52 protein-coding genes and 1 pseudogene (1 of these 53 cut by a window edge) are annotated in these 51,015 nt (G+C 70.5%); 36 read left to right on the top strand and 17 right to left on the bottom strand.

What is annotated here, in order from left to right; all coding sequences use genetic code 11:
- Positions 1-499: the start of an MFS transporter gene (locus J2Y69_RS16180; RefSeq protein ID WP_310022658.1), read on the bottom strand. The gene continues 782 nt to the left of window position 1, outside the view; only the first 499 of its 1,281 coding nucleotides appear in the window; it begins with the start codon at positions 497-499; its stop codon lies off the left edge, out of view.
- A 77-nt stretch (positions 500-576) separates the two neighbouring features.
- Between J2Y69_RS16180 and J2Y69_RS16185 the strand changes: the two genes are divergently transcribed.
- Both J2Y69_RS16185 and rpsO read left to right on the top strand, forming a co-directional pair.
- On the top strand, positions 577-1,017 hold the full coding sequence (locus tag J2Y69_RS16185; RefSeq protein ID WP_310022661.1) for a hypothetical protein: 441 nt from the start codon (positions 577-579) through the stop codon (positions 1,015-1,017).
- Positions 1,018-1,139: 122 nt separating this feature from the next.
- Positions 1,140-1,409, top strand: a complete 270-nt coding sequence (rpsO, locus tag J2Y69_RS16190; RefSeq protein ID WP_116241715.1) for a 30S ribosomal protein S15 — start codon at positions 1,140-1,142, stop codon at positions 1,407-1,409.
- A gap of 129 nt (positions 1,410-1,538) precedes the next feature.
- On the opposite strand, the gene J2Y69_RS16195 is transcribed toward rpsO, so the two are convergent.
- Positions 1,539-2,543, bottom strand: coding sequence for an isopenicillin N synthase family dioxygenase (locus tag J2Y69_RS16195; RefSeq protein WP_310022664.1), 1,005 nt, complete (start codon positions 2,541-2,543; stop codon positions 1,539-1,541).
- A gap of 148 nt (positions 2,544-2,691) precedes the next feature.
- On the opposite strand from J2Y69_RS16195, the gene efeU reads away from it, so the two are divergent.
- From efeU to J2Y69_RS16220, 5 genes are all read left to right on the top strand, one after another.
- On the top strand, positions 2,692-3,627 hold the full coding sequence (efeU, locus tag J2Y69_RS16200; protein ID WP_310022666.1) for an iron uptake transporter permease EfeU: 936 nt from the start codon (positions 2,692-2,694) through the stop codon (positions 3,625-3,627).
- A complete protein-coding gene (gene efeO, locus J2Y69_RS16205; protein WP_310022668.1) occupies positions 3,624-4,856 on the top strand; it encodes an iron uptake system protein EfeO in 1,233 nt (410 codons plus the stop codon). Before efeU ends, efeO begins: the two co-directional genes overlap by 4 nt.
- 1 nt (position 4,857) lies before the next feature.
- Entirely contained in the window at positions 4,858-6,258 is a 1,401-nt protein-coding gene (gene efeB / locus J2Y69_RS16210; protein WP_310022670.1) for an iron uptake transporter deferrochelatase/peroxidase subunit, read from the top strand.
- A gap of 179 nt (positions 6,259-6,437) precedes the next feature.
- Positions 6,438-7,643, top strand: coding sequence for an LLM class flavin-dependent oxidoreductase (locus J2Y69_RS16215; RefSeq protein WP_310022769.1), 1,206 nt, complete (start codon positions 6,438-6,440; stop codon positions 7,641-7,643).
- Position 7,644: 1 nt separating this feature from the next.
- A complete protein-coding gene (locus J2Y69_RS16220) occupies positions 7,645-8,307 on the top strand; it encodes an FMN reductase (RefSeq protein WP_310022672.1) in 663 nt (220 codons plus the stop codon).
- 23 nt (positions 8,308-8,330) lie between these two features.
- Here the strand turns inward: J2Y69_RS16220 and J2Y69_RS16225 are convergent, their stop codons facing one another.
- On the bottom strand, positions 8,331-9,209 hold the full coding sequence (locus tag J2Y69_RS16225; protein ID WP_310022674.1) for a LysR family transcriptional regulator: 879 nt from the start codon (positions 9,207-9,209) through the stop codon (positions 8,331-8,333).
- Positions 9,210-9,282: 73 nt separating this feature from the next.
- Here J2Y69_RS16225 and J2Y69_RS16230 point away from each other — a divergent pair, with 73 nt between their 5' ends.
- Complete coding sequence (locus J2Y69_RS16230; RefSeq protein ID WP_310022676.1) at positions 9,283-10,473, top strand: MFS transporter; 1,191 nt, start codon at positions 9,283-9,285, stop codon at positions 10,471-10,473.
- A gap of 11 nt (positions 10,474-10,484) precedes the next feature.
- Here the strand turns inward: J2Y69_RS16230 and J2Y69_RS16235 are convergent, their stop codons facing one another.
- Positions 10,485-11,750 (bottom strand): aggregation-promoting factor C-terminal-like domain-containing protein, encoded by a 1,266-nt coding sequence (locus J2Y69_RS16235; RefSeq protein WP_310022678.1) that lies wholly within the window; start codon positions 11,748-11,750, stop codon positions 10,485-10,487.
- 97 nt (positions 11,751-11,847) lie between these two features.
- Between J2Y69_RS16235 and J2Y69_RS16240 the strand changes: the two genes are divergently transcribed.
- Positions 11,848-12,600, top strand: a complete 753-nt coding sequence (locus J2Y69_RS16240) for an SDR family oxidoreductase (RefSeq protein WP_310022680.1) — start codon at positions 11,848-11,850, stop codon at positions 12,598-12,600.
- A gap of 81 nt (positions 12,601-12,681) precedes the next feature.
- Here J2Y69_RS16240 and J2Y69_RS16245 read toward each other — a convergent pair whose 3' ends face one another.
- Together J2Y69_RS16245 and J2Y69_RS16250 are read right to left on the bottom strand one after the other, a co-directional pair.
- Positions 12,682-12,858, bottom strand: coding sequence for a DUF5302 domain-containing protein (locus tag J2Y69_RS16245; protein ID WP_310022682.1), 177 nt, complete (start codon positions 12,856-12,858; stop codon positions 12,682-12,684).
- A 32-nt stretch (positions 12,859-12,890) separates the two neighbouring features.
- Positions 12,891-13,523, bottom strand: coding sequence for a DedA family protein (locus tag J2Y69_RS16250; protein WP_310022684.1), 633 nt, complete (start codon positions 13,521-13,523; stop codon positions 12,891-12,893).
- Between the two features lie 139 nt (positions 13,524-13,662).
- Between J2Y69_RS16250 and J2Y69_RS16255 the strand changes: the two genes are divergently transcribed.
- The 4 genes from J2Y69_RS16255 to J2Y69_RS16270 all read left to right on the top strand — a co-directional run bounded on the left by J2Y69_RS16255 (position 13,663) and on the right by J2Y69_RS16270 (position 20,132).
- Positions 13,663-15,609: a GDSL-type esterase/lipase family protein gene (locus J2Y69_RS16255; RefSeq protein WP_310022686.1), complete on the top strand. Its 1,947-nt coding sequence runs from the start codon at positions 13,663-13,665 to the stop codon at positions 15,607-15,609.
- Between the two features lie 303 nt (positions 15,610-15,912).
- The gene (locus J2Y69_RS16260; protein ID WP_310022689.1) at positions 15,913-18,183 is read left to right on the top strand and encodes a polyribonucleotide nucleotidyltransferase; all 2,271 of its coding nucleotides are present in this window, start codon (positions 15,913-15,915) and stop codon (positions 18,181-18,183) included.
- Between the two features lie 205 nt (positions 18,184-18,388).
- Positions 18,389-19,408 carry an aldo/keto reductase gene (locus tag J2Y69_RS16265; protein WP_310022691.1) on the top strand — a complete coding sequence of 340 codons (1,020 nt, stop codon included), beginning with the start codon at positions 18,389-18,391 and terminating at the stop codon, positions 19,406-19,408.
- 121 nt (positions 19,409-19,529) lie between these two features.
- The gene (locus J2Y69_RS16270) at positions 19,530-20,132 is read left to right on the top strand and encodes a histidine phosphatase family protein (protein WP_310022692.1); all 603 of its coding nucleotides are present in this window, start codon (positions 19,530-19,532) and stop codon (positions 20,130-20,132) included.
- A gap of 43 nt (positions 20,133-20,175) precedes the next feature.
- Here the strand turns inward: J2Y69_RS16270 and J2Y69_RS16275 are convergent, their stop codons facing one another.
- The gene (locus J2Y69_RS16275) at positions 20,176-20,640 is read right to left on the bottom strand and encodes a GNAT family N-acetyltransferase (protein ID WP_310022694.1); all 465 of its coding nucleotides are present in this window, start codon (positions 20,638-20,640) and stop codon (positions 20,176-20,178) included.
- Between the two features lie 61 nt (positions 20,641-20,701).
- On the opposite strand from J2Y69_RS16275, the gene dapB reads away from it, so the two are divergent.
- Complete coding sequence (gene dapB / locus J2Y69_RS16280; RefSeq protein ID WP_310022696.1) at positions 20,702-21,448, top strand: 4-hydroxy-tetrahydrodipicolinate reductase; 747 nt, start codon at positions 20,702-20,704, stop codon at positions 21,446-21,448.
- A complete protein-coding gene (locus J2Y69_RS16285; RefSeq protein ID WP_310022698.1) occupies positions 21,445-24,606 on the top strand; it encodes an AfsR/SARP family transcriptional regulator in 3,162 nt (1,053 codons plus the stop codon). The genes dapB and J2Y69_RS16285 overlap by 4 nt, the downstream gene beginning before the upstream one ends.
- A 56-nt stretch (positions 24,607-24,662) precedes the next feature.
- Here the strand turns inward: J2Y69_RS16285 and J2Y69_RS16290 are convergent, their stop codons facing one another.
- Both J2Y69_RS16290 and J2Y69_RS16295 read right to left on the bottom strand, forming a co-directional pair.
- On the bottom strand, positions 24,663-25,499 hold the full coding sequence (locus tag J2Y69_RS16290) for an ABC transporter permease (protein WP_310022700.1): 837 nt from the start codon (positions 25,497-25,499) through the stop codon (positions 24,663-24,665).
- Positions 25,496-26,503: an ATP-binding cassette domain-containing protein gene (locus J2Y69_RS16295; RefSeq protein WP_310022703.1), complete on the bottom strand. Its 1,008-nt coding sequence runs from the start codon at positions 26,501-26,503 to the stop codon at positions 25,496-25,498. Before J2Y69_RS16295 ends, J2Y69_RS16290 begins: the two co-directional genes overlap by 4 nt.
- Positions 26,504-26,635: 132 nt before the next feature.
- On the opposite strand from J2Y69_RS16295, the gene J2Y69_RS16300 reads away from it, so the two are divergent.
- Positions 26,636-27,079, top strand: coding sequence for a hypothetical protein (locus J2Y69_RS16300; protein ID WP_310022706.1), 444 nt, complete (start codon positions 26,636-26,638; stop codon positions 27,077-27,079).
- Between the two features lie 21 nt (positions 27,080-27,100).
- Here the strand turns inward: J2Y69_RS16300 and J2Y69_RS16305 are convergent, their stop codons facing one another.
- From J2Y69_RS16305 to J2Y69_RS16315, 3 genes are read right to left on the bottom strand one after another with little or no spacing between them, the layout of a single operon-like run.
- Positions 27,101-27,526: an OsmC family peroxiredoxin gene (locus J2Y69_RS16305; protein ID WP_310022709.1), complete on the bottom strand. Its 426-nt coding sequence runs from the start codon at positions 27,524-27,526 to the stop codon at positions 27,101-27,103.
- Positions 27,527-27,575: 49 nt separating this feature from the next.
- Positions 27,576-28,148: a DUF4395 domain-containing protein gene (locus tag J2Y69_RS16310; protein WP_310022711.1), complete on the bottom strand. Its 573-nt coding sequence runs from the start codon at positions 28,146-28,148 to the stop codon at positions 27,576-27,578.
- A 19-nt stretch (positions 28,149-28,167) separates the two neighbouring features.
- Positions 28,168-28,614, bottom strand: coding sequence for a thioredoxin family protein (locus J2Y69_RS16315; RefSeq protein ID WP_310022714.1), 447 nt, complete (start codon positions 28,612-28,614; stop codon positions 28,168-28,170).
- A 101-nt stretch (positions 28,615-28,715) separates the two neighbouring features.
- Here J2Y69_RS16315 and J2Y69_RS16320 point away from each other — a divergent pair, with 101 nt between their 5' ends.
- The 3 genes from J2Y69_RS16320 to J2Y69_RS16330 are packed head-to-tail and all read left to right on the top strand — an operon-like array spanning position 28,716 to position 30,759.
- On the top strand, positions 28,716-29,525 hold the full coding sequence (locus J2Y69_RS16320) for a thymidylate synthase (protein WP_310022717.1): 810 nt from the start codon (positions 28,716-28,718) through the stop codon (positions 29,523-29,525).
- Positions 29,522-29,998 (top strand): dihydrofolate reductase, encoded by a 477-nt coding sequence (locus J2Y69_RS16325; protein WP_310022720.1) that lies wholly within the window; start codon positions 29,522-29,524, stop codon positions 29,996-29,998. Before J2Y69_RS16320 ends, J2Y69_RS16325 begins: the two co-directional genes overlap by 4 nt.
- Positions 29,998-30,759 (top strand): SDR family NAD(P)-dependent oxidoreductase, encoded by a 762-nt coding sequence (locus J2Y69_RS16330; RefSeq protein ID WP_310022722.1) that lies wholly within the window; start codon positions 29,998-30,000, stop codon positions 30,757-30,759. The genes J2Y69_RS16325 and J2Y69_RS16330 overlap by 1 nt, the downstream gene beginning before the upstream one ends.
- Before the next feature lie 9 nt (positions 30,760-30,768).
- Here the strand turns inward: J2Y69_RS16330 and J2Y69_RS16335 are convergent, their stop codons facing one another.
- Positions 30,769-31,308 (bottom strand): NUDIX hydrolase, encoded by a 540-nt coding sequence (locus J2Y69_RS16335; RefSeq protein WP_310022725.1) that lies wholly within the window; start codon positions 31,306-31,308, stop codon positions 30,769-30,771.
- Between the two features lie 57 nt (positions 31,309-31,365).
- Between J2Y69_RS16335 and J2Y69_RS16340 the strand changes: the two genes are divergently transcribed.
- The 13 genes from J2Y69_RS16340 to J2Y69_RS16400 all read left to right on the top strand — a co-directional run bounded on the left by J2Y69_RS16340 (position 31,366) and on the right by J2Y69_RS16400 (position 44,448).
- On the top strand, positions 31,366-31,812 hold the full coding sequence (locus J2Y69_RS16340) for an EF-Tu/IF-2/RF-3 family GTPase (RefSeq protein ID WP_310022728.1): 447 nt from the start codon (positions 31,366-31,368) through the stop codon (positions 31,810-31,812).
- A gap of 28 nt (positions 31,813-31,840) precedes the next feature.
- The gene (gene dapA / locus J2Y69_RS16345) at positions 31,841-32,818 is read left to right on the top strand and encodes a 4-hydroxy-tetrahydrodipicolinate synthase (protein ID WP_310022731.1); all 978 of its coding nucleotides are present in this window, start codon (positions 31,841-31,843) and stop codon (positions 32,816-32,818) included.
- 61 nt (positions 32,819-32,879) lie between these two features.
- Positions 32,880-34,556 (top strand): ribonuclease J, encoded by a 1,677-nt coding sequence (locus J2Y69_RS16350; RefSeq protein ID WP_310022733.1) that lies wholly within the window; start codon positions 32,880-32,882, stop codon positions 34,554-34,556.
- Between the two features lie 113 nt (positions 34,557-34,669).
- Positions 34,670-37,441 (top strand): DNA translocase FtsK, encoded by a 2,772-nt coding sequence (locus tag J2Y69_RS16355; protein ID WP_310022736.1) that lies wholly within the window; start codon positions 34,670-34,672, stop codon positions 37,439-37,441.
- On the top strand, positions 37,441-38,022 hold the full coding sequence (gene pgsA, locus J2Y69_RS16360) for a CDP-diacylglycerol--glycerol-3-phosphate 3-phosphatidyltransferase (RefSeq protein ID WP_310022740.1): 582 nt from the start codon (positions 37,441-37,443) through the stop codon (positions 38,020-38,022). The genes J2Y69_RS16355 and pgsA overlap by 1 nt, the downstream gene beginning before the upstream one ends.
- The gene (locus J2Y69_RS16365) at positions 38,019-38,516 is read left to right on the top strand and encodes a CinA family protein (protein ID WP_396653121.1); all 498 of its coding nucleotides are present in this window, start codon (positions 38,019-38,021) and stop codon (positions 38,514-38,516) included. The genes pgsA and J2Y69_RS16365 overlap by 4 nt, the downstream gene beginning before the upstream one ends.
- Positions 38,517-38,660: 144 nt before the next feature.
- Positions 38,661-38,969 (top strand): helix-turn-helix domain-containing protein, encoded by a 309-nt coding sequence (locus J2Y69_RS16370; protein WP_310022744.1) that lies wholly within the window; start codon positions 38,661-38,663, stop codon positions 38,967-38,969.
- Positions 38,969-39,193: a DUF3046 domain-containing protein gene (locus J2Y69_RS16375; protein WP_310022746.1), complete on the top strand. Its 225-nt coding sequence runs from the start codon at positions 38,969-38,971 to the stop codon at positions 39,191-39,193. The genes J2Y69_RS16370 and J2Y69_RS16375 overlap by 1 nt, the downstream gene beginning before the upstream one ends.
- Positions 39,194-39,477: 284 nt before the next feature.
- Positions 39,478-40,530, top strand: coding sequence for a recombinase RecA (gene recA, locus J2Y69_RS16380; RefSeq protein WP_310022748.1), 1,053 nt, complete (start codon positions 39,478-39,480; stop codon positions 40,528-40,530).
- A 434-nt stretch (positions 40,531-40,964) separates the two neighbouring features.
- Positions 40,965-41,429 carry a regulatory protein RecX gene (locus J2Y69_RS16385; RefSeq protein ID WP_310022749.1) on the top strand — a complete coding sequence of 155 codons (465 nt, stop codon included), beginning with the start codon at positions 40,965-40,967 and terminating at the stop codon, positions 41,427-41,429.
- A 49-nt stretch (positions 41,430-41,478) separates the two neighbouring features.
- Positions 41,479-43,026 (top strand): tRNA (N6-isopentenyl adenosine(37)-C2)-methylthiotransferase MiaB, encoded by a 1,548-nt coding sequence (gene miaB, locus J2Y69_RS16390; RefSeq protein ID WP_310022751.1) that lies wholly within the window; start codon positions 41,479-41,481, stop codon positions 43,024-43,026.
- 29 nt (positions 43,027-43,055) lie between these two features.
- Positions 43,056-43,991 (top strand): tRNA (adenosine(37)-N6)-dimethylallyltransferase MiaA, encoded by a 936-nt coding sequence (miaA, locus tag J2Y69_RS16395; RefSeq protein ID WP_310022771.1) that lies wholly within the window; start codon positions 43,056-43,058, stop codon positions 43,989-43,991.
- Between the two features lie 76 nt (positions 43,992-44,067).
- The gene (locus J2Y69_RS16400; protein WP_310022753.1) at positions 44,068-44,448 is read left to right on the top strand and encodes a helix-turn-helix domain-containing protein; all 381 of its coding nucleotides are present in this window, start codon (positions 44,068-44,070) and stop codon (positions 44,446-44,448) included.
- 62 nt (positions 44,449-44,510) lie between these two features.
- Here J2Y69_RS16400 and J2Y69_RS16405 read toward each other — a convergent pair whose 3' ends face one another.
- Both J2Y69_RS16405 and J2Y69_RS16410 read right to left on the bottom strand, forming a co-directional pair.
- Entirely contained in the window at positions 44,511-45,113 is a 603-nt protein-coding gene (locus J2Y69_RS16405; RefSeq protein WP_310022755.1) for a ClpP family protease, read from the bottom strand.
- A 1-nt stretch (position 45,114) separates the two neighbouring features.
- The gene (locus J2Y69_RS16410; RefSeq protein WP_310022757.1) at positions 45,115-45,756 is read right to left on the bottom strand and encodes a ClpP family protease; all 642 of its coding nucleotides are present in this window, start codon (positions 45,754-45,756) and stop codon (positions 45,115-45,117) included.
- A 91-nt stretch (positions 45,757-45,847) separates the two neighbouring features.
- Between J2Y69_RS16410 and dapF the strand changes: the two genes are divergently transcribed.
- On the top strand, positions 45,848-46,720 hold the full coding sequence (gene dapF, locus J2Y69_RS16415; protein WP_310022759.1) for a diaminopimelate epimerase: 873 nt from the start codon (positions 45,848-45,850) through the stop codon (positions 46,718-46,720).
- Positions 46,721-46,753: 33 nt separating this feature from the next.
- Here dapF and J2Y69_RS16420 read toward each other — a convergent pair whose 3' ends face one another.
- Positions 46,754-47,395, bottom strand: a complete 642-nt coding sequence (locus J2Y69_RS16420) for a class I SAM-dependent methyltransferase (protein WP_310022761.1) — start codon at positions 47,393-47,395, stop codon at positions 46,754-46,756.
- Positions 47,396-47,469: 74 nt separating this feature from the next.
- Between J2Y69_RS16420 and hflX the strand changes: the two genes are divergently transcribed.
- From hflX to J2Y69_RS16435, 3 genes are all read left to right on the top strand, one after another.
- Complete coding sequence (hflX, locus tag J2Y69_RS16425) at positions 47,470-48,975, top strand: GTPase HflX (RefSeq protein WP_310022763.1); 1,506 nt, start codon at positions 47,470-47,472, stop codon at positions 48,973-48,975.
- 389 nt (positions 48,976-49,364) lie between these two features.
- Positions 49,365-49,568, top strand: a complete 204-nt coding sequence (locus tag J2Y69_RS16430) for a cold-shock protein (protein WP_310022765.1) — start codon at positions 49,365-49,367, stop codon at positions 49,566-49,568.
- 161 nt (positions 49,569-49,729) lie between these two features.
- Positions 49,730-50,839 (top strand): fatty acid desaturase family protein, encoded by a 1,110-nt coding sequence (locus J2Y69_RS16435; protein WP_310022767.1) that lies wholly within the window; start codon positions 49,730-49,732, stop codon positions 50,837-50,839.
- A gap of 81 nt (positions 50,840-50,920) precedes the next feature.
- On the opposite strand, the pseudogene J2Y69_RS16440 reads toward J2Y69_RS16435, so the two are convergent.
- Positions 50,921-51,015 (bottom strand): annotated as a pseudogene (locus J2Y69_RS16440) (IS5/IS1182 family transposase); the annotation flags it as partial.

Consider the following 51,015-nt stretch of genomic DNA (forward strand, 5'->3'; position numbering starts at 1 on the left):
CCAGGACGCCGGCGAGGGCCGGGCCCACCATCACCGTCAGCCCGAAGGAGACCCCGTTGAGCGCGGAGGCCGCGGCGAGCAGGTCCCGGGGGATGAGGCGCGGGACGATCGCCGTCCGGGTGGCCATCCCGACGGAGCCCGCGGCGGAGTTGATCATGCTGAGGGCATAGAGCCACCAGATCGTCTCGCTGCCGGTCCAGGTGAGCACGGCGAGCAGCGCCGTGGAGGCGAAACCGAAGACGGCGGCGACGAGCGCGACGAGGCGACGGTCGAAGGCGTCGGCGAGCATCCCGCCGTAGAGGCCGGCCAGGATCATCGGGACGAGGCCGGCCACCGCGATCATCGACACGGCGAGGGTGCTCTGCGTGAGCGCGAACACGTGCAGCATCACCGTGACGAGCGTGAGCTGGCTCCCGATCCCGCTCAGCGCCGACCCGATCCACATTCGCGCGAACGCGGGACTCGCCCGCAGCGGGCGCAGGTCGATGAGATGGCCCATCCTTCGAGGCTATCGAGGGAGCGTGATCGATGCGTACACGGCCTGGGCGCGGCGGCGCCGGCATGGGACAATCGGGCATGACTGATGGAATCTCCCGGCGACGGGTGCTCGAGGCGACCGCGTGGAGTGTCCCCCTGGTGGTGACGGCGGTCGCTGTCCCTGCCGCTGCCGCATCGACCGGCCAGATTGCCGCCTCCTTCCTCGACCCCGTTCCCGGGAACGGGGTGCGCACGATCTCGATCGTCGTGGTCAACACCACCGAGAGCCCGAGCGAGGCTCCGGTCTCGGTCCTGGTGAACGCGCCAGGGGCCTCGCAGCTCATGGCGGCGAGGGAGGCGCCGGGATGGACGGTCGCGGCGAGCAGGAACACGTTCACCTTCACGTTCACCGGTTCGCTGCCGCCGAACTCCTCCACCACGATGGAGGTCGATCTCCTGGTGGACTCGGAGGATGACCTCCTCCTCATCGGCGAGCTGACAGCCGGAAGCCTGCGCTACCCGTTCCACCTCTCGCGCTGACGGCGCTCGGCGACCCTGATCGCTGATAGACTTGTCCGGTTGCCGTTTGATCGGCCGCGGATAAAGAGAGCCTGCGCATCCTGCGTCAGGCGCCGCGCAACGGGTAGAGAGGGGATCGGTCTATGGCACTGGAAGCAGACGTCAAGAAGGCGATCATCGAAGAGTACGCGACGCACCCCGGTGACACCGGTTCCCCCGAGGTGCAGGTTGCAATGCTGACGCAGCGCATCAAGGACCTCACCGAGCACCTGAAGGAGCACAAGCACGACCACCACTCGCGTCGTGGCCTGTTCCTGCTCGTCGGTCAGCGCCGCCGTCTGCTCGGCTACCTCCAGGACGTCGACATCGAGCGCTACCGCTCGCTGATCGAGCGCCTGGGCCTGCGCCGCTGAGGCGCAGCAGGGAGCCTTAGGGCGACCAGCGTACAATCGCGCAGAACATTCTTGAGAAGGCCGCCCCAGGTGTGGGGCGGCCTTCGTCGTTCCCGGACGCCGGTCGGGCGAGCGCTCAGGCCCGCATGATCAGGGTCGTGCGGCGAGGAGATCTGCGTGATGGATCGCCGCGACGTCCGGGTGGGCGCGCAGGCGGGACTTCAGCGCGTTCTCCCCGTACAGGCTGTGGATCGGGTTGCCGGGATCATCGGTGACGCCCCTGGCCTGCGCCGCGAGCTCGGCCGGGAGGTCGATGATCGGCAGCTGCTGGTCCAGGGCGGGGTTGAAGAAGAACGGGATCGAGATCCGCTCGTCCGGTGCCTGGGGGGAGACGACCCGGTGGTTCGTCGCCTTGAGGTAGCCGCCCGTCGCATACTCCAGCAGCTCGCCGATGTTCACCACGAATGCGCCGGGAACGGGCGGGGCGTCCACCCACTCGCCGTCCCGTTCGACCTGGAGCCCTCCCTTGCCCGGCTCGACCCAGAGCAGTGTGAGCACGCCCGAGTCCTTGTGCGCCCCCACGCCCTGCTGCGGCTCCGGCTCATGGGTTCCCGGGTAGCGGACGATCTTGATGAGGGTGGACGGCTCGCCGAAGTTCTCCTCGAAGTAGGACTCGTCGGCGCCGAGAGCAAGCGCCCAGGCGCGCAGGAGCTTGCGGGCGATGCCGCTCAGATGGTCGTGCCACTCGGCGACGACCTCGCGCAGCTCGGGCTGTGCGGCCGGCCACAGGTTCGGCCCGATCAGGCGGTTGAAGGCGGGCCCTCCTTCAACGGCATCGCGCTCGGGGCCGATGTCGATCTGCTCCCGCCAGTCGACCTCGCCCTGCGTGCGCTCGCCGCCGATGCGCGTGTAGCCGCGGAAGTGGGGGCTCCTCACGTTCTCGATCGCGAGCTTCTCCTCCTCGGGGAGCGCGAAGAAGTCCAGCGCGGCGCGATGCAGACGCCCTTCCAGCTCGGCGCTGATCCCGGTCCCGGTGAGGTAGAAGAACCCGACGTCGTGGGTCGCGGCGCGGAGGTCGTCGCGGAAGCGCGCGGCCGACTCGGGGCTCTCATCGAGCCGGGACAGGTCGAGGACGGGAAGGGTGAGCTCAGACATGGATCGAGGCTAGGACGGGGAACGGGGGAGTGGGGCGAATGTTGCCGCGCATTACCGCTCGTACGTCTCCGCCCCTGTTCCGGTCGTCGCCGAGGTGGGGTGTACACTTTCTGAGGTTTGCCTAACCTCAACCACAGAAAGTCCGCCGTTGCTCGCCACATTCCTCATCGGCCTTCGCGAAGGCCTCGAAGCCGCGCTGGTGGTCGGCATCCTCGTCGCCTACCTGAAGCGCCTCGGACGCGCTGACGTCCTTCCTCGGATGTGGGCGGGCGTCGGGATCGCGATCGCCCTCGCCCTCGGCATCGGCGCGGTCCTCACGTTCGGCGCGTACGCCCTGACGTTCCAGGCGCAGGAGATCATCGGCGGCACGCTGTCGCTCGTCGCCGTCGGCATGGTGACCTGGATGATCTTCTGGATGCAGAAGGCCGGCCGGACGATGAAGTCCAGCCTGCAGGGAGGCGTCGACCGGGCGCTGGAGTCCGGGACGATCTGGGCCCTCATCGTGGTCGGCTTCGTCTCGGTGGCGCGCGAGGGCATCGAGACGACGCTGCTGCTGTGGTCGATGATCCAGTCCTTCGGCGACGCGCCGTCGGCGTTCCTCGGCGCGCTCCTCGGCCTCCTCTGCGCCGTGGTCGCCGGCTGGCTCCTGGCCCGCGGCGTCGTCCGGCTGAACCTCTCCCGCTTCTTCGCGTGGAGCGGAGGCTTCCTGGTGATCGTCGCCGCGGGCGTCCTGGCCTACGCGATCATGGACCTCCAGGAGGCGGCTGTCCTCCCCGGCCCGTTCGGAGCCGGAGCCGCGGTCGATCCCGCGACCGGCCACGAGCTCGTCGGCTGGGCGGCGCTGCCGTTCGGCTGGGCCTTCGACGTGACGGCCGTGCTCGCCCCCGACAGCGCCCTCGCCGTGATCCTCCAGGCGACGGTCGGCTTCATGCCGCGGATGACCTGGCTTCAGGTGATCGCCTGGGCGGTCTACATCCTCGTCGTCGGCGCCCTGTTCCTGCGGGGGCTCCGCCGTTCCCGTGCACCCCGACCGCAGCCGGCCGCCCGGCCGCAGACCTCGCTCGACCCTCAAGGAGCAGCATGATCCCCGCCCGACGTTTCCTGGTCGCCGCCGGAGCGACCGCCGCGCTCGGACTCGCCCTCACCGGCTGCGTCGCCAAGGCGGATGCCGGCGCGAGCGCCAGCCTGAAAGTGACCTCCACCGACGACTCCTGCAGCGTGTCGGCGGCGAAGACCACGAGCGGGACGCTCGCGTTCGACGTCCGCAATGAGGGCGGCAAGGTCACCGAGTTCTACCTCCTCGCCGAGGACGGCCTGCGGATCGTCGGCGAGGTCGAGAACGTCGCCCCCGGTGCATCGAGGACGCTCACGGTCGTGGCGCAGCCCGGCGAGTACTTCACGGTCTGCAAGCCGGGGATGATCGGCGACGGCGTCGGCAAGACCGCCTTCAGCGTCACCGGTGAGACTGTCACGGTGCAGGGCGACGACGCCGAGCAGAAGCAGAAGGCCGTCGACCTGTACGCCGCCTTCGTGAAGGACCAGGTCGGCCAGCTGATGCCCGCCGCGCAGACGTTCGTCGCCGCCTACGAGGCCGGCGACGACGAGGCCGCCAAGACGCAGTTCCCGACCGTTCGCGCGTTCTACGAGCGGATCGAGCCGGTCGCGGAAGCGCTCGGAGACCTGGACCCCCGGCTGGACTACCGCGAGGTCGATGCCGTGGCCGAGGGGCTGGACTGGACCGGGTTCCACCGCATCGAGAAGGATCTCTGGGTCCCGGCGCAGGGCGCGCTGAACGCTGACCAGGTGACCCCGGCCTGGCAGAACTGGACGCCGTCCACCCCTGCCCAGCGCGCGGAGCTCGGCGACAAGCTGCTGGCCGACCTCCAGGAGCTCTACGACTACGTGCACTCCACGGAGTTCACCGACGCGCTGAACCCGCAGGGCATCGGCGGCATCTCGAACGGCGCGATCGCGCTGCTCGACGAGGTCGCCACCGGCAAGATCAGCGGCGAGGAGGACTGGTGGTCCGGCACCGACCTGTACGACTTCGTCGCGAACGTCGAGGGCTCGAAGATGGCGTTCTCGCTCGTCAAGGACTTCGCCGCGGCCAAGAGCGACGAGGGCAAGAAGCTCGCGGAGCGGATCGAGGCAGGCTATGCGGACCTCGAGGAGGCCCTTGCGGCCCACGCGACGCCGGGCGGCGGCTACGTCACCTACACCTCGCTGACGGAGGACGACAAGCGCGAGCTCACCGACCTGCTGAACGCCCTGGCCGAGCCGCTGTCCAAGCTCACCTCCACGGTGCTCGGCTGAGATGACCGCGAAGGACGCTCCCGCGGGGCCGTCGGCGGACGCCGGCGACCCGTCGGCCGTCGACACCGGGACGGGTGCCGACACCGGGACGGGTACTGACACCGGGGCGGGCGCCGGCCCCACGACGGGCGTCAACGCCGTGGCGGCCACTGAGGGGACCGCGGACGCGCGGGGCGGGGTGAGCAGGCGAGGTCTGTTCGGACTCGCGATCGGCTCCGGCGTCGCGGGGCTTGCCCTCGGCGCCGCGGGCGGTGCGGTGACGGCCTCGGCGCTGGGCGCGCAAGCGGCGCCCGCAGACGGGTTCGCCTTCGCCGGGCCGCATCAGGCCGGCATCACCACCCGCGTCCAGGACCACCTGCACTTCGCCTCCTTCGACATGATGCCCCGCGCGGACCAGGCCGACCTCGTCGCCCTGCTGCAGGACTGGAGCTATGCGGCCGCGCGCATGACGCGGGGTCTCGACGTGAGCGCGACCGGCGCGGTCGGCGGCTCTCCGGAGGCGCCGCCGGACGACACCGGGGAGGCGCAGGGCCTTGCCGCCAGCGGGCTCACGATCACCTTCGGGCTCGGCCCCTCCCTGTTCGCCGCCGAGGGCGACCGCTTCGGCATCGCCGATCGCCGACCCGCCGGCCTCGTGCGGCTTCCGAGCTTCCTGGGTGACACCCTGGACCCGGAGCACTCCGACGGCGACCTCTGCATCCAGGCCTGTGCGGATGACCCGCAGGTCGCGGTGCACGCGATCCGGAACCTCAGCAGGATCGCCTTCGGCCGGGCGCGGCTGCGCTGGTCCCAGCTCGGCTTCGGGCGCACATCCCGGACCGACGCCGACCAGGCGACGCCCCGCAACCTCTTCGGGTTCAAGGACGGCACCGCGAACATCCTCGCCGACGACGCATCGGCCCTCACCGACCACGTCTGGGTGGGCGGCTCCGACGAGCCGTCCTGGATGAGCGGCGGCTCGTACCTCGTGGCCCGGAAGATCGCGATGATCATCGAGACCTGGGACCGCGTCCGGCTCGCCGAGCAGGACCGGATCATCGGCCGGGAGAAGGGGAGCGGCGCGCCGCTGTCGGGCGGAGACGAGTTCACCGAGCCCGATCTCGGCGGAGAGGCCATCGACGCGGCGGCCCACGTGCGGCTCGCGCACCCGACGGTGAACGACGGGATCCGCATCCTCCGCCGCGGCTACAACTACGTCGACGGCAACAACGAGCTGGGCAGGCTCGACGCCGGGCTGTTCTTCCTCTCCTACCAGCGCTCGCCGGAGCAGTTCGTGACCCTTCAACGGCGGCTCTCGACGGATCTGATGAACGAGTACATCCGCCACGTCGGCTCCGGCCTCTGGGCGATCCCGCCCGGCGCCGAGGAGGGCTCCTACGTCGGCGCCCCGCTCTTCTCCTGACTCGCTCTTCTCCTGACTCGCTGACCCGCGCTTCTCGGCGACGTCGCCGACCCGGGAATATCCGCGCGTCGACGACGTTGTCCATGATGCATTCATTTGAATAGAATTGGATGCAGACATCGGAGTGGAGAAGAATCGTGGACCAGAACACCGGGCGAGGCGGAGCCAACCCCAGCGGCATGCAGTTCGGCATCATGTCCGTCAGCGACATCACGGCCGATCCGACGACGGGGGTCACCCCCAGCGAGAGCGAGCGGATCCGCGGGACGCTGACGATCGCGAAGCACGCCGAGGAGGTGGGCCTGGACGTCTTCGCCATCGGCGAGCACCACAACCCACCGTTCTGGTCCTCCAGCCCCACGACGACGCTCGCGGCCATCGCCGCCCAGACCGAGCGGCTGATCGTCTCCACATCCACGACGCTCATCACCACCAACGACCCGGTGAAGATCGCCGAGGACTACGCGATGCTCCAGCACGTCTCGGACGGCCGGATGGATCTCATGATGGGCCGAGGCAACACCGGGCCGGTCTACCCGTGGTTCGGGAAGGACATCCGTCAGGGGCTCCCGCTCGCGATCGAGAGCTACGCCCTGCTGCACAAGCTGTGGCGCGAGGACGTCGTGGACTGGGAGGGCACCTTCCGCACCGCGCTGCAGGGCTTCACCGCGACCCCGCGCCCGCTGGACGGGATCCCGCCGTTCGTCTGGCACGGGTCGATCCGCACGCCCGAGATCGCCGAGCAGGCGGCCTACTACGGGGACGGGTTCTTCGCGAACAACATCTTCTGGCCGAAGGAGCACTACCAGCGGCTCATCGAGCTCTACCGCCAGCGGTACGCGCACTACGGGCACGGAGCCCCCGAGCAGGCGATCGTGGGCCTGGGCGGCCAGGTGTTCATGCGTGCGAGCTCCCAGGACGCGGTGAACGAGTTCCGCCCCTACTTCGACAACGCGCCGGTCTACGGCCACGGGCCCTCGATGGAGGACTTCACCGAGATGACGCCGCTGACGGTCGGGTCTCCGCAGCAGGTGATCGACCGCTACGCCGCGATGCGCGACCACTTCGGCGACTACCAGCGTCAGCTCTTCCTCGTCGATCACGCGGGGCTCCCCCTGAAGACCGTGCTCGAGCAGCTGGACATCCTGGGCGGCGAGGTCGTGCCGGTGTTGCGCAAGGAGCTCGGGAAGAACCGCCCCGACTCGGTGCCCGACGCTCCCACCCACGCCGCGCGGGTCGCGGCGGTCTACGGCGACGGGCCGACGCGCGAGGCGCGACCCGGGGTGAACCGCGGCGACAACCTCACCGCCGGCTCGCCGTATCAGGACGCCCCGGCCCCGGCCGGATCCGCGTTCGGCGCCGCCGCGATCCGGACGGAGGCCTGAGATGGGTGCCCGGCGCATCGCGGTGATCTCCGCGGGACTGTCCAACCCCTCCTCGACGCGGATGCTCGCCGATCGCCTGCTCGCCGAGACCGTCAAGGCGCTGAACGGCCTCGCGGGGCCGGACGGCCAGCCGATCGAGGTCACGGCCGATGTGATCGAGCTGCGCGATCTCGCGCACGACATCACGAACAACCTCCTGACGGGCTTCGCGCCGGCGGCGCTCGAGTCGGCGATCAACGCCGTGGTGTCGGCGGACGCGTTGATCGCGGTGACGCCGATCTTCTCCACGAGCTACTCCGGGCTGTTCAAGTCGTTCATCGACGTGCTCGATCCGGATGCGCTCGCCGGCACGCCGGTGCTCATCGGCGCGAATGCGGGCACCGCTCGCCATTCGCTCGCGGTCGACTACGCCATCCGCCCCCTGTTCACCTACCTGCACGCGGATCCGGTGCCCACCGGCGTCTTCGCGGCGTCGAGCGACTGGGGGACGAACGCCGACGACGTCGCTCCGCTGAGCGCGCGCGTCGAGCGGGGCGCGAGGGAGCTCGCCGACGCGATCGCCCGCCGAGAGGCGGCGACCGACGCCGACCCGTTCGACCCGGACACGTACCTCGGCAAGGGGCGCTCGTTCGGCCACCTCCTCGGAGGCCTCGCGGGGGAGTGAGGGCCCGCTGGCCGGAGCGCCGGTCAGCGGCCTTCCGCGGGAGCGCGTAGGCCGAGCTTCTCGCCCAGGACCTCCGCGAGCCGCAGCACCTCGGCGGGGGCTTGGGGACGTGTGACCATCGTGAGATCGATGCTCCAGTTGAAGGGGAGTCGCACGATGCGCTCCCCGGGCAGCAGATCTGTCGCGGCGGAGCTCGCGGGGATCACCGCGAGGTCGCCGGAGAGCCGCGCCATGCGGATCGTCGCGGTGACGGTGGCACCGAGCCGTGGCCTGCCGCCGAGGGCGATGATGCGTGCGACGAGGTCGTGATCGCGAAGGTCGTAGGTGGCCGTCGCGAGAGCGCGGTCCTTGAGCGGCAGGCGCCCGCCGCGGGGCGGCTCGACGCCGACGGGAACGAGCACCACCATGTGGTCCCGGCCGATCGGATGCGACGTCACCCTCTTCACCTCGCCCAGCTGTCCCAGGATCGAGACGACGGCGGCATGGATGGTGCCCTCCGCCACCCATTCGACCAGGGTCACGCCGTGATCGACGGACTGCAGGATCTGCTGCGTTCCCCGGTGCGCGTCGAGGATCGGCAGCACGCTGTCGGCGAGACCGTGGAAGCAGCCGATGCGCAGCGGCGGCTCTTCGCTCGCCGTCGCCACATCGGTCGCCAGCGCATCGAGGTGGCCGAGGATGTGCGCCGCGCGCTGCGCGAACATGTGCCCGCTGGGGGTCGGTGTCGCCCCTCGTGCCCCTCGCGTGAACAGCTCGACGCCGAGGCGCTGCTCGAGCCGGGTGAGCCGTGCGGATGCGGACGGCTGGGCGATGTTCAGCCGACGGGCGGCCGCGCCGATCGATCCCATCTCAGCGACATGCCGGACGAGCGTCAGATCATCGAGGTCGAACGAGATACACATAGGCAAATACTATGCATGAGGGTGCGGCACCTGCTGTCTACTGCGTTCCTCGTCGAGCCGTGAGCATGGGGACATGCCATCCCGTCGAGGAGTCCTCACCCTGCTGATCGCGAGCTTCCTCGTCGACCTCAGCGCACGCGCGGCATTCGTCGCCCTGCCGCTCATCGTGCTGACCGTCACCGGCTCCGTCACGTTCACGGGCGTGGTCAGCGGGGCGATCGCGGTGCCGTTGCTCGTCTCGCCGCTGTGGGCGAGGCGTCTCCGGCAATGGGCGGCGCGGCCGCGCACGCTCGCTCTCTGCTCCGCCGTCGAGGCGGTCGGAGCCCTCCTCGTCCCGCTCGGCGCGATGGTCGGGCTCCTGCCGTTGTGGCTGCTGGTCGTTGCCGGCGTCGTCATCGGGAGCGGTCGCACCCTGACCCTGCCGGCCCGTCAGGCCCTCCTCGCCGACGTGCAGCAACAGCGCGTCGGCACACCGATCGGCGTCCTCGCATGGCAGGAGGCGGCGTCGAGGGCGACGAGCGTGCTGGGTCCGGCGCTCGGCGCTGTCGCGGTCGCCGCCGGTCAGGGCCTCGCGCTCATGTTCGCCGAAGTCGTCGCCATGCTCGTCGCCGCCGTGATGACGGCGGCCGTCGCGACGCCCCACCTCCCGCGTGACACCGCCGAGGGTGCGCCTGGCATCGTTCGCGCCCTCCGCGGCCAGCGCGATATCGCGCTCGGATGGGTGATCCGCGGCGCCGCGGGCGCCACGTGGTTCGCCTTCTCGCTCGGGCTGGCGCTGGACGGTGCCCGACGCGGAACCCCGGGGATCACCTACGCGATCGGCATCGGCGCCTACGGCCTCGGCGCCGTTCTCGCCACCTTGGCGGTCGGGCGTCGGCGGCGATTCGTGCCGTCGTTGGGCACGGCGGCGCTGGGCTGGAGCGTGAACGGGCTCGCCTGGGTGCTCATGGGCGTCTGGCCGGAGCCTCTGGGGTATGCCACGGGCGGTCTGCTCGGGGGCGTCGGCGCGGCGACCGGGTTCGCGACCATCACCCGCCTCATCGGCGAGCGCACCGCGGGCGGGCAGCGTCGGTCCCTGCTCGCCGGCCAGCTGCTCGTGGTGGAGAGCGCCACGGCGATGGGGATGTTCGTCGGCGGTGCGTTGCTGCAGTCGTGGGGGGTGTCGATGACGTTCGTCGTCACGGGCGCGCTGCTGCTGGCTGTCGCGGCACCGATCGGGATGCTGGCGCGCTCATGGTCGCCGGATCGGCGAGAGGCGGGATGAAGCGATGCCGGTCAGTACCAGCCGGTGTTCTCCGAGTGCTGCCAGGCGCCGCACGGCGATGCGTAGCGATCCGCGATGTAGCCGAGTCCCCAGTCGACCTGGGTGCGGCCGTTGGTGCGCCAGTCGGGACCGGCCGCGGCCATCTTCTCTGCGGGCAGCGCCTGGGGGATGCCGTAGGCGCCGCTGTCGGGGTTGAGGGCGTTCGCACGCCACCCCGACTCGCGGTTCCACAGCAGCCGCAGGCATTCGAACTGGTCCGAGGACCAGCCGTACGCGCCCAGCCTGTCCCTGGCGTAGGCCTGGGCGTCGCCCGGGTCGACGATCACTCCCCAGCCCGGGTCGGGGGTGGATCCGCCACCGTTCCCCCCTCCGGGGTTCCCGCCGCCCGAGTCGCCGCCACCGGAATCGCCGCCTCCGGAGTCGCCACCGCCCGAGTCCCCGGAACCACCGCCCGGCTGCGCCGGGGGAGGCGCCTGCTCCTGGCGCCGCCGCTCCTCTTCCTGGCGCTGCCGTTCCTGCTCCGCGATCTGCTGGCCGATCTGGAAGCGGCGCTCCACGTCGGCGGTGGTGTTCTTGAGGGCCGCGAGCTGCGCGTACAGGGTGTCGATGTGGCCCTGCAGGCCGGAGACCGCCTGTGCCTCCTTCGCTGCGGCGTCACGGGCGGCGGACGCCTTCTGCTCAGCCTCGGCCGCGAGCGCGGTGCGGGCGCGTTCCGCATCCTGCGCCTGGGTTCTGAGGGAGGAGGCGACGGCGGCGCTCGACTGCGCTGCCCGCGCGATCGTGGCCCAGGTCGTGTCGAGGCGATCGAGCGTGCCGAGTCGCGCGAGGAGCCCGTCCGGATCGGTCGTCGTGAGCAGGCGGATCGCGAGGGGCGATGCGGCCTCCAGGCGGAGGCGTCCTGAGACGATCTCCGCGGTGTTCTTCCGCGCGTCCTCGAAGGCGGTCTGCGCCTGATCGGCCTGCGCGGCCAGCGTCGATGCCCGTGCAGCGGCGGCGTCCGCCTGTGCCCGCACGGTGGTGGCCGCCCCCGCGGTGTCCAGCGCGAGGCGGGACGCTGCGGCCGACTGCGCCTGCGCGGTCGCGAGCGCGGTCTCGATGCGCGCGACCTGCGTCTGAGTTGCCTGCTCGTTCCCCTGCGCGGCGAGGACGTCGTCCCAGCTCGGGTAGTCGTCCGCGGATGCCGCGGCGGGGGAGAGGAGCGTCAGGACGGCTGCGACGGCGAGCGCCGCGGCGCCGCCGGCCATGCGCTTTCGTTCGATCCGTGCCCGAGTCCTCACCGCATGACGCTATCCCGCCCGAGCGCGAATCTCCAGCCCGGCAGGCGTCGGCGACCCCGGATAGGGTGATCCCACGCCTATCGGAGAGCGGAGCGGCATGAGGATCGCAGTGGCCGGAGGGACCGGGCTCATGGGCTCGGCGGTCGTGGATGAAGCGACGGCGCGCGGGCACGAGATCCGCGTCATCGCACGGAGCGCGGGGGTGGACGCGGTCAGCGGCACCGGGCTGGAGGGGGCGCTGGACGGGGTCGATGTCGTCGTCGACGTCCTCAACATCGCCACGGTGAACGAGGCGACCGCCCGGGAGCTCTTCCTGACGACCACGGCGAACCTGCTCGCCGCCGAGGCCGCCGCCGGGGTCGGGCACCATCTCGCGCTCTCGATCGTCGGGGTGGACCGTGCGCCGCACGGCTATTACGGCGCGAAGCTGGCGCAGGAGCGGGCCGTCGCCGCGGGCACCGTGCCGTGGACGATCCAGCGCGCGACGCAGTTCCACGACTTCGCCGCGCAGATGTACCGGAGCAATGCCTTCGGCCGCGTCCATCCGGTCATACGGATGCGCACGCAGCCGGTCGCGCTCACGGAGGTCGCCGCTCGCCTGGTCGATCTGGCCGAGCAGGGGCCGGCGGAGAGGGCGCCGGACCTCGCCGGTCCTCGGGAGGAGGAGCTCGGCGCGATGGTCCGTGCCTGGGCGGAGCACACCGGCCGGCGGGCGTGGACACCGCGGATCCCGCTTCCGGGCGGACTGGGCAGGGCGATGCGGGACGGCAGCCTCCTGCCGGGGCCTGACGCCGACCTCGGCCACGTCACCTTCCAGGACTGGCTCGCCCGGCAGCCCCGCGCGTCCTGACCGGGCCGTCGGGCCGTACACCGCACAGATCATGGTGTGAAAGACGAGAAGGGCCGCACCGGATGGTGCGGCCCTGGCCGTTCAGCCGCTCTTGCGGCGGAACTCGCGCTTCGTCGGCGGTGCCGGCGTCGCGTGGACGGCGGAGTCGCCGTCCAGATGCGCCTCGCCACCGCGGCTCTTCGCGTTCTTCTTCTCGAGCGCCTCCTTGAACTTGCGCTTCAACTCCTCGGACGGAGTGGGGCTGTCTTCGGTACTCATGCGCGCCAGCCTAATGCGCACGGGAACCGACGTCACGGTCCCCTTCCGTCCTGGGCCTCGGTGCCGGGGCGGACGGCGGTCGCTCGACGGCTCCTGCCGACGACCACGTCGATGAGCAGGCCGATGCCGACCGCGACGATGACCGACACGATGATCGCCACGATCGGGCCGCCGGGGATCACCGTCGCGACGACGGCGCCGATCGCCGCCTGATAGGCCGCCCATCCGGTGGCGGCCAGGGCGACGAGCCCCAGGTAGCGCGGCGGGTGGATCCGGGACGCGCCGGCGACGAGATTGATCGCGAGCCGGGCGAACGGGACGAAGCGGGCGGTGAAGAGCACGGTCGCCGTTCCGCTGTCCAGGCGTCCGCGAGCCCAGCCCAGCGCGGCGCTGACCCGCGGCGCGCGCATCCAGCGCCAGCGCTCGGTGCCGACGAACCGGCCGATCAGATAGCAGGCGACGTCGCCGGTGAACGCGGCGACCGCGGCTCCGAGGATCACCGCCCACAGTGCGGGGCTGCCGTGGGAGACCGCGAGGGCGCCGAGCGCGGTGACCGCGACCTCGCCGGGGATCACGACGAAGAACGCGTCCCCCACGACGAGGAGGCACATGAGCGCCAGGCCCCAGGGGCCGGTGAGGATCGCGTCGAGACCGTCCGGAAGCACCCGGCCACTCTCCCCTCCGCGGGTGAACGGAAACCAACGAGCGGATAGCGGGTGACCGGCGTGCATGCATCGGGTGAACTCTGCACGACGGGGCCCGTCCTGCGCCTTCCCGCGGCCGACGGCCCGTCATCCTGAAGGCGTGAGAGTCGCGATCGTGACCGAGTCCTTCCTCCCGCACATGAACGGCGTGACCGGATCCGTGCTGCAGATCCTCCGCCATCTCGAGCTCGCCGGGCACGATGCCAGGGTGATCGCCCCCGCGGCCCGCGACATGCCCGTGCGCATCCGCGGCGCCAGGGTGGAGGCGATCCCCAGTGTCGGGCTGCCCGGGTATCCCACGGTCCGCGTCGGGGCGCCGACGTCGCGGCGGATCGCGGAGTCGCTGCGGCGCTTCGAGCCCGACGTCGTCCATCTCGCCTCGCCGTTCGCCCTCGGCTGGCGGGGCGTCGTGACAGCGGAGCGGATGGGGATCCCCGCGGTGGCCGCCTACCAGACCGACGTCGCCGCCTACGCCTCGCGATACGGGGTCGCCCTCACGACCGCGTTCGCGGAGGGGCACATCTCCCGGCTGCATCGCCGTGCCACGCTGACCCTCGCGCCCTCCGGCGAGTCCGAGGCGCAGCTGGCCCGCCTTGGCGTCGACCGGGTGCGGCGCTGGGGGAGGGGCGTTGACGCGGAGCGGTTCCACCCCGGCCGCCGCGAGGACGGCTGGGAGCACCGGGGCGGCGCTCAGACCGTGATCGGATACGTGGGGCGGCTGGCGCCGGAGAAGCAGGTGGAGGACCTCAGGGCGCTCGCCGACCTGCCGGGCGTCCGTCTGGTGATCGTGGGGGACGGGCCGGCGCGGCCCCGCCTGGAGGCGCTGCTGCCGGGAGCGGTGTTCCTCGGGCATCTCGGCGGCGCGGAGCTCGCCACGGCGATGGCGTCCTTCGACCTGTTCGTGCACCCGGGGGAGAGCGAGACGTTCGGCCAGACGCTCCAGGAGGCGCACGCGAGCGGCGTCCCGATCGTCGCGACCGGGCGCGGCGGCCCCCTCGACCTGGTCCGGCAGGGGATCGACGGCTGGCTCTACCGCCCGGGGGACCTGGCGGACCTGCGGGCGCGGGTGGCCGATCTCTCCGGCGACGTGCGCAAGAGGCGGGCCTTCGGTGAGGCGGGGAGCGAGGCAGTGCAGGGACGTTCCTGGGCGGCCGTCTGCGCACAGCTCTTCGACCGGTACGCCGAGGCGCAGGACCTGCACGGCGTCGACGCCGTGCGGCGCGTCCATCGCGCGCGGCGACCGGAGACGGCGGTGCGGCGTGCTGCGCCCTCACCGGCCTGGCGGCGCTACGTCGCCCTGGGCGACTCGCTCACCGAGGGGCTGTGCGATCCGGCGCCGGACGGGACGCTGCGCGGCTGGGCGGATCGGCTCGCGCTCCTCCTCGCCGCGCGAGGCGGGCTCCGCTACGCCAATCTCGCCATCCGCTCCAAGCGGGTCGCCGACGTCTGCGGCCCTCAGCTGGAGCGGGCACGGGAGCTGCGACCGGATCTCGTCTCGATCCTCGTCGGCGCGAACGACCTGGTGAAGCGTCGCGTCGACGTCCGTGCGCTCGCCGCGCAGCTCGAGGGGGCCGTCGCGACCCTGCGAGGAGACGGCGCCGATGTGGTGCTGGTGACCCCGTTCCTGCCGCGGCGGCCGGAGTCGTCGATCTACTCGGGCCGGTTCGCCGCGTTCGCGAGCGCCCTCGTCGGCATCGCGGAGCGCACCGGGGCGATCCTCGTCGACGCCGACCTCTTCCCCGCCCTTGGCGAGCGGCCGAACTGGGGCGAGGACATGGTGCACCTCTCCAGCCGTGGCCATCGGTTCCTGGCATATCGCGTCGGCGACGTCCTGGGCGTCCCCCACGCGGACGCCCTCGGGGTCCTCGACGAGTCGCTGCACGAGCACGAGCGGCTGACCAGGCGGATGTGGTGGCGGCGGCACGCGCTTCCCTGGGTGTGGCGCCGTCTGCACGGGCGCGCGGCGGGCGACGGGCGCACGGCGAAGCACGACGACTACGTGCGGCTGGGCCGGACCTCGGGCGACCGCGAGGGCGTCTCGGCGTGACGACGGACGCGGTCGGCGATCCCGAGGGCTCCGTGGGATCCGCGGGTCCGCCTGCTAGGCTAATTGCGGATTCCTGTGCGGAATCCGCAATTCAACACATGCTTCACGGAGCGGGTCGGCAGGAAGCTGGTCCCCTGTGGTGGGTTCCCCGGCGGCGTCGACGCGTCGGGTGGCTTTCCACTGGTGGCCAGCGCAGGCGGAAACCACGGGTCTCCCGTGCGCCCATATCTGCCCGTCTCCGCTCCTTCACGATGCTCGCGCTCCACACGGGAACGCGAGTCTAAACAAAGAAGGAGAGACCTCTTGGAAGGTCCTGAAATCACCGCCGCGGAGGCCGTGCTCGACAACGGTCGATTCGGCACCCGTACGATCCGCTTCGAGACCGGTCGCCTCGCCCAGCAGGCGCAGGGCGCGGTCGCGGCATACCTCGACGAGGAGACGATGCTCCTCTCGGCCACGAGCGCGGGCAAGCACCCGCGCGAGGGCTTCGACTTCTTCCCGCTGACCGTCGACGTGGAGGAGCGCTCCTACGCCGCCGGCAAGATCCCCGGCTCGTTCTTCCGTCGTGAGGGCCGCCCCTCGACCGAGGCGATCCTGGTCTGCCGTCTGATCGACCGCCCGCTGCGCCCGTCGTTCGTCGACGGACTGCGCAACGAGGTGCAGATCGTCATCACCGTGATGTCGATCGCGCCGGGCGAGTTCTACGATGCCCTCGCCATCAACGCCGCATCGGCGTCGACCCAGATCTCCGGCCTGCCGTTCTCCGGTCCTATCGCCGGCGTCCGCCTGGCGTTCGTCCCCGGTCACGGTGACCACGCCGACCAGTGGGTCGCCTTCCCGACCGTCGCGCAGCTCGAGGATGCCGTGTTCGACCTCGTTGTCGCGGGTCGCGTGGTGACCAAGGCCGACGGCACCGAGGACGTCGCGATCATGATGGTCGAGGCCGAGGCCACGGAGGGCAGCTGGAACCTCATCAAGGCCGGCGCCACGAAGCCGAACGAGGCCGTTGTCGCCGAGGGCCTCGAGGCCGCGAAGCCCTTCCTCAAGCAGCTCGTCGAGGCGCAGGCGAAGATCGCCGCATCGGCCTCGCGCGAGCCCGGCGTCTACCCGGTGTTCCCGCCCTACAGCGACGAGGTCGCCTCGTTCGTGTCGGAGCGCGCGTTCGCCGAGCTCAGCGATGTCTACCAGATCGCCGACAAGCAGGAGCGCCAGAGCGCCGACGACGCGATCAAGGACCGCGTCAAGGCGGAGCTGACGGCCGCCGTCGAGGCGGGCACCCTGCCGCAGAGCGCGCTCGCCGAGTTCGGCAACGCCTACAAGTCGGTCACCAAGCGGATCGTCCGCGGCCGCATCCTCTCCGAGGGCGCGCGCATCGACGGCCGTGGTCTTGCGGACATCCGTCCGCTGGACGCCGAGGTGCAGGTCATCCCGCGCGTCCACGGCTCCGCGATCTTCCAGCGTGGCGAGACCCAGATCCTGGGCGTCACGACGCTGAACATGCTCAAGATGGAGCAGCAGATCGACTCGCTCTCGCCCACGACGAGCAAGCGCTACATGCACCACTACAACTTCCCGCCCTACTCGACCGGTGAGACCGGCCGTGTGGGCTCCCCGAAGCGTCGCGAGATCGGGCACGGCTTCCTCGCCGAGCGCGCGCTCGTGCCGGTGCTGCCCAGCCGCGAGGAGTTCCCCTACGCGATCCGTCAGGTGTCCGAGGCCCTCGGCTCCAACGGCTCGACGTCGATGGGCTCGGTGTGCGCCTCGACCCTGTCGCTCCTGAACGCCGGTGTGCCGCTGCGCGCCCCGGTCGCGGGCATCGCGATGGGCCTGGTCACGGACGAGGTCGACGGGCAGACGCGCTACGCGGCGCTGACCGACATCCTCGGCGCCGAGGACGCCCTCGGCGACATGGACTTCAAGGTCGCGGGCACGAGCGAGTTCGTCACGGCGATCCAGCTCGACACCAAGCTCGACGGCATCCCCTCGGAGGTGCTGGCCGGGGCCCTGACCCAGGCCAAGGACGCTCGCCTGACGATCCTCGGCGTCCTCAACGCCGCGATCGACTCGCCGGACGAGATGGCGCCGACGGCTCCGCGCGTGATCAGCGTGCAGATCCCGGTCGACAAGATCGGTGAGCTCATCGGCCCCAAGGGCAAGACGATCAACGCGATCCAGGACGAGACCGGCGCGCAGATCTCCATCGAGGACGACGGCACCGTCTACATCGGCGCAACCGACGGCCCCTCGGCGGAGGCTGCCCGCGCTCAGGTGAACGCGATCGCCAACCCGACCAACCCGGAGATCGGCGAGCAGTTCCTGGGCACCGTGGTGAAGATCGCCAGCTTCGGCGCCTTCGTCTCGCTGCTCCCCGGCAAGGACGGCCTGCTGCACGTCACCGAGGTGCGCAAGCTCGCCGGTGGCAAGCGCGTCGAGAACGTCGAGGACGTGCTCGGGGTCGGTCAGAAGATCCTCGTGCGCATCACGAAGATCGATGACCGCGGGAAGCTCTCGCTCGAGCCCGTGATCGACGAGGCTCCGGCCGAGGCGCCCGAGGCCGAGACGGTCGAGGCCTGATCCTCACCGCGCAACGCATCTGAAAAGGGCCGTGTTTGTCCTCCTTTTGGGGGACAAACACGGCCCTTTTCGGTCATCGTGACGGATTCGTTATCGGAAGTTCGCCTGCCGGTCGCCTCAATGAACGGAAGCGTCCGTGGCCTCGCTTACTCTCTAAGTACGCACCTGGGTGTGGACAAAACGCAAGCGTTTCGGGGGTGAGAGCATGCGTCTTTTCGGTGTCGGGACAGTGGGTCCTGCGGAGCGCGTCGAGCCCGCCGGTCATCCGTCCGCTCCGATCCCGGTGGTGGGACCGGGCATCGGCACGCAGATCCGCGTCCCGCTCGGCGAGACGGGCGTCTCGGCCTTCCCGCTGATGCTCGGCGGCGCCGAGTTCGGCTGGAACACCGATACGGCGACGAGCAACGCGATCCTCGACCGCTATGCGGAGTTCGGCGGCAACGCCGTGCACACCGCCGACAGCTTCGCCGCCGGGCGCAGCGAGTACATCATCGGCCAGTGGCTGCACAGCCGGGGCTGCCGCGACGACTTCGTGCTCGGCGTCCGGGTCGGCGCGCACCCGGACAACCCGGGCATCGGATCGGTCAACCTCGTCCGCGCCGTCGAGAGCTCGCTCACCCGGCTGGGTGTCGAGCGGATCGACGTGCTCTACCTCGACGGCAGCCTCGACGACGGCAGCGCTCTCGAAGACACGCTCGCCACGACGGAATGGCTGACCGAGACCGGCAAGGTCGGTGCGCTGGGCGCCTTCGGCTTCTCGCCGGAGCGCCTCGTCGAGGCGCGGATCCTCGCCTCGGCCGGCTACCCGCGGATCGAGGTGCTCGACGAGCCGTACAACCTGCTCCGCAGGGAGCCCTACGAGGGCGACCTTCGCCTCGTCGCGGGGGCCCAGGGGCTCGCCGTCACGCCGTCGCACGCGCTCGAGCACGGATTCCTCTCCGGTCGTCACCGCTCGAAGCAGGCGCTCAACGGAGTGCGGGGCATGCAGCTGCGCAGCAACATCAACCGGCGAGGCATCAAGGTGCTCCGTGCGCTGGACCTCGTCGCGAACGAGCTGCAGGTGCCGGTCGCCGCGGTCGCGGTCGCCTGGCTGCTCGCGCAGCGGACGATCACGGCGCCGATCGTGAACGCCTTCTCCACCGAGCACGTCGAAGAGCTCATCCAGGGCGCCGGCGTGTCCCTGAGCCGTGCGCAGCTCGCCGAGCTGGCGCGCGCGGCGGCCTGATCCGGAGACACGGGTCAAGGTCCGGAGGGTCTCGCCGTGTGACGGGGCCCCTGACGTCGCGGAGGCCGTGGCGTAGGCTGAAATGGCTCCGACACCAGCGTCGGCGACGAAGCGAGCGGTTGTGACGCACTACATCTATCTGGTCAGACACGGTGAACATCAGGACGCCGAGCACGGCGTCGACGACGGTCCTCTCTCTCCCCGCGGACGGCGTCAGGCCGAGCTGATCGCGGATCGGCTCTCCGGTCTCGCGCTCGACGCGATCTGGCACTCGCCGCTCCTTCGCGCCGCGGAGACCGCCCGTGCGATCGCGGAACGGCTGCCCGCGGTGCCCGCCCAGCCCTCGGCGCTCCTCTTTGACTGCGTCCCGACGGGGATGACGGAGGACACCCCGGCCGTCTTCGAGCCGTTCTTCGGCTCGGTCACGGAGGCCGAGATCGAGGCGGGACGCGCGCAGATGGGCGATGCCGTCAGTGAGTTCCTGGTGCGCAAGCCCGGGGACGCCCACGAGGTCCTCATCACGCACAACTTCGTGATCTCGTGGTTCGTCCGCGAGGTGATCGAGGCCCCCGACTGGCGCTGGATGACCCTTAACCAGGCCCATTGCGGGCTGACCGTGATCGCGCAGAAGCAGGGGCGTCCGTGGAGCCTCGTCGCGCACAACGACCTCGGCCACCTGCCCTTCGAGCTGCGCACCGGCATGCCCGACCTCCTCCCGGTCTGACCCCGCCCCTCCGCACAGCACCCGCCTGGTGAGGGGCGAGGGCTCAGGGGGAGAGCGCCTTGCGGTACCAGCGGGTCGCGTTCGGGTTGTCGTTGTAGGGCTCGATCTCGACGTAGCCGCTTCGACGATAGAGATGACCCGCCGCCTCCAGGGTGTGGTGGGTGTCGAGGACCAGATCCTGAGCGCCCCACTCCCGTGCCCGGCTCTCCAGCTCGTCCAGGAGCAGCCGTCCCCAGCCGCGTCCGCGGGTCTCGGCTCGCAGGAACACGTGCTTGACCTCGAAGCGGACGGCGTCGCCGGGGAGCCGCCGGATGCCGCCGCACCCCACGATCCGCTCGCCGTCGCGGACGAGCAGCAGAACGCCGTCGGGCGGGGCGAAGGCGTTCGCCCCGGGGAAGACCGGTGAGTAGGTGCCGCCGGGGAACTCGGCGGCACGGGCCGCGAAGTACTCGGTGAGGAGTTCCCGCGCCGACGGATCGATCGGCGACACCGGATGGAATGTGACCATTCTCCGACGCTACGCCGGGCGCGCCGCGGGTCGCCGCCGCCGCGCTGAATAGAATCAAGGCATGACGACGCGCGTTGCCCTCGTGGGCGGAACCGGCAAGCTCGGCGCGATCATCCGCACGGTGATCGACGGGCTCGACGGCTTCGCGCTGCACGCCGTGCTCAGCTCGCGCAGCGACATCGACGAGCTCGACGGCGCGGACCTCGTCGTCGACGCCTCCATCCCCTCCGTGAGCGTGGACGTCGTCCGCGGCGCGATCGAGCGGGGCGCGAACGTGCTGGTCGGCACCTCCGGATGGTCGGCGGAACGGATCGCGCTGGTACGCCCGCTCGTCGAGTCGGCGGGGACCGGCGCCGTGTTCATCCCGAACTTCTCTCTCGGGTCGGCCCTCGGCACGGCCCTGGCCGCCCTCGCCGCGCCGTTCTTCCCCTCCGCCGAGATCGTCGAGGCACATCGGCACACCAAGATCGACTCGCCCAGCGGCACAGCGGTCCGCACCGCGGAGCTCATCGCCGGCGCCAGGGCGGGCCAGGGTCCCGTGGACGCGCCGCATGTCGATCAGGGGGCCCGCGGACAGCAGGTCGCCGGCGTCCCGATCCACTCCCTGCGCCGGCCCGGCGTGGTCGCCGAGCAGGAGGTCATCCTCTCCGGTGCCGGCGAGTCGTTGCGGATCATCCACGACACGATCGACTCTGCCGAGGCCTACGCGCCGGGGATCCGGCTCGCGCTGCCCTTCGCCCGGGATGCGAAGGGCGTGATCGTCGGGCTCGAGAACGTCATCGACCTCGGCATCCGTCCGCCCGTATGACCGTTCGCATCGGCGTGCTCGGCCCGGTGCAGGTGGCGGGACACGACGCCGGAGGGGCAGCGACCCGCGCTCTCATCGCCGCGCTCGTCGTCGGGACGGACCGACCGGGGAGCGCGCGGTCGGTCGCGGCGCTCGCCGACGACATCTGGGGTGAGGATCAGCCGCAGAATCCACGCGGCGCCGTGCAGACGCTGATCTCACGGCTGCGGGCCGCGGGAGGCGGAGACCTCGTCGTGAGCGCTCCCGGCGGGTACGCGCTGTCGGCGGAGACGGACCTCGATCGCGCGCGTTCCCTGCTCCGGGACGCGGCGGAGGCGGGCCGTCCCCGACGACTCGATCTGCTCGATGAGGCACTCGGCCTCTGGCGGGGGGAGCCGGGGGCGGATCTGGGGGATGCCCCGATCGCCCAGGTCCTCGATGACGAGGCGGCGGGCCTGCGGGCGGAGATCCGCGCGGCCAGAGCGGGAGCGCTCGCCGACGCCGGTCGGCACACCGAGGCGGTCATGGCCTTCGAGGCGCTCGCCGATGCGCGTCCGCTCGACGAGGCGGTCCATCTCGGGCTGATGTCCGCACTCGTGGCCGCATCCCGCACCGCCGATGCGATCGCGGTGTACGGCACCTTCCGCGCCCGCCTCCGGGACGTGCTCGGCAGCTCGCCCGGCTCGACGCTGACGGAGCTGAACGCCCGCCTCCTCCGTGACCAGGAGGCGCCGCGTGTGCGCGTCGGGCTGCGCGCGGCCCCGAACGATCTCATCGGTCGCGACCGGGTCCTCGCCGAGGCGATCGCTCTGATCGGCCGCGTCCGTCTCGTCACCATCCTCGGGGTGGGCGGTCTCGGCAAAACCAGGATGGCGCAGGCGGTCGCCGCGGCCGTGGAGACGCCCGTCGTGGTCTTCGTCCCGCTGGCCGGCGTGCGCGCGGACGCCGACGTGCCGCTCGCGATCGGCGCCGCACTCGGGATCAGCGAGGCGACGCCGGGCGGGCGGTTCTCCGAGCCGCGGTCCTGGCCCGATCTGCGGGCCCGGATCACCGCGGCCCTCGCGGACCGTGCCACGCTCCTCGTGCTGGACAACTGCGAGCAGGTGATCGACGGGGTGGCCGACTGGGCGGCCGACCTGCTCGCCGCGGTCCCGACGCTGAGCATCCTCGCCACCAGCCGATCCCCGTTGGCGATCGCCGCGGAGCACGTCCTCCCGCTCCCGCCGCTCACGATCGCGGTCGATCCCGAGGCGCCAGCCGTGCGGCTGTTCCTGGAGCGGGCGCGGGCGGCGCGACCGGACGCGTCCCTGGATCCGATGGTCCTTGCCAGGCTCTGTGCGCATCTGGACGGTCTGCCGCTCGCGATCGAGCTCGCCGCGGCGCGCGTGCGCACCATGACGCCGGAGCAGATCGAGTCGCGTCTGCAGGACCGGTTCGCGCTCCTCACGAGCGGCGACAGGACCGCACCGGAGCGCCATCGCACGCTCGAGGCCGTGATCGCCTGGAGCTGGGACCTGGTCGATGAGGAGGCGCAGCACGCCCTCACGGTGCTGTCGCTGCTGCCGGGCGGCTTCTCGGCCGCGACGGCGGCGGCGGTGCTCGGCCGTTCCGTCGACGACCTGATGGACCGCCTCGCCGAGCAGTCGTTGCTCGTCGTCTCCGAGACCCGGGATGCACGGGTGCGCTTCCGGATGCTCGAGACCGTGCGGGAGTTCGGCCTCAACCGGCTGGCCGCCGCCGGCGCCGACGCGGAGTCGGCCGGGTGGGACGCGGTGCTCGGCTGGGCACGGGCGTTCGCCGAGGACCATGCGCGGCACGGGCTCTCGTTCCCGGGCGCGCTGAGCCCCGCGGCGCATCGCGAGGTCGGTGCGGAGCACGACAACCTCGTGATGGTGCTTCGGCGACTCCTCGAATCGGGGGATGCCGCCGACGTCGTGAAGCTGTTCGCCGTGCTCGGGCAGTCCTGGTTCATGCGCGGCGCCTACAGCGAGCTGATCGGCGTCAGCGGGGCCGTCCTCGCGGCCGCGCGCACGGTCCCGGTCGACGAGGTCCCGCTGGAGGCGATCGCGATGACCATGACGGTGGCCACCGTCGGCTGCCTGATCGTCGAGGATCCCCGGGGCCTGCGCGGACTGGCGGCGCTCCGGGCGCTGGAGCGGACGGCCGGGAGCCGGATGAGTCCTGCGTGGCGGGGACTGGTCACGGTCATGGCGGTCGCGTCCAGGGAGTCGGAGGTGGGCGCGGTCCTCGACGGGCTGAGGGCGTCTCAGGACACCCGTGCGCGTCTTGCCGGAGAGGTGCTGATCGCGCACTTCGCGGAGAACCTCGGCGAGCCGGAGCTCGCGATGACCGCGGCGGTGGAGGCCTGGGAGCACGCGCGGGAGCTCGGGGAGCCATGGACGGCCGCGATGGCCGCCGACGCCGCGGCGCAGCTCTCCAGCCAGTCGGCCAGGCCCGCCGAGGCGATGGTCTGGACCGCGCGCGCGGAGGAGGGGTTCCTGGCCTATGACGCGACGGACCAGCTGCGGCAGATGCAGTGGCTCCGTGGCGGCATCCTTCTGGGACTCGATCGATCCGCGGAGGCGAGGGCGCTGTTCACCGATCTGACACAGACCGGGGAGCTCGCCCAGGACGGCCTGGAGATGGGGGCGATCGGCTGGTACGGCCTCGCCGAGGCCCATCGACTCGCGGGCGAGCTCGAGGAGACCGCCGAGGCGTATCAGCGCGCGATGGCGATGTTCCGCACCAACGACCAGCGCCGTTCGCCGTGGTATCTCATGGCGGTCGCGGGCTACATCACGGCGGGGGCGCACGATCTGGACCTGGATCCGGTGATCCTCGACCGCTGGGTGCGCCGGCTCCGCGGGCGGGCCGTCGCGGGCTACCGGCTGCGTCCGGACGTCGTCGATCGTCCGGTGCTGGGCACCGTGCTCCTGGGCTGGTCCGCCTGGGCGCTCACGCGGCCGGGGCTGCAGGGGAGCGGACTGGAGGCGCTCGCGATCGCCGAGGCGCTGGGGGCGAGGCAGGACATGCCGAGCATGCGGCTCGCGGAGCACTTCGACAGGGCACGACGGCTCGTCGGCGATGATGCGGTGGAGAAGGCGCGCGCGGAGGTGGCGACGCTGTCACCGCCGGAGCGGATCGTCCGCGGCTACGCCCTCCTCGACCCGCGCGGCTAGAGGCGAGACGCGAGGAGGGGCGATCGCCGGTCGCGATCGCCCCTCTCGGTACCTGCTCAGGCCCGGCGCATGTAGGCGCGCACCGTCAGCGGCGCGAACACCGCGACGATCACTGCGGCTCCCAGCAGCGAGATCCACAGGTCGACGCCGATCGTGCCGGTGTTGACCAGATCGCGGACGGCCGTCACCAGATGGGAGACGGGGTTGATGTTCACGAACCACTGCAGCCAGACCGGCATCGTGTCGACGGGGACGAACGCGTTGGAGAGGAACGTCAGCGGGAACAGGATGATCATCGAGATGCCCTGAACGCTGGAGGCGGTCCGTGCGATGACGCCGAAGAAGGCGAAGATCCAGCTCACCGCCCAGGAGCACAGGATCACCAGGATCGCCGCGACGATCACGGAGCCGAGGCCGCCCGCCGGGCGGAACCCCATGATGTAGCCCATCACGAACGTGAGGACGGTCGCGATCCCGTAGCGGACGGTGTCGGCCAGCAGCGCACCGGACAGCGGGGCGATGCGCGCGATCGGCAGCGAGCGGAACCGGTCGAACACGCCCTTGTCCATGTCCTCGCGCAGCTGGGTGCCGGTGACGACGGAGGTGGTGATCACGGTCTGGACGAGGATCCCCGGGATGATCACCGGGAGATAGGACGCCACGTCGCCCGAGATCGCCCCGCCGAAGATGTAGGTGAACATCAGCGTGAACAGGATGGGCTGAAGCGTCACGTCGAACAGCTGCTCGGGCGTGCGGCGGATCTTCACGAGACCGCGACCAGCCATCGTCAGGGTGTTCCGCACGGTCTGGCCGATGCCCGCGTAGTTCTTGAGCCGTCGCTCGCTCGCGGGGATGATTCGGTCGCGCGTCGGCGCGGGTGCGAGAGCGCTCATGCGCGCACCTCCTCCTTGGTCTGGGCCGCAGCGGCCTCGTCGGCGGACCCGCCTGTGGCGGGGCTGCCCGTGATGGTGAGGAAGACCTCGTCGAGCGTCGGCTTCTGGACGCTCATCTCGGCCAGGTGGATGCCGGCCTCCCGCAGGGTGATCAGGAGATCGGCCAGGCGGTCCGCGTCCGCCATCGGCGCGGTGATGCGGGAGGCCTCGGGGGAGAGCGTGCCGGGAACGCCGAGCACCTGCTCGATCACACGGAGGGCGTCCTCGTTGTCGACGGCGTGCTCCAGCCGCAGATGCAGCGAGGAGGTGCCCACCGAGGCCTTCAGCTCGTCGGCGGTGCCCTCGGCGACGACCCGGCCGCGGTCGATCACCGCGATGCGATCGGCGAGCTGATCGGCTTCGTCCAGGTACTGAGTGGTCAGCAGCACGGTCGAGCCGGTCTTCACCAGCTCACGGATCGTGTCCCACATCTGCCCGCGGGTGCGGGGGTCCAGGCCCGTGGTCGGCTCGTCGAGGAAGATGAGCGGCGGCTGGGCGATGAGGGACGCGGCGAGGTCGAGTCGGCGGCGCATGCCTCCGGAGAAGTCCTTCAGCGGGCGCTTCGCCGCCTCGGAGAGTGCGAAACGGTCGAGGAGTTCGGCCGACTTTCGGCGGGCCTCCGCGCGTGAGAGGCCCAGCAGACGGGAGAAGATCATGAGGTTCTCGGAGGCGGACAGCGTCTCGTCCACCGAGGCGAACTGCCCGGTGACGCCGATGAGCTGTCGCACGATCTGCGCCTCGCGGACGACGTCGTGCCCGAAGATGCGGCCGGAGCCGCCGTCCGGACGCATCAGCGTCGCGAGCATGTTGATGGTGGTGGTCTTGCCGGCGCCGTTCGGGCCGAGGACGCCGTAGACGGTGCCGGTGCGGACCCGCAGATCGACGCCGTCGACTGCGCGGTTCTCGCCGAACACCTTCACGAGCCCGTCGGCCTCAACGGCCCAGTCGGTGGTGGAATTCGTCATGGCATGAGCCTCGCCCCGAGCGCTGTCACCGCGCTGTCGGTGCGCTGTCATGGCACTGTCACCGGCTGTCGCCGGCGCTTCGAGGCGCGCGGTCGCGCGGGCGCGCGCCGCTCGGACGCCTAGGATCGAGGGATGGGTTCCCGCATCGGCGTGATCGTGATGGCCGTCTGCCTCACGCTGTACATCCTCCTCGCGGGGCAGCGCGCGATCGCCCTGCTCGCGACCGGGACCCCGATCGCCATCACGATGGGGGTCGCCCTCATCGTGCTGCCGCTCATCGGCATCTGGGCGCTCGTGCGGGAGATCCAGTTCGGCCTGGCCGCCGATCGACTCACGCGCATCCTCCGCGTCGAGGGGCGGCTGCCGGACGACGAGGTGGGGCTGACGCCCAGCGGCCGGGTCGACAAGGAGGACGCGCCGGCGCTGCTGCATCGCTACACGTCCGACGCCGAGGCCGAGCCTGCGGACTGGCGTGCCCGGCTCAGGCTCGGGATCGTTCAGGACGCGACGGGGAACCGCCGCGCCGCCAGGGCGAGCGTCCGCGAGGCGATCCGTGTGGAGAAGGCCTCGCGCTGACGCCGCTCAGGCGAGGAGCGCTCAGGCGAGCGTGGCCTCGAGGGTGATCTCGATGCCGGCGAGGGCCTGGGAGACCGGGCAGCCCGCCTTCGCCTCCTCGGCGATGCGCTGGAACGTCTCCGCGTCGATGCCGGGAACGATCGCGTTGACGTTCAGGTGGCTGCCGGTGATCCCGGTGCCCGGCTTGAAGGTGACCGAGGCGGTCGTGTCCACGCGCTCCGGCGGGGTGCCGTTGCCGGCGAGGGCGTGCGAGAGCGCCATGCTGAAGCAGGAGGAGTGCGCGGCGGCGATGAGCTCCTCAGGCGTGGTGGTGGTCTCCGACCCCTCGGAACGGGCCTTCCAGTCGAGGGGGAACGTGCCCAGGTGCGACGAGGAGAACGAGACGTTCCCCGATCCCTCGGTGAGGCTTCCGGTCCAGGTGGCTGCTGCTTCACTCGTGACGGGCATGTCGGCTCCTCCGGGGAATGGGACGGGGTGTCAGCAGCCAGCCTAGCGATCAGGCCGCTGCGGAGGAACCGTTGCGCCCCAGGACTCCGGCCCGCTGCAGGACGAGGTAGAGCTGACAGCCGAGGCAGAGGCCGAACACGGCGTTGAGGAACGCGGCGACGAACGCCGCGGCCGTCGCGATCGGCAGCGCCCACGGGACGGCGAGCAGGTGCAGGACCAGGCCGACCGTGACCACGAACAGGCCGACTCCCTGGGCGAATCGCGGCGGACGCGGGTCCTCCAGCTCGGTCGGAGGGGCGAGACGGGGACGCACGGCGGAACGGTAGAGCACAGCCCAGGGATGCGTCCGCGCGGAGACGATGCCCCACAGGAACAGGAGTGCGATGACCAGCGTGAGGAGGAAGGCCGGCTGCAGAGCCCGGGAGAGGTACAGAGCCGTCCACGTCTCTCCGCCCGGAGCGAACACCTGACCCGCGAGCGGCTGGTAGGCGAACCAGCCGAAGGCGGGGGCCTGCGGTGGTCCTGCGATGAGCCCCAGCACGGTCGCGACGAGCAGCAGCGCCGAGGTGATCGCGGCGCCGAAGCGGGGCCCGCGGGGATCGATGCCTGCCGGTGCGCTCATGGGGGACCTTTCCTGACGCTCAGGCGTTGATCGAGGGGCCGGGGAGCTCGGCGAGCGCATCGGCGACGGCGTCGAGCCTCGGCACGCCGAGGAAACGGGCGCGGATGACGCCGTCGCCGTCGACGAGGAGGGTGGTGGGCGTGGACAGCACGCCGTAGCGTGCCGCGAGGTCGCGGCGATGCGTGAGGTCGATCTCGGCGTGCGCGACGCCGTCGCGGGCATCGGCCCAGGCGCCGAGCACCCTGCGCACCTGCGGGCAGCGCGCGCAGAACTCGGTGCTGAACTGCACGAGCGTCGCTCGTTCCGCGAGCGCGGCGGGGGCGAGGTCGGCCGGGGCGAGCCGGAGCTCCGCACCGCGCTTCGCACCCCGTCGGCGCCCGCCCTCCCGACTCTTCAGGAGGACGCCGAGGACGACGGTCGCGGCGAGCAGCGCGGCGACCGCGGCGAGGGCGACGGTCACGGACATGGTCCGAGGCTACGCCGCGTTCCGGGTGTCGGCGCGGATGTGACGCACGATGACCGCGCCCTCTCGGCCGGGTGTCGGCGATGGCCGGTATCCTGGCCGTCATGAGCGCAGCGATCCCGACGCCGTACGAAGACCTGCTCCGCGATGTGCTCGAGCACGGCACTCGGAAAGAGGATCGCACGGGCACGGGCACCTCCAGCGTCTTCGGCAGGCAGATCCGTTTCGACCTGGCGCAGGGCTTCCCGCTCATCACGACCAAGCGGGTCCACTTCAAGTCGATCGCCTATGAGCTGCTCTGGTTCCTCCGGGGCGAGTCCAATGTCGGCTGGCTGCAGGAGAACGGCGTCACGATCTGGGACGAATGGGCGGACGCGGATGGCGAGCTCGGACCGGTGTACGGCGTGCAGTGGCGGTCGTGGCCGACGCCGGACGGCGGGCACATCGATCAGATCCAGCAGGTGATCGAGCAGATCAGGGCGACGCCGGACTCGCGCCGCCTCATCGTCACGGCATGGAACCCGGCGGACATCCCGGAGATGGCCCTGGCGCCCTGCCATGCGCTGTTCCAGTTCTACGTCGCCGACGGGCGGCTCTCCTGCCAGCTCTACCAGCGCAGCGCCGACCTGTTCCTCGGCGTGCCCTTCAACATCGCCTCCTACGCCCTGCTCACCCTCATGGTCGCCCAGCAGACCGGTCTCGAGCCCGGTGAGTTCGTGTGGACCGGCGGGGACTGCCACATCTACGACAACCATGTCGATCAGGTGCGCGAGCAGCTCTCCCGAGATCCGTATCCGGCTCCGACGCTGCGCCTCGCGCGGCGTCCCGCCTCCATCCTCGACTACGCCTATGAGGACTTCGTGGTCGAGGACTATCGGCACCACCCCGCGATCAGGGCGGCGGTGGCGGTATGACCTGGGTCGGTCTCGTCTGGGCGGAGGCGCGTGACGGGGTCATCGGCGCCTCGGGAGGGATGCCGTGGCATGTCCCGGAGGACCTCGCGCACTTCAAGGAGGTGACCATGACCGCCCCCGTGGTCATGGGCCGGAAGACGTGGGACTCGCTGCCCGAGCGCTTCCGGCCGCTCCCGGAGCGGGAGAACGTCGTGGTCACGCGCCAGCAGGACTGGGCGGCCGACGGCGCTCGCCGGGCGTCGACCGTCGCCGACGCGGTGCGGGGCATGGAGCGGGTCTGGATCATCGGCGGCGCCGACATCTTCCGCCAGGTGATCGGCTCCGCGGACCGCCTGGAGGTGACCGAGCTCGACCTCGACGTCGAGGGAGACGCGTTCGCGCCGTCGCGCACGGGCTGGCACCTCGTCGACGAGGGGGAGTGGCAGACATCCCGCACCGGGATCCGTTTCCGCTTCCTGGGATACGAGCGCTGATGCCCACGGCACTGATCACCGGGGCGAGCGCGGGGCTCGGCGCCGAGTTCGCCCGGCAGCTCGCGGCGCAGGGCGCCGACCTCGTCCTGGTCGCTCGTTCCCGGGATGCCCTGGAGGCCCTCGCCGCGGAGCTTCGCACAGCGCATGGGGTCCAGGTCGAGGTGCTCGCCGTCGACCTCAGCCGCGAGCGCGGGCTCGCGAAGGTCGTCCGCCGGGTCTCCGACGCCGCCCGCCCGCTCGACCTCCTCGTCAACAACGCGGGATTCGGCCTGCCGCTGCACTTCGCCGACAACGACATCGACGACGAGGTGCGGCACCTGCGCCTGCACGTCGAGGCATCGATGCGTCTGATGCATGCCGCCCTCGGCGTCATGCGCGGTCGTGGTGGGCGGATCGTCAACGTCGCCTCGGTCGCGGGCTTCATCTCCCGCTCCACCTACTCGGCGTGCAAGGCATGGCTGATCGGGTTCAGCCGGTGGGCGAACGCCGAGTACGCGGTCGACAGGGTCTCCGTGACGGCCGTGTGCCCCGGCTTCACGCACACGACGTTCCACGAGCGGATGGGGCTCGCGCCGGGGAGCGAGGGTGTTCCCGCCGTGATGTGGCTGGATGCACGGGACGTGGTGCGTGAAGGCCTGCGCGACGCCGCGAGCGGCAAGGCCGTCTCGGTCCCGTCCCTGCGCTACAAGGCGATCGTCGCGCTGACCAAGGTCCTGCCCCCGTCCCTGACGGCCGGTGTGGCGCGCCGCGGACGCGTCTGAGGCGACCGGTCAGCGGAAGCGCCCGAGATGGATGCCCGCGTAGGCGAGCGCGGCGACGGTCTCCCCGTCGGTGATCGTCCCGTCGGCGACCATGCGCACCGCCTCGGTGAACGGCACCCATTCCAGCCCGTCGATGCCCTCGTCGGCCTGGCCGTGCGCACCCTCGTCGGCCAGGCTCGTCCCGCGCGCCAGGAAGACGTGCTCGGGGGCGACGGTCACGCCGTTCAGCGCGTTCATCGAGCCGATCCTGGTCCATTCCTCCGCTCGCAGACCGGTCTCTTCGAGGAGCTCCCGCCGGGCCGCGGTCAGAGGATCCTCCCCGTCGGTGCCACCGGCGGGGACCTCGACCGAGCGTCCGGTCGTGTATCGATCCACCGTCACGAGGCAGACCCGGTCCTGGTCGTCGAGGGCGACGACGAAGACGGCGGGGTTCCGCAGCGTCACGACGCCGTAGATGCCGTCACCGGCGGGGCCGGTGACCGCGTCCTCCCGGACGGAGATCCAGGGGTTCTCGTAGACGACGCGCGAGTCTCGGGTCTGCCAGGCCATGCCGGCGAGCCTAGCCGCACCGATCGGCCCTGTGAGGCGCCGCCTAGAATCGGGTCCATGGGCTGGCTGTTCGGACGGAAGAAGGAGACCCAGGACGCGAGCGAGATGCTGCGCCGCTACAACGAGGCGGAGTCCGCGCGCCTGGCTGCGATGGTCGGCGGTTCCGACTCCGCGACGGCCGGAACGCCGACGCTGACGGTGCCGTCTGCGACGCTGTCCGCCGCGGGCGAGCCGGGTGCGGAACTGGCCGTCGAGGACGTGTTCACGATCACGGGACGCGGTCTCGTCGTGACGGGGAAGGTCGTCTCGGGCACGATGCGCGTAGGAGACCAGGTCGTCGTCCTCCGCGGCGGAGCACAGCAGGCGTCCGCCCGCGTCACGGGGATCGAGATGCTGCGGAGGAGTGCGACCGAGGCAGCGACGGGCGCGTCGGCCGGTCTCCTCCTCGCGGGGAAGCACGACATCGTGCGCGGGGACATCGTGCGGACGGTCCCGTCCGCGTGAACGGAGCCCGACCCGATACGCTGAGAGCATGACGCACACGGGCAACCCCTTCGGACAGGTTCTCGTCGCGCTCGTCACGCCGATGACGGCCGACGGCGAGGTCGACTGGCCCGCTGTCGAGAAGCACATCGACCGCGTGATCACCGACGGCGCCGACGGCATCGTCGTCACCGGGACGACGGGCGAGACCTCCACGCTCACCGACGCGGAGAAGCTGCGTCTGGTCGAGGTCGGCAAGGACGTCTCCGCGGGCCGCGCCAAGATCATCACCGGTGGCGGGTCGAACGAGACCGCGCACGCCATCGAGCTCTACCGGGCCAGCGAGAAGGCCGGCGCCGACGGCATCATGATCGTCACCCCGTACTACAACAAGCCGACGCAGGCGGGCATCCTCACGCACTTCCGGCTCGTGGCCGACGCCACCGATCTGCCGGTGATCCTGTACGACATCCCGGGGCGCACAGGTGTGCCGATCAAGTACGAGACGATCCTCCGGCTCGCGAAGCATCCGAACATCCTCGCGGTGAAGGACGCCAAGGGCGACTTCTCCGAGGTGAGCCGCGTGCTGAACCAGACGGACCTGATGTACTTCTCGGGCGACGACGCGAACGTGCTGCCCCATCTCGCGATCGGCGCGACGGGTCTCATCGGCGTCACCGCCAACATCACCTCGGCCCCCTATCGGACGATCGTCGACGCGGTGAACCGCGGCGACCTCGCCACGGCGACCGCCGAGCACCAGCGTCTGGAGCCGCTCGTGCGCGCCGCGATGACGCACGTGCCCGGCACCGTCTCGGCGAAGTACATCCTGCACGGCCTCGGCCGTATCGGCAGCCCGCGCGTCCGCCTGCCCCTGGTGGGGCCGGAGGAGTGGGAAGCCGCCATCATCGAAGACGAGCTCGCGCTCGTCAAGGACGTCCCGGGAGCGGACTTCTCCGACTTCCGTCCAGACCGCAACGCCGCCGCCGGCGGCGCACTGCCCAAGGTGCACGGGACCACCCGTTGAACACCGCAGGGCGCTGACACGCAACGAACGGGCACGTCTGGTGTCCGACTGAGGAGACCGCATGTCCACCCCCATCGCCGATCCCGAGCCGCTGGCCGCAGGGACGCTCCGCGTCACCCCGCTCGGCGGGCTCGGAGAGATCGGCCGCAACATGACGATCTTCGAGTTCGACGGGAAGATCCTCATCGTCGACTGCGGCGTCCTGTTCCCCGAGGAGCACCAGCCGGGCGTCGACCTGATCCTGCCGGACTTCGAGCCGATCAAGGACCGCCTGGACGACGTCGTTGGCGTTGTGCTGACGCACGGTCACGAGGACCACATCGGCGCCGTCCCCTACCTGCTGCGCCAGAAGCAGGACATCCCGCTGATCGGCTCCGGCCTGACGCTCGCCCTCGTCGAGGCGAAGCTGAAGGAGCACCGGATCCGCCCCTTCACCCTGACGGTCAAGGAGGGCGGACGGGAGCAGCTCGGTCCCTTCGACCTGGAGTTCATCGCCGTCAACCACTCGATCCCCGATGCGCTGGCGGTCGCGGTGCGGACGCCTGCCGGGCTCGTCCTGGCCACGGGCGACTTCAAGATGGACCAGCTGCCGTTGGATGGGCGGCTGACGGACCTGCGCGCCTTCTCCCGCCTGGGCGAGGAGGGGCTGGACCTCTTCCTGGTGGACTCCACCAACGCCGACGTCCCCGGCTTCACGCCGCTGGAGCGCTCGATCGGTCCGGTGCTTGACCAGGTGATCGGCAAGGCCCCCCGCCGGGTCATCGTCGCGAGCTTCTCCAGTCACGTGCACCGCGTGCAGCAGGTGCTCGACGCGGCCCACGCCCACGGACGCCGGGTGGCGCTCCTCGGGCGCAGCATGGTGCGCAACATGACCATCGCCGAGGACCTCGGATACCTCAAGGTGCCGGAGAACGTCCTCATCGACTACAAGAAGGCGCGTGACCTCCCCGAGGACCAGATCGTCTACATGTCGACGGGATCGCAGGGCGAGCCGATGGCCGTGCTCAGCCGCATGGCGAACCTCGACCATGCGATCGAGCCGGGTCCCGGCGACACCGTCATCCTCGCCTCCAGCCTGATCCCGGGCAACGAGAACGCCGTCTACCGGGTGATCGACGGACTCACCAAGCTCGGCGCCAACGTCGTGCACAAGGCGAACGCGCGGGTGCACGTCTCCGGCCACGCCGCCGCGGGCGAGCTGCTCTACTGCTACAACATCCTGAAGCCCAAGAACGTCCTCCCCGTCCACGGCGAGTACCGCCACCTGATCGCGAACGCCAAGCTCGCGCAGGACACCGGCGTGCCGGAGGAGCGGACGATCATCGCGTCCAACGGCACCGTGATCGACCTCCGCGACGGCATCGCCCGGGTCGCCGGCCAGCTCGACCTCGGGTTCGTGTACGTGGACGGCTCCACCGTCGGCGAGATCACCGATGCCGACCTCAAGGACCGTCGCATCCTGGGCGAGGAGGGCTTCGTCTCCGTGATCGTCGTGGTCGACTCCGCGACCGGCCGCATCATCTCGGGCCCCGAGATCCACGCCAAGGGCGTCGCCGAGGACGACTCCGTGTTCGAGGACGTGGCGCCGAAGATCGTCGCCGCGCTCAAGGAGGCGGCGGGCAACGGCGTGCGCGACAGCCATGCGCTGTCGCAGATCGTCCGTCGGACGATCGGCCGCTGGGTCAACCAGAAGCTGCGCCGTCGGCCGATGATCGTCCCCCTCGTCATCGAGGCGTAGCAGGGCGGGGACGTGGGCTCGGCCTCGCACCGCGGACGCGGGGCGAGGCCGAAAACCGGCGGAAAGCCGCGTCACTGCGGGGCGATGTCGGCCCTCGGCCGTAGCGTGGAAGTATGCCCAGGAGTACGAGTGCGACCAAGAGCGGTCCCGCGTCCGAGAAGTCTTCGGCACGCCCTCGCTCCGGCTCGGGTTCTGCATCCGCGCCGAAGCGCCGTAGCGCCGCCGCCCCCAAGAAGTACGTCGACGAGGTCGAGAAGCCTCCGGTGATCGCGCGCGCCTGGACGGGCCTCGCGCACGGCGTCGGCGGCCTGTTCCGGGCGTTCGGGCCGGAGAACCTCGAGAAGGAGCAGCGCAGGGACGGGTTCCCGCTCCTGCTCGTGCTCCTCGCCGCCGTGGGCGCCGTGACCGAGTGGTTCTTCATCGGCAACCAGGTGGCGGCCACGATCAGCGCCTACTCGGTGGGCGGGCTCATCGGGCGCGCCGCCTTCGTGATGCCCGTCCTGCTGCTCCTCCTCGCGGGCTGGCTCTTCCGGCACCCCTCCTCGGTGCACGACAACGGCCGGATCGGGATCGGCTTCGGGCTGTTCACGCTGGCCCTCGCCGGCGTCTGCCACGTCGCCGGCGCCCGCCCGCAGCCCAAGCAGGGGATGCCGGCGCTCAGCGAGTCCGGCGGGCTCTTCGGCTGGATGCTGGGCGAGCCGCTCGCCTTCCTCTCGCCGATCGCCGCCTATGTGGCCCTCTCCCTCCTCGCGATCCTCGCGGTCCTCATCCTCACCAAGACCCCGCCGAACCGGATCGGATCCCGTCTCGGCGACCTCTACGCCTGGATGTTCGACGCCGAGCGTGCGCCGAAGAAGCAGGCGGACGAGGCGCAGGGCGAATTGGACGAGAGCGCGAAGGACGACACGAAGGACGACGCGCTGCCCTGGTGGCGACGTAACAAGACCGGTCGCGAGGAGGACCCGGACGTGCCGTCGGCTGCGTTGGGCTCCCAGGACCTCACCGAGCTGCTGCCGGTGGCCGCGGAGGAGCAGACGCCCGCATACGACCAGGCCGTGATCCGGGACGAGGACCCCTATGACGCGGCGACCGAGGTGCTCTCCGACCTGCGCTCGATGACGGACGCGCTCGCCGAGCAGCAGACGACGGCGCTCCTCGACGACGGCGCGGACACGGGCGAGATGCCCGAGCTGCCCGGCTTCGACGGGTTCGGCACGGACGGCCCGGGGGAGCGGGGGCCCCAGGCCCCGGTGACGCCGTACATCCTCCCCTCGCCGGGGGTCCTCTCCGCGGGGCCGCCCTCGGTCGCGCGCTCCGAGGCGAACGACCGCGTCGTCGAGCAGATCACGAACGTCCTGACGCAGTTCAAGGTGGACGCCAAGGTCACCGGCTTCTCCCGCGGCCCGACGGTCACGCAGTACGAGGTCGAGGTCGGGCACGGCGTCAAGGTCGAGAAGATCACGCAGCTGGCGAACAACATCGCCTACGCCGTCGCCTCGAACGACGTCCGGATCCTCTCCCCGATCCCGGGGAAGAGCGCGATCGGCATCGAGATCCCCAACGCCGACCGCGAGACGGTCTCCCTGGGAGACGTCCTGCGCTCGACGGCGGCACAGAAGAGCACCCACCCCCTCACGATCGGCGTGGGCAAGGACGTCGGCGGCAACTTCGTCGTGGCCAACCTCGCCAAGATGCCCCACCTCCTGGTGGCGGGCTCCACCGGGTCCGGCAAGTCGAGCTTCGTGAACTCGATGATCACGAGCCTGCTCATGCGGGCGCGCCCGGCCGATGTGCGGATGGTGCTGATCGACCCGAAGCGGGTGGAGCTCACCAGCTACGCCGGCGTCCCGCACCTCATCACCCCCATCATCACGAACGCCAAGAAGGCGGCCGAGGCGCTGCAGTGGGTCGTGAAGGAGATGGACATGCGGTACGACGACCTCGCGTCGTTCGGGTTCCGCCACATCGACGACTTCAACCGCGCCGTGCGCGCCGGCGAGGTCATCCTCCCCCCGGGCAGCGAGCGCGTCCTCAAGCCGTACCCGTACCTCCTCGTCGTCGTCGACGAGCTCGCGGACCTCATGATGGTCGCCCCGCGCGACGTCGAGGACTCGATCGTGCGCATCACCCAGCTCGCGCGCGCCAGCGGCATCCATCTCGTGCTGGCCACCCAGCGGCCGAGCGTCGACGTCGTCACCGGGCTCATCAAGGCGAACGTGCCCTCCCGTCTCGCGTTCGCGGTCACGAGCGTCACCGACAGCCGCGTGATCCTGGACAGCCCCGGCGCCGACAAGCTGATCGGCCAGGGCGACGCGCTCTTCTCGCCCATGGGATCCTCCAAGCCCTTCCGCCTGCAGGGCGCATGGGTGCAGGAGGAGGAGATCGACGCGGTCGTCAAGCACGTCACCGCCCAGGCGCGCCCGGAGTACCGTCCCGACGTCCAGGAGGGAGCGGCTCCCGCCAAGAAGGAGGTCGACGAGGACATCGGCGACGACCTCGACCTGCTCCTCGCCGCCGCGGAGCTCGTGGTCTCGTCGCAGTTCGGGTCCACCTCGATGCTGCAGCGCAAGCTGCGCGTCGGCTTCGCGAAGGCCGGCCGGCTCATGGATCTGCTCGAGTCGCGGGAGATCGTCGGCCCGTCGGAGGGCTCGAAGGCCCGCGACGTGCTCGTGACCGCCGAGCAGCTGCCGTCCGTGATCGCCAAGCTGCGGGGTGATCAGCCCCCGTCGTCGACGCCGTCGACACCCGCATCCGTGCAGCCCTCCGGGGCGGCGGATGAGCGGTACGGGGCGGACCCGGTGGACGCGCAGTTCCAGGGGCTCCCGGTCGTCGAGGCGGATGGCGACGGCGATGAGGACGCCTGGGGCCTGACGGGTCGCGACTGATGACGATCCCGCGCCAGCTCCCCAACGCGATCACGATCGCCCGCATCCCGCTCGCGGTCGTGTTCTTCGTGCTGCTGCTGCTCGGCGGCGCCGACGGACTCCCTCATCCGGGTCTGCGCTGGACGGCGGCGGGCCTGTTCATCCTGGCGATCTCCACGGACTGGGTGGACGGCTACCTCGCCCGCAGGTTCGACCTCGTCAGCGACTTCGGCAAGCTCTGGGACCCGATCGCGGACAAGCTCCTCACCGGGGCCGGCTTCATCGGGCTCGCCATCCTCGGCGAGGTGCAGTGGTGGCTCGTCGCGATCATCCTGGTCCGGGAGTGGGGCATCACGATCCACCGGTTCGTCGTCGCGCGTGAGCACATCGTCGCCGCGGCGTGGATGGGCAAGGTGAAGACCGTGGTCCAGGCGGTGGCGCTGGGCTGGGCGCTGCTGCCGCTGCACGTGCTCATCGGCATGGAGCCGTGGCGCATCGCGACCCTCGTGCTGATGCTCCTCGCCCTGGTGCTGACCGTCGCGAGCGGCATCGACTACATCGCCGCGCAGGTCAGCGGTGCGCGGAAGGACCGGAAGGCATAGTGTCCGCCGCGCCCGCCGAGTTCCTCGATCTGCTCCGTGCGCGCGGATTGACACTGGGCATCGCGGAGTCGCTGACGGGCGGCGCGCTGTCGGCCGCGCTCGTCGCGGTGCCTGGAGCGTCCGACGTCCTCCGGGGCGCCGTCGTGGCGTACGCGACGCCGGTGAAGCACAGCCTGCTCGGGGTGGACGAGCGGCTGCTCGCCGAGAACGGGGCGGTCGACCCCGAGGTCGCACGGCAGATGGCTCGCGGGGTGCGCTCGGCCCTGAGCGTGGCGGGAAGCCCGGCGGACGTCGGGATCTCCACCACGGGGGTTGCCGGCCCCGCCCCGCAGGACGGGAAGCCGGTCGGGACGGTGCACATCGGGATCAGCTGGGGCGACGCCGTGACGAGCCGGGCGTTCCGCTTCGACGGGGACCGCTCGGAGATCCGTGCGGCGACTGTCCGGGCCGCGCTCTCCCTCGCCGTGGAATTGATCTCGGTGACCGCGGAATAACCGGGCCCACGACGAAGTTGAGTCCTGTGTGCTCACATTCAAAGCACAGGATGAAAAGCTAGATTCAATTCCATCAGGTCGGGTTAGACTGACCATCCGACCAGGCGCAAGAGCCGGTTCGGAGCATGAGGAGAGGGGGTTCCGATGATTCTTGTACGACAGGAGATCGGCGACGTGCTGCGGGACTTCCGCCTGCAGAAGGGTCGCACGCTGCGACAGGTCGCCAGCAAGGCGTCGGTAGCCCTCGGTTACCTCAGCGAGGTCGAGCGCGGGCAGAAGGAGGCCTCCAGCGAGATCCTCGCGTCGGTCGCCGAGGCGCTCGACGTTCCGATCTCGACCATCATGCGTGAGGTCGGAGACCGCATCTCGGTGATCGAGGGCATCCAGGTCTTCCCCGACGTCGTGCCGGACGAGCTGGTCGCCGAGGTCGAGCCCGAGCTCACCCTGCGCTGATGCGCAGAAGCGAGTTCCTTCGCGCCGTGGACGACGAGTTCGGCGCGCGCTCGGCCTCCCTCCTCGAGGATCTTGTGCTGGGCGAGCTCGGCGGGCGGACAGCCGTCCGCGCCCTCGCGGACGGCGTCCCTCCGCGGGACATCTGGGCCGCTCTCTGCGCGGAGACCGATGTCCCGCTGAACAAGCGATACGGTGTCGGGCGTCTGGAGCCCCGCCGGTCCTGAGCGTGCTCCGTTCGAGCGAGAGCGTTCGATCGGTCGTGTTCGAGCGGGAGTCGGGGTGTTTCGGCGTGTCATCGAAGATCTGTTCGAGCAGCACGTAGGCTCCTGCACAGATGACATCGAGCGCATGTCGTCCACGGATCGAAGGATCGGGCCCCCGATGTCGGTGGCCCCTCGTACCGTGAACGACATGACCGAGAGGTCATACGCCTTGTCGGAGAGCTGATCCATCCCGGAGACGCCGCGACAGCCTACAGGCGGCAGAAACCAGCACGAAGGAGCACGTCATGCCATCTCCCGCAGACCGTGAAAGGGCCCTGGAATCGGCCCTCGCCCAGATCGACAAGCAGTTCGGAAAGGGCTCGGTCATGCGACTGGGCAGCGATGACCGCGCTCCGGTCGAGGTCATCCCCACCGGCTCCATCGCGCTCGACGTCGCTCTCGGCGTCGGTGGACTGCCGCGTGGCCGCATCATCGAGATCTACGGCCCGGAGTCCTCGGGTAAGACCACTCTGACCCTGCACGCGATCGCGAACGCGCAGCGCGCCGGAGGGATCGCGGCCTTTGTCGATGCCGAGCATGCGCTCGACCCCGACTACGCCATGAAGCTCGGCGTCGACATCGACCAGCTGCTCGTCTCGCAGCCCGACACGGGTGAGCAGGCGCTGGAGATCACCGACATGCTGATCCGCTCCGGAGCCATCGATCTGGTCGTCATCGACTCCGTCGCCGCCCTTGTCCCTCGCGCCGAGATCGAGGGCGAGATGGGCGATTCCCACGTCGGTCTTCAGGCACGTCTGATGTCCCAGGCCCTGCGCAAGCTCACCGGTGGGCTGAACCAGACCAAGACCACGGCGATCTTCATCAACCAGCTGCGCGAGAAGATCGGTGTCTTCTTCGGCTCGCCCGAGACGACCGCCGGCGGTAAGGCGCTGAAGTTCTACGCCTCTGTCCGTCTCGACATCCGTCGAATCGAGACGCTGAAGGACGGCGCGGAGGCCGTCGGCAACCGGACCCGTGTCAAGGTCGTGAAGAACAAGATGGCTCCGCCGTTCAAGCAGGCGGAGTTCGACATCCTGTATGGCACGGGCATCTCCCGGGAAGGCAGCCTGATCGATTTCGGCGTGGAGCACGCCATCGTGAAGAAGTCGGGTGCCTGGTACACCTACGACGGCGACCAGCTCGGGCAGGGCAAGGAGAACGCCCGCAACTTCCTGATCAAGAACCCCGACATCGCCGAGGCGATCGAGACGCAGATCAAGCAGAAGCTGGGTGTGGGCGCATTGGTCGCTCCGGTCGAGCCGGCGAGCGATGAGCTCGCCCAGCGTCGTCCGGCCTGATCATGACGAGGCAGAGCGGGGGCGGACGGTCATCGGACGATGACCGGATCGCCCCCGTGATCCCGCTCTTCGGCCGCTCGTCGGCTTCCACTCCTTCCGCGCCGCCGTCTTCCATACCACCGTCTTCTGCATCGTCGAGCTACGACGAGGAGGAGTTCGCGGAGGCGCCGCCGGTGCGCTCCGGCAGCGGCGCGACGTGGCGGACCACGTGGGCAGGGGACGGGGCTCGGGGCGAAGCGGTCGCGGAGGATGAGCGGTCGCCCGGGCCGATGCATCCTGCGCAGCGTGCGCGTCTCCGTCCGGTCGGACCGCATGCACAGCCGCCGACCGATATCCGCTCGGGAAGCCGGGGGGCTTCCGATGCGGGTGCCCCGGATTCCGAGGAGGAGCCGTCGATCTCCGCGGCGACCGACACCCTCGTCCGTCGGTTGCGGATGAAGCAGCTCTCGTCGAGCGAGGCACGTGACCTCCTCCGGGGCATGGGCTTCCGGCGCGAGCAGATCGACGAGGTCATCGAGGGTTTCGAAGAGCGCGGCTATCTCAATGACGCCTCTTTGGCGGAGTACCTCGTCACCGCGGGGTCTCAGCGCAAGGGCCAGGGGCGGATCGCGATCGGCCGGGTGCTCGCTCAGCGCGGCATTCCGCGGGGGATCGCGGACGAGGCGTTGAGCGTGCTGGAGGACGACGATGAGGAACGGGCGCTCGAGTTCGCGCGGACGAAGGCCCAGAGCCTCCTCCGCGTCGATGACGAGACCGCCCTCCGACGTCTGACCGGGCAGCTCGCTCGTCGGGGATACGGCGGCGGAGTGGCGATGAACGCGGCGCGCACTGCGATGCGGGAGGCACGGCGTGGATCGGGTGGTCGCTCGCACGGTGTCCGCTTCGAGGAGAGCGACTGACGCGGTTTCGCGCCGTATCTCCGGTCTCGATCGTAGAATGGCTGACATCATGACCACGCCAGCTAGTGACCCGACGATCATCGCGCCCTCCACGGCCGCGCTCGATGACGCCGGCAGCCCCCGTACCTACGAGGTGCGGACATTCGGGTGCCAGATGAACGTCCACGACTCGGAGCGTCTCTCCGGATCCCTGGAGAGCGCGGGCTATGTGCGCGCGGGCGAGGGTGCCGACGCGGATGTCGTCATCATCAACACCTGCGCCGTCCGCGATAACGCCGCCGGGAAGCTCTACGGCACGCTCGGACACCTGAAGTCACGCAAGGACAAGCACGACGGCATGCAGATCGCCGTCGGCGGGTGCCTCGCGCAGATGGACAAGCAGACGGTCCTCGACAAGGCGCCGTGGGTCGACGTCGTCTTCGGGACCCACAACATGGGCTCGCTCCCCGGTCTCCTCGAGCGGGCGCGGCACAACGGCGAGGCGGAGCTGGAGATCCTCGAGTCCCTCGAGGTCTTCCCATCGACCCTCCCCACGCGGCGGGACTCCGCGCACAGCGGCTGGGTGTCGATCTCCGTCGGCTGCAACAACACCTGCACGTTCTGCATCGTGCCGAGCCTGCGCGGCAAGGAGAAGGACCGGCGTCCGGGCGACATCCTGAACGAGATCCGCCTCCTCGTCGAGGACGGGGCGATCGAGGTGACCCTCCTCGGGCAGAACGTGAACTCCTACGGCGTGGAGTTCGGAGACCGGCAGGCCTTCGGGAAGCTGCTTCGCGCGGCGGGCGAGATCGAGGGGCTGGAGCGGATCCGCTTCACCAGCCCGCATCCTGCCGCCTTCACCGATGACGTGATCGACGCGATGGCCGAGACGCCGGCGGTCATGCCGCAGCTGCACATGCCGCTGCAGTCGGGCAGCGACCGGATCCTCCGGGCGATGCGACGGTCCTACCGCAGCGAGCGCTTCCTCGGGATCCTCGACCGCGTGCGCGAGCGGATCCCGCATGCGGCGATCTCGACGGACATCATCGTCGGATTTCCCGGTGAGACCGACGAGGATTTCGAGGAGACGATGCGGGTCGTCGAGCAGTCGCGCTTCGCCAGCGCCTTCACCTTCCAGTACTCCATTCGGGAGGGCACGCCCGCCGCGACCATGGCGGATCAGGTGCCCAAGGCCGTCGTTCAGGAGCGGTACGACCGGCTCCTCGCCCTGCAGGAGCGGATCTCCCTGGAGGAGAACCAGAAGCAGCTGGGTCGTGAGGTCCGGGTGCTCGTGTCCACGGGCGAGGGCAAGAAGGACGCCGAGACGCATCGTCTCACCGGTCGTGCGGAGGACAATCGTCTCGTGCACTTCGAGGTGCCCTCGGGATCGGATGTGCCGAGGCCCGGCGACGTGGTCACCGTGATCGTCACCCATGCGGCGCCGTTCCATCTGCTGGCCGATGCCCCCGATGGCGAGCCGCTGCGCATCCGTCGCACTCGCGGTGGAGACGCCTGGGATCGCGCGCAGACGGAGTCCTGCGCGCTTCCGGAGCCCTCCTCCGACGGCTCGCCTCGTCCGGTGTCGCTGGGGCTCCCCACGATCCGCGCCGGCGTCTGACGCGGTCGGTGACCACGGCGGTGACCCCTGTGCGTCGATCGCGCCTGTGGGCGGTGGTGGGGGCGACCGGAACGGGCAAGAGCGAGCTGTCGTTGGACATCGCGCGCGGACTCGCCGCCCGTGGCGTGGCCGCCGAGATCGTCAACGCCGACGCGATGCAGCTCTACCGGGGCATGGACATCGGCACGGCGAAGCTCTCCGTCGCCGAACGCGGGGGGATCCCGCACCATCTGCTGGACGTCTGCGATGTGACCGAGGACGCCGCCGTCGCCTGGTATCAGCCACGGGCGCGGGCGTCGATCACCGCGATCCAGGAACGCGGTGCCGATGCGATCCTCGTCGGAGGGTCGGGGCTGTACGTCTCATCCGTCCTCTACGACTTCCGTTTCCCTCCGCGGTCCCCGGCGATCCGGTCCCGTCTCGAGGACGAGCTCGCCACGGACGGCCCCGGCGCCCTCTTCGCTCGGCTCGCGGAACGGGATCCGCAGACGGCCGAGCGGATCGACCCGCACAACGGGCGACGCATCGTCCGTGCGCTGGAGATCCTGGAGCAGGGGGGAGCGACCCATGGCGCAGCCCTGCCGGAGAAGCCGGTTCTCTGGCAGCCGGGGACGCGGGTGCTCGGCCTCTCCCTGGACCGGGGCGCCCTCGTGGAACGGCTCGACCGTCGCGTCGAGAGGATGTGGGCGGACGGTCTCGTCGACGAGGTGCGGGCGCTGCGCGATGCCGGTCTGGAGGACGGCACGACGGCGCGGCGTGCGATCGGCTACGCCCAGGCGCTCGCGCAGCTCGGGGGCGAGGTCAGCGAGGCCGAGGCGATCGCCCAGACCCAGGCGCTGACCCGGCGCTACGCGCGGCGGCAGGTCTCCTGGTTCCGGCGCTATGCCGAGCGTGAGGAGTACGACGCACTCGAACCGCGCGATCTCGACGGGATCCTCGACGGCGGCAGCAGCCGGGAACGGTGACCGCGCATCCGCGCCGTGGTTCTGCTCTGAGCGGATCAGCTCGTTCGCCGAGACCGTCCCTGCCTACCATGTGGCCATGACGGATCTCGCCGAGAACCCCACCGCACCGGCTCCTCACGACCGCACCGCACCGCGCACGCCCGAGCCGCTCTGGCGGCACGTCGTCGGCGAGCTGCTCCGGGAGGAGCGTGCGGATCGGGGGGAGACCCTCGCGGAGACGGCGCGCCGTGCGGGCGTCTCGCCGCAGTACCTGTCCGAGATGGAACGAGGGCTCAAGGAGCCGTCGAGCGAGATGCTCGCGGCGGTGGCCGGCGCTTTGGAGCTCACCCTGCTGGACCTCACCCTCGGCGTGGCCGGGCGTATGACCGAGAGCGCGGCCGAGCGCGTGGCGTCCGCCGCCGTCGCCTCCGTGCGCGCGACCTACTCCGTGCGCGCGACCTACGCCCTCGCGGCCTGACCGACCGAGTCCTCGGGAGCGAGGGCCGGGGTCCTGAGGGCCGGGGTCCTGAGGGCGGGACCTCAGGGACGGGGTCGTGGGCGCTCGGCGATCACCTCGTCGACGACGCCGTATGCGCGTGCCCCTTCGGCGGTGAGGACGAGATCGCGATCGGTGTCCGCGCGGAGACGGTCGGTGTGCTGTCCGGTGTGGGTCACGAGGATCTCCTCGATGTCCCCGCGAATGCGGACGACCTCGTCGGCCTGGAGGATCAGGTCGGGGATCGTTCCGCGCCCCTGAGCGGCCGGCTGGTGCAGGATCACCCGCGCATGGGGGAGGGCTGCGCGTTTGCCCGGGCTCCCCGCCGCGAGCAGGACCGCGCCGACGGAGATGGCCTGACCGATGCAGAACGTCGCGATGTCGGAGCGGATGAACCGCATCGTGTCGTAGACGGCGAGCATCGCGCTGGGATCACCGCCTTCGCAGTTGATGTAGAGCTGGATGTCTCGATCGCTGCTCTGCGCGTCCAGGTGGAGCAGCTGGGCGACGAGCGCGTTCGCGACGTCCGCGTCCAGCGGCGTGCCGAGGTAGATCACCCGCTCGGTGAGCAGATGCGAGTAGACGTCCATCACGCGGTCGCCGCGCGGCGTCTCGGCGATGACGTTGGGGATGAGGAACTGGGCCATGTCAGGCTCCTTCCGTGGGAATGGCCGTGGGGACAGGGGCGAGGCCGACGGAGCGGCGGGCTGGTCGAGGCATGATCGTCGGGAAGTCGGTCGTGATCTCGTCGATGAACCCGTAGACCAGAGCCTCCTCCGCGCCGAACCAGCGATCGTGCAGGGAGTCCTCGAACACACGGTCCAGGGGCTGTCCGGTGTCCTCGGCGATCAGTCCGAGGACCGTGTCCCGCGTCTGGCGGAGATCGGCGGCCTGCAGCTCCACATCCACGGCGGTACCGCCGATCCCGGCGGATCCCTGATGCAGCAGGATGCGGCTGTGTGGGAGGGCCCGTCGTTTCCCCGGCGTCCCCGCCGAGAGCAGGAACTGGCCGGCGCTGCAGGCGAGTCCGAAGGCGATCGTCGCGACGTCGCAGGGCACGGCGCGCATGAGGTCCCGGATCGCGAGCATGGCCGGCACAGAACCGCCGGGGGAGTGGATCCACAGGGTGATGTCGGCCTGAGGGTCCTCGGCGGCGAGGGCGAGCAGCTGCGTCATGAGCAGAAGGCCGTTGTCGTCGTCGAGAGGGCCGTCGAGCACGAGGACGCGACGGGCGTAGAGCATGCGACGCGTCTCGGCGTCGAAGAGGTTGCGCGGGATGTCTTCGGTCATGGGACAAGCCTCGGCGTCGGCACGGGAGACCGGGAGCGGATCTGCCCGGGGCGGATCCGCTCCCAGTGGAGAGCCCGCCTAGACTGGGCGCATGGTCGCATTCGCCAAGGGACAGGGCACCGGTAACGACTTCGTCATCATTGCCGATCCGGACGGAGCGCTGGAGCTCTCGAACGAGAAGGTCGCGGCGCTCTGCGATCGGCGGTTCGGGATCGGCGGTGACGGTCTGCTGCGGGTCGTGCGCTCCGCCGCGATCCCCGAGGGCGCGGCCGCGCTCGCCGAGGAGCCCGCCGCGGAGTGGTTCATGGACTACCGCAACGCCGACGGGTCCGTCGCGGAGATGTGCGGCAACGGCATCCGGGTGTTCGCGCACTATCTGCTCAGGAGCGGGCTCGCGGTCCTCGATCACGGGGCGACCCTTCCGATCGGAACCCGCTCCGGTGTGCGGGACGTGACGCGCAGTGAGACCGGGTATCAGGTGGATCTCGGCCGATGGCGGCTCGATGGCGGCGAGCCGCTCGCGAGAGCGGCCGGGCTCGGCGTTCCGCGTCCCGGTGTCGGCATCGATGTCGGCAACCCGCACGTCGTGGTCGCGATCGCGTCGGAGGAGGAGCTGGAAGGGCTCGATCTGTCGCAGTCGCCGGAGCTCGCGCCCGCCCCCGAGAATGGGGCGAACATCGAGTTCGTCGTCCCCTCGGAGCCGCTGGTCCGCGACGGCGTCGGGCATGTGCAGATGCGCGTCTTCGAGCGCGGCGTCGGCGAGACCCTCAGCTGCGGCACCGGAGTCGCGGCGACCGCGCTCGCCGTCCGCTACTGGGCGGGGCCTGCGGCGCCCAACGTCTGGCGCGTGGACGTGCCGGGGGGCACGCTCGGCGTGCGCATGTTCGCCGCGGAGGACGGCGAGCACGTGGCGTTGTCAGGGCCCGCACAGCTCGTCTTCCACGGCGAGATCGACCTGGCCTGACCGACCTGGCCTGACCGACCTGCTCTGATCGGCTCAGACGATGTCGATCGCGTCCGTCGCGGGCGTGCCGTGGCGGCGCACCTTGAGGATGCGGAAGCCGCGGCCGGTCGTGGTGCGGTAGACGCTGTAGCCGTCGGCGAACGTCGTGGCGAGCCATCGCTGCAGGGAGTCGGCGCCGAGGTTCCTGCTGACGACGAACCAGCCGTCGCTGCGCTCGTCCAGCCGCGGGATCCAGCGTTCGAGGAGTCCGTGCAACTCGTTCTTGCCCACGCGGATCGGCGGATTCGAGCGGATCGTCCGGAAGGCGACGTCCTCGGGAACATCGTCAGGCAACACGGCGTTGACATTGTCGAGGCCGAGCTCCTCTGCGTTCCGACGCACGAGGTCGAGCGCACGCTCGTTCACGTCGACCGCCCACACCGTGGCGTGCGGGGAACGGAGCGCGAGTGAGATCGCGATCGGCCCCCACCCGCAGCCGAGGTCGAGCAGGTTGCCACCAGGAGGCGGCGGGGGAGCGTTGGACAGCAGCACGGAGGTGCCGACGTCCAGATGTTCCGGGCTGAAGACGCCGCCGGCGGTGGTGAGTTCGAGATCGCGACCCGCAAGCGAGACCCGGATCCGACGGAGGTTCTCAGGGCTTGCGGGGGCCGCAGTGAAGTAGTGGTCCGACCCCATAGAGCGAGCGTAGCGGAGGGGCCGGGCTAAAGTTAAGGCGCTCTACCGATATGGAGAGCACGAGAAAGGCGCGGATGACGCAGTCCACAGAGCACGACGAACACGATGACGCGGTCGAGCGCGTCCTTGCCGCGGCGGAACGCCGCACCGAGGCGCACGTCTTCGGAGCGGCCCAGGCCCTCCAGGACACCGCGACCGCGGGGCACGCCTCCACGGACGGCGGGCAGTGGGACCTGGAGGAACGGCATGCCCTTCGCCGGGTCGCCGGCCTCTCCACCGAGCTCGAGGACGTCACCGAGGTCGAGTACCGGCAGCTCCGGCTGGAGAACGTGGTGCTCGTCGGCGTCTACCCGCAGGGTGCGCAGGAGGACGCGGAGAACTCCTTGCGCGAGCTCGCCGCCCTCGCCGAGACGGCGGGAGCGTCCGTCCTGGACGGCATGCTGCAGCGCCGGCCGCACCCGGATCCCGCGACCTACCTCGGACGGGGTAAGGCGCAGGAGCTCAAGGACATCGTGGCCTCCGTCGGCGCCGACACGGTCATCGCCGACACGGAGCTCGCCCCGAGCCAGCGGCGCGCGCTGGAGGACGTCGTCAAGGTCAAGGTGATCGATCGCACCACCGTGATCCTGGACATCTTCAGCCAGCACGCCAAGAGCCGTGAGGGCAAGGCCCAGGTCGAGCTCGCGCAGCTGGAGTACCTGCTGCCGCGCCTGCGCGGATGGGGCGACTCGATGAGCCGACAGGCCGGTGGCCAGGTCGGTGCGGGCGGTGCGGGCATGGGCTCGCGCGGTCCGGGTGAGACGAAGATCGAGCTGGATCGGCGGCGCATCCGCACGCGGATGGCGATCCTCCGCCGGCAGATCAGGGACTTCGCCCCCGCCCGGGAGGCGAAGCGCGCCGAGCGACGTCGGAACACGATCCCCTCGGTGGCGATCACCGGGTACACGAACGCCGGCAAGTCCAGCCTGCTCAACGCGCTCACGAGCGCGGGCGTCCTGGTCGAGAACGCCCTGTTCGCGACGCTGGACGCCACCGTCCGTCGCTCCGAGACCGCCGACGGACGCGTGTACACCCTGACCGACACCGTGGGCTTCGTCCGGAACCTGCCACACCAGCTGGTCGAGGCGTTCCGTTCGACCCTGGAGGAGGTCGGCGATGCCGATGTCGTGGTGCACGTCGTCGACGGCTCCCACCCCGACCCCGCAGGACAGCTTCAGACCGTGCGCGACGTGATGGGCGACGTCGGAGCGCGGGAGGTCCCGGAGATCGTCGTGTTCAACAAGGCGGACCTCCTCGACGAGGACGAGCGGCTGGTGCTGCGCGGACTCGTCCCCGGGGCGCACTTCGTCTCCTCCCGCTCCGGAGAGGGGATCCAGGAGCTGCGCTCGACGATCGACGAGGCGCTGCCCAAGCCCGCGGTGGAGATCCGAGCCCTCGTGCCCTATGAGCGCGGCGACCTCGTCTCCGCCGTGCACGAGACCGGTCTTCTCCTCACCGCGGAGCATCAGGAGACGGGAACGGTGATCCATGCGCACGTCTCCGAACGCCTCGCCGCGGAGCTCGCTCCGTACGTCGTCTGAGTCGGAGGTATGGCCGGAGGCGGAGAATGCGGTAGCCTCGGAGTACGCGCCTGAGTTTCTGGCGCGGTCCCCGAACCGCCGGTGTGGCGGCGACGTCGTCTCGATGCTCGTCACCACTTCTCTCACGAAGCCGACGACGGTCCGGTGGCGAAGCACAACGAATCGATCTCATATCTCCGCTTCTTCGGTTTCTGTTCCGAGTCCCTCCGATCTCCCCGCGGCCCGCCGCCGATGCGCGTGCCTCAGGTCGCGTTCTTCCGCGCCCCGCCGCCGCCCCGTCCCCGCGATCCTCCTCAGCAGGAACCCGGGAACCCCCATCTCCGCGGCGACGCCGTCGTCGCGGTTTCACGGATCACTCCCGTGGTCCCAGACAATGAAGGAATGACGTCATGGCCACTGGCACCGTCAAATGGTTCAACTCCGACAAGGGCTTCGGCTTCATCGCTCCCGACGACGGCTCCGCCGACCTGTTCGCGCACTTCAGCGCGATCGCCGGCAGCGGACACCGCAACCTCGAAGAGGGACAGAAGGTCGAGTTCGACCCGGAGAGCGGCGACAAGGGTCCGCAGGCCACCAACATCCGCGTGATCTGAACCCCCTGCAGTGAGCGGCGCGGCGTTTTCGCCGCGCCGCTCACTGCGTTCATTCGGCTTGCGGCATACGGCCCCGAGTACGGTGAGAACAGCGATCGGCAACTGCCTTTGGCTTCGCAGCCTGGCCTCTCTGAGGCCGGCATGAAGAGAGGCGTCGATCCATGTCCTCGACGTACGCGGATTCCGCTCAGACGCTCGGGCCCATCCGGCAGACGTATGCGCGCAGGGAGGACTTCCCACCCATCGCGCGCGCGTACACGGAGGTCTCCGAGGTGGTGCGCGAGACAGGTCTCCTGCGCCGCGCCCACTGGTTCTACATCATGGTCGGAGCCGCGCTGGTCGTGGCCTTCGGCGGCGCGATCACCGGTTTCATCCTCCTCGGGAACAGCTGGTTCCAGCTCCTCATCGCAGGCGCCCTGGGAATCCTCTTCACGCAGGTCGCGTTCCTCGCGCATGAGGCCGCCCACCGGCAGATCCTCTCCTCGGGGCCGGCCAACGACCGCCTCGCCCGCGTTCTCGCGGCCGTCGTCGGGATGAGCTACTCCTGGTGGGACTCCAAGCACAGCCGCCACCACGCCAACCCCAACCGGGTCGGGAAGGATCCGGACATCGAGGTCGACACGATCTCCTTCCTCGACGAGGACGCCGCCAAGTCGCGCGGTCTGATCCGCCTCATCACCCGCAAGCAGGGCTGGCTGTTCTTCCCCCTGCTGACCCTCGAGGGCCTCAACCTCCACTACCTCAGCCTCAAGCACCTCGCAGGACGAGGCCCCGTCAAGGGCCGCTGGGCCGAGCTCGGGATGATCGCGGCGCGCTTCGCCCTGGTCATGACCCCGATCTTCCTGTTCCTGCCGCTCGGGATGGCGTTCGCCTTCGTTGGCGTCATGCTGGCCGTGTTCGGCGTCTACATGGGCGCCTCGTTCGCCCCCAACCACAAGGGCATGCCGGTCATCGCCCCTGATGCGAAGCTCGACTTCTTCTCCAAGCAGGTCCGCACCTCGCGCAACATCCGCGGTGGATGGTGGGCGACCTGGCTCATGGGAGGCCTGAACTACCAGGTCGAGCACCACCTCTTCCCGAGCATGGCCCGTCCCCACCTCGCCCAGGCGCGGGAGATCGTCCGCGAGCACTGCCGGACCCTCGACGTGCCGTACACCGAGACGTCGCTCTGGCGCTCCTACGCCATCGTGATCGACTACCTCAACCAGGTCGGCCTCGCGGCCCGCGACCCCTTCGACTGCCCGATCACGGCGCAGTACCGGAAGGTGTGACGCTCCGTCTCTTCGAATCGAAGCCGCTGGCCCTGACACCCTCCTCAGGAGGGCGTCAGGGCCAGCGGCTTTCGTCGTCCTCTAGGGTGTGTCTGATAATTGTCGGGTCCAGGCAATGACGGCGTTGAGGATCACGGCGGCGCGATAGACGATCGCGAGTTTGTCGTAGCGAGTGG

The organism is Microbacterium resistens (genome assembly GCF_031456305.1).
GTDB classification, from domain to species: Bacteria; Actinomycetota; Actinomycetes; order Actinomycetales; family Microbacteriaceae; genus Microbacterium; species Microbacterium resistens_A.

Excerpts from the sequence above, each read along its gene's own strand:
- dapB (WP_310022696.1), top strand. The coding sequence starts at position 20,702 with ATGACGACGCGCGTTGCCCTCGTGGGCGGAACCGGCAAGCTCGGCGCG.
- J2Y69_RS16340 (WP_310022728.1), top strand. The coding sequence starts at position 31,366 with ATGGGCTGGCTGTTCGGACGGAAGAAGGAGACCCAGGACGCGAGCGAG.
- efeO (WP_310022668.1), top strand. The coding sequence starts at position 3,624 with ATGATCCCCGCCCGACGTTTCCTGGTCGCCGCCGGAGCGACCGCCGCG.
- J2Y69_RS16385 (WP_310022749.1), top strand. The coding sequence starts at position 40,965 with ATGAAGCAGCTCTCGTCGAGCGAGGCACGTGACCTCCTCCGGGGCATG.
- J2Y69_RS16220 (WP_310022672.1), top strand. The coding sequence starts at position 7,645 with ATGGGTGCCCGGCGCATCGCGGTGATCTCCGCGGGACTGTCCAACCCC.
- J2Y69_RS16320 (WP_310022717.1), top strand. The coding sequence starts at position 28,716 with ATGAGCGCAGCGATCCCGACGCCGTACGAAGACCTGCTCCGCGATGTG.
- J2Y69_RS16370 (WP_310022744.1), top strand. The coding sequence starts at position 38,661 with ATGATTCTTGTACGACAGGAGATCGGCGACGTGCTGCGGGACTTCCGC.
- J2Y69_RS16305 (WP_310022709.1), bottom strand. The coding sequence starts at position 27,526 with ATGCCCGTCACGAGTGAAGCAGCAGCCACCTGGACCGGAAGCCTCACC.
- J2Y69_RS16410 (WP_310022757.1), bottom strand. The coding sequence starts at position 45,756 with ATGACCGAAGACATCCCGCGCAACCTCTTCGACGCCGAGACGCGTCGC.
- J2Y69_RS16315 (WP_310022714.1), bottom strand. The coding sequence starts at position 28,614 with ATGTCCGTGACCGTCGCCCTCGCCGCGGTCGCCGCGCTGCTCGCCGCG.
- J2Y69_RS16285 (WP_310022698.1), top strand. The coding sequence starts at position 21,445 with ATGACCGTTCGCATCGGCGTGCTCGGCCCGGTGCAGGTGGCGGGACAC.
- J2Y69_RS16240 (WP_310022680.1), top strand. The coding sequence starts at position 11,848 with ATGAGGATCGCAGTGGCCGGAGGGACCGGGCTCATGGGCTCGGCGGTC.
- J2Y69_RS16215 (WP_310022769.1), top strand. The coding sequence starts at position 6,438 with ATGCAGTTCGGCATCATGTCCGTCAGCGACATCACGGCCGATCCGACG.
- J2Y69_RS16430 (WP_310022765.1), top strand. The coding sequence starts at position 49,365 with ATGGCCACTGGCACCGTCAAATGGTTCAACTCCGACAAGGGCTTCGGC.
- miaB (WP_310022751.1), top strand. The coding sequence starts at position 41,479 with ATGACCACGCCAGCTAGTGACCCGACGATCATCGCGCCCTCCACGGCC.
- rpsO (WP_116241715.1), top strand. The coding sequence starts at position 1,140 with ATGGCACTGGAAGCAGACGTCAAGAAGGCGATCATCGAAGAGTACGCG.
- J2Y69_RS16245 (WP_310022682.1), bottom strand. The coding sequence starts at position 12,858 with ATGAGTACCGAAGACAGCCCCACTCCGTCCGAGGAGTTGAAGCGCAAG.
- J2Y69_RS16225 (WP_310022674.1), bottom strand. The coding sequence starts at position 9,209 with ATGTGTATCTCGTTCGACCTCGATGATCTGACGCTCGTCCGGCATGTC.
- J2Y69_RS16330 (WP_310022722.1), top strand. The coding sequence starts at position 29,998 with ATGCCCACGGCACTGATCACCGGGGCGAGCGCGGGGCTCGGCGCCGAG.
- J2Y69_RS16295 (WP_310022703.1), bottom strand. The coding sequence starts at position 26,503 with ATGACGAATTCCACCACCGACTGGGCCGTTGAGGCCGACGGGCTCGTG.
- J2Y69_RS16325 (WP_310022720.1), top strand. The coding sequence starts at position 29,522 with ATGACCTGGGTCGGTCTCGTCTGGGCGGAGGCGCGTGACGGGGTCATC.
- efeB (WP_310022670.1), top strand. The coding sequence starts at position 4,858 with ATGACCGCGAAGGACGCTCCCGCGGGGCCGTCGGCGGACGCCGGCGAC.
- J2Y69_RS16275 (WP_310022694.1), bottom strand. The coding sequence starts at position 20,640 with ATGGTCACATTCCATCCGGTGTCGCCGATCGATCCGTCGGCGCGGGAA.
- dapF (WP_310022759.1), top strand. The coding sequence starts at position 45,848 with ATGGTCGCATTCGCCAAGGGACAGGGCACCGGTAACGACTTCGTCATC.
- pgsA (WP_310022740.1), top strand. The coding sequence starts at position 37,441 with ATGACGATCCCGCGCCAGCTCCCCAACGCGATCACGATCGCCCGCATC.
- J2Y69_RS16185 (WP_310022661.1), top strand. The coding sequence starts at position 577 with ATGACTGATGGAATCTCCCGGCGACGGGTGCTCGAGGCGACCGCGTGG.
- J2Y69_RS16265 (WP_310022691.1), top strand. The coding sequence starts at position 18,389 with ATGCGTCTTTTCGGTGTCGGGACAGTGGGTCCTGCGGAGCGCGTCGAG.
- dapA (WP_310022731.1), top strand. The coding sequence starts at position 31,841 with ATGACGCACACGGGCAACCCCTTCGGACAGGTTCTCGTCGCGCTCGTC.
- J2Y69_RS16400 (WP_310022753.1), top strand. The coding sequence starts at position 44,068 with ATGACGGATCTCGCCGAGAACCCCACCGCACCGGCTCCTCACGACCGC.
- recA (WP_310022748.1), top strand. The coding sequence starts at position 39,478 with ATGCCATCTCCCGCAGACCGTGAAAGGGCCCTGGAATCGGCCCTCGCC.
- J2Y69_RS16435 (WP_310022767.1), top strand. The coding sequence starts at position 49,730 with ATGTCCTCGACGTACGCGGATTCCGCTCAGACGCTCGGGCCCATCCGG.
- J2Y69_RS16310 (WP_310022711.1), bottom strand. The coding sequence starts at position 28,148 with ATGAGCGCACCGGCAGGCATCGATCCCCGCGGGCCCCGCTTCGGCGCC.
- J2Y69_RS16230 (WP_310022676.1), top strand. The coding sequence starts at position 9,283 with ATGCCATCCCGTCGAGGAGTCCTCACCCTGCTGATCGCGAGCTTCCTC.
- J2Y69_RS16350 (WP_310022733.1), top strand. The coding sequence starts at position 32,880 with ATGTCCACCCCCATCGCCGATCCCGAGCCGCTGGCCGCAGGGACGCTC.
- J2Y69_RS16375 (WP_310022746.1), top strand. The coding sequence starts at position 38,969 with ATGCGCAGAAGCGAGTTCCTTCGCGCCGTGGACGACGAGTTCGGCGCG.
- J2Y69_RS16300 (WP_310022706.1), top strand. The coding sequence starts at position 26,636 with ATGGGTTCCCGCATCGGCGTGATCGTGATGGCCGTCTGCCTCACGCTG.
- J2Y69_RS16195 (WP_310022664.1), bottom strand. The coding sequence starts at position 2,543 with ATGTCTGAGCTCACCCTTCCCGTCCTCGACCTGTCCCGGCTCGATGAG.
- hflX (WP_310022763.1), top strand. The coding sequence starts at position 47,470 with ATGACGCAGTCCACAGAGCACGACGAACACGATGACGCGGTCGAGCGC.
- J2Y69_RS16405 (WP_310022755.1), bottom strand. The coding sequence starts at position 45,113 with ATGGCCCAGTTCCTCATCCCCAACGTCATCGCCGAGACGCCGCGCGGC.
- J2Y69_RS16355 (WP_310022736.1), top strand. The coding sequence starts at position 34,670 with ATGCCCAGGAGTACGAGTGCGACCAAGAGCGGTCCCGCGTCCGAGAAG.
- J2Y69_RS16290 (WP_310022700.1), bottom strand. The coding sequence starts at position 25,499 with ATGAGCGCTCTCGCACCCGCGCCGACGCGCGACCGAATCATCCCCGCG.
- J2Y69_RS16420 (WP_310022761.1), bottom strand. The coding sequence starts at position 47,395 with ATGGGGTCGGACCACTACTTCACTGCGGCCCCCGCAAGCCCTGAGAAC.
- J2Y69_RS16335 (WP_310022725.1), bottom strand. The coding sequence starts at position 31,308 with ATGGCCTGGCAGACCCGAGACTCGCGCGTCGTCTACGAGAACCCCTGG.